At 71.3% G+C, this 57,671-nt stretch carries 48 protein-coding genes (2 of these 48 cut by a window edge); 21 read left to right on the forward strand and 27 right to left on the reverse strand.

Annotated features, from left to right (window positions below; translation table 11 throughout):
• A protein-coding gene (locus tag AC1DPN_RS12750) for an MFS transporter (protein WP_477085106.1) crosses the window boundary here: on the reverse strand, positions 1-996 show its 5' portion. It extends 216 nt beyond the left edge of the window; only the first 996 of its 1,212 coding nucleotides appear in the window; the start codon lies at positions 994-996; its stop codon lies off the left edge, out of view.
• Between the two features lie 105 nt (positions 997-1,101).
• Between AC1DPN_RS12750 and AC1DPN_RS12755 the strand changes: the two genes are divergently transcribed.
• From AC1DPN_RS12755 to AC1DPN_RS12765, 3 genes are all read left to right on the forward strand, one after another.
• Positions 1,102-1,560 carry a MarR family winged helix-turn-helix transcriptional regulator gene (locus AC1DPN_RS12755; RefSeq protein ID WP_477085107.1) on the forward strand — a complete coding sequence of 153 codons (459 nt, stop codon included), beginning with the start codon at positions 1,102-1,104 and terminating at the stop codon, positions 1,558-1,560.
• 11 nt (positions 1,561-1,571) lie between these two features.
• Positions 1,572-2,444: a LysR family transcriptional regulator gene (locus tag AC1DPN_RS12760; protein ID WP_477085108.1), complete on the forward strand. Its 873-nt coding sequence runs from the start codon at positions 1,572-1,574 to the stop codon at positions 2,442-2,444.
• 84 nt (positions 2,445-2,528) lie between these two features.
• Positions 2,529-3,230 (forward strand): type 1 glutamine amidotransferase domain-containing protein, encoded by a 702-nt coding sequence (locus tag AC1DPN_RS12765; protein WP_477085109.1) that lies wholly within the window; start codon positions 2,529-2,531, stop codon positions 3,228-3,230.
• Between the two features lie 27 nt (positions 3,231-3,257).
• Here AC1DPN_RS12765 and AC1DPN_RS12770 read toward each other — a convergent pair whose 3' ends face one another.
• Complete coding sequence (locus AC1DPN_RS12770) at positions 3,258-3,638, reverse strand: DUF2255 family protein (RefSeq protein WP_477085110.1); 381 nt, start codon at positions 3,636-3,638, stop codon at positions 3,258-3,260.
• A complete protein-coding gene (locus AC1DPN_RS12775; protein WP_477085111.1) occupies positions 3,635-3,766 on the reverse strand; it encodes a hypothetical protein in 132 nt (43 codons plus the stop codon). The genes AC1DPN_RS12770 and AC1DPN_RS12775 overlap by 4 nt, the downstream gene beginning before the upstream one ends.
• A 173-nt stretch (positions 3,767-3,939) precedes the next feature.
• Here AC1DPN_RS12775 and AC1DPN_RS12780 point away from each other — a divergent pair, with 173 nt between their 5' ends.
• Entirely contained in the window at positions 3,940-5,100 is a 1,161-nt protein-coding gene (locus AC1DPN_RS12780) for a serine/threonine-protein kinase (protein ID WP_477085112.1), read from the forward strand.
• A complete protein-coding gene (locus AC1DPN_RS12785; RefSeq protein ID WP_477085113.1) occupies positions 5,097-5,534 on the forward strand; it encodes a hypothetical protein in 438 nt (145 codons plus the stop codon). The genes AC1DPN_RS12780 and AC1DPN_RS12785 overlap by 4 nt, the downstream gene beginning before the upstream one ends.
• 20 nt (positions 5,535-5,554) lie before the next feature.
• Here the strand turns inward: AC1DPN_RS12785 and AC1DPN_RS12790 are convergent, their stop codons facing one another.
• Positions 5,555-7,453, reverse strand: a complete 1,899-nt coding sequence (locus tag AC1DPN_RS12790) for a zinc ribbon domain-containing protein (RefSeq protein ID WP_477085114.1) — start codon at positions 7,451-7,453, stop codon at positions 5,555-5,557.
• Positions 7,454-7,686: 233 nt separating this feature from the next.
• On the opposite strand from AC1DPN_RS12790, the gene AC1DPN_RS12795 reads away from it, so the two are divergent.
• The gene (locus AC1DPN_RS12795; protein ID WP_477085115.1) at positions 7,687-8,964 is read left to right on the forward strand and encodes a threonine/serine exporter family protein; all 1,278 of its coding nucleotides are present in this window, start codon (positions 7,687-7,689) and stop codon (positions 8,962-8,964) included.
• Between the two features lies 1 nt (position 8,965).
• On the opposite strand, the gene ppdK is transcribed toward AC1DPN_RS12795, so the two are convergent.
• Positions 8,966-11,656, reverse strand: a complete 2,691-nt coding sequence (gene ppdK, locus AC1DPN_RS12800; RefSeq protein ID WP_477085116.1) for a pyruvate, phosphate dikinase — start codon at positions 11,654-11,656, stop codon at positions 8,966-8,968.
• A 134-nt stretch (positions 11,657-11,790) separates the two neighbouring features.
• Between ppdK and AC1DPN_RS12805 the strand changes: the two genes are divergently transcribed.
• The 3 genes from AC1DPN_RS12805 (at position 11,791) to AC1DPN_RS12815 (ending at position 14,408) form a co-directional block, all read left to right on the forward strand.
• On the forward strand, positions 11,791-13,266 hold the full coding sequence (locus AC1DPN_RS12805; protein WP_477085213.1) for a helix-turn-helix domain-containing protein: 1,476 nt from the start codon (positions 11,791-11,793) through the stop codon (positions 13,264-13,266).
• Positions 13,267-13,512: 246 nt separating this feature from the next.
• Positions 13,513-14,001: a cysteine dioxygenase gene (locus AC1DPN_RS12810; protein WP_477085117.1), complete on the forward strand. Its 489-nt coding sequence runs from the start codon at positions 13,513-13,515 to the stop codon at positions 13,999-14,001.
• Entirely contained in the window at positions 13,998-14,408 is a 411-nt protein-coding gene (locus AC1DPN_RS12815) for a rhodanese-like domain-containing protein (protein ID WP_477085118.1), read from the forward strand. Before AC1DPN_RS12810 ends, AC1DPN_RS12815 begins: the two co-directional genes overlap by 4 nt.
• Positions 14,409-14,472: 64 nt before the next feature.
• Here AC1DPN_RS12815 and AC1DPN_RS12820 read toward each other — a convergent pair whose 3' ends face one another.
• Complete coding sequence (locus AC1DPN_RS12820; RefSeq protein WP_477085119.1) at positions 14,473-14,961, reverse strand: flavodoxin domain-containing protein; 489 nt, start codon at positions 14,959-14,961, stop codon at positions 14,473-14,475.
• Between the two features lie 249 nt (positions 14,962-15,210).
• Here AC1DPN_RS12820 and AC1DPN_RS12825 point away from each other — a divergent pair, with 249 nt between their 5' ends.
• A complete protein-coding gene (locus AC1DPN_RS12825; RefSeq protein ID WP_477085120.1) occupies positions 15,211-18,204 on the forward strand; it encodes a hypothetical protein in 2,994 nt (997 codons plus the stop codon).
• A 7-nt stretch (positions 18,205-18,211) separates the two neighbouring features.
• Here AC1DPN_RS12825 and AC1DPN_RS12830 read toward each other — a convergent pair whose 3' ends face one another.
• From AC1DPN_RS12830 to AC1DPN_RS12840, 3 genes are all read right to left on the reverse strand, one after another.
• On the reverse strand, positions 18,212-19,264 hold the full coding sequence (locus tag AC1DPN_RS12830; RefSeq protein WP_477085121.1) for a hypothetical protein: 1,053 nt from the start codon (positions 19,262-19,264) through the stop codon (positions 18,212-18,214).
• Between the two features lie 83 nt (positions 19,265-19,347).
• Positions 19,348-21,333: a purple acid phosphatase family protein gene (locus AC1DPN_RS12835; RefSeq protein WP_477085122.1), complete on the reverse strand. Its 1,986-nt coding sequence runs from the start codon at positions 21,331-21,333 to the stop codon at positions 19,348-19,350.
• A 126-nt stretch (positions 21,334-21,459) separates the two neighbouring features.
• The gene (locus AC1DPN_RS12840) at positions 21,460-22,668 is read right to left on the reverse strand and encodes a HupE/UreJ family protein (protein WP_477085123.1); all 1,209 of its coding nucleotides are present in this window, start codon (positions 22,666-22,668) and stop codon (positions 21,460-21,462) included.
• Between the two features lie 161 nt (positions 22,669-22,829).
• Here AC1DPN_RS12840 and AC1DPN_RS12845 point away from each other — a divergent pair, with 161 nt between their 5' ends.
• The 3 genes from AC1DPN_RS12845 (at position 22,830) to AC1DPN_RS12855 (ending at position 24,902) form a co-directional block, all read left to right on the forward strand.
• Positions 22,830-23,501, forward strand: coding sequence for a type 1 periplasmic-binding domain-containing protein (locus AC1DPN_RS12845; protein WP_477085124.1), 672 nt, complete (start codon positions 22,830-22,832; stop codon positions 23,499-23,501).
• A gap of 62 nt (positions 23,502-23,563) precedes the next feature.
• Positions 23,564-24,208, forward strand: coding sequence for a bifunctional 4-hydroxy-2-oxoglutarate aldolase/2-dehydro-3-deoxy-phosphogluconate aldolase (eda, locus tag AC1DPN_RS12850; protein WP_477085125.1), 645 nt, complete (start codon positions 23,564-23,566; stop codon positions 24,206-24,208).
• 67 nt (positions 24,209-24,275) lie between these two features.
• Positions 24,276-24,902 carry a 4'-phosphopantetheinyl transferase family protein gene (locus AC1DPN_RS12855; RefSeq protein WP_477085214.1) on the forward strand — a complete coding sequence of 209 codons (627 nt, stop codon included), beginning with the start codon at positions 24,276-24,278 and terminating at the stop codon, positions 24,900-24,902.
• 81 nt (positions 24,903-24,983) lie between these two features.
• Here the strand turns inward: AC1DPN_RS12855 and AC1DPN_RS12860 are convergent, their stop codons facing one another.
• From AC1DPN_RS12860 to AC1DPN_RS12880, 5 genes are all read right to left on the reverse strand, one after another.
• Positions 24,984-25,502, reverse strand: coding sequence for an AMIN-like domain-containing (lipo)protein (locus AC1DPN_RS12860; RefSeq protein ID WP_477085126.1), 519 nt, complete (start codon positions 25,500-25,502; stop codon positions 24,984-24,986).
• 135 nt (positions 25,503-25,637) lie between these two features.
• On the reverse strand, positions 25,638-27,563 hold the full coding sequence (locus AC1DPN_RS12865; protein ID WP_477085127.1) for a glycoside hydrolase family 127 protein: 1,926 nt from the start codon (positions 27,561-27,563) through the stop codon (positions 25,638-25,640).
• The gene (locus AC1DPN_RS12870; RefSeq protein ID WP_477085128.1) at positions 27,560-28,450 is read right to left on the reverse strand and encodes a carbohydrate ABC transporter permease; all 891 of its coding nucleotides are present in this window, start codon (positions 28,448-28,450) and stop codon (positions 27,560-27,562) included. Before AC1DPN_RS12870 ends, AC1DPN_RS12865 begins: the two co-directional genes overlap by 4 nt.
• A 7-nt stretch (positions 28,451-28,457) precedes the next feature.
• Positions 28,458-29,366 carry a carbohydrate ABC transporter permease gene (locus AC1DPN_RS12875; RefSeq protein ID WP_477085129.1) on the reverse strand — a complete coding sequence of 303 codons (909 nt, stop codon included), beginning with the start codon at positions 29,364-29,366 and terminating at the stop codon, positions 28,458-28,460.
• A gap of 87 nt (positions 29,367-29,453) precedes the next feature.
• The gene (locus AC1DPN_RS12880) at positions 29,454-30,770 is read right to left on the reverse strand and encodes an ABC transporter substrate-binding protein (RefSeq protein WP_477085130.1); all 1,317 of its coding nucleotides are present in this window, start codon (positions 30,768-30,770) and stop codon (positions 29,454-29,456) included.
• 291 nt (positions 30,771-31,061) lie between these two features.
• Between AC1DPN_RS12880 and AC1DPN_RS12885 the strand changes: the two genes are divergently transcribed.
• Positions 31,062-32,084: a LacI family DNA-binding transcriptional regulator gene (locus AC1DPN_RS12885; RefSeq protein ID WP_477085131.1), complete on the forward strand. Its 1,023-nt coding sequence runs from the start codon at positions 31,062-31,064 to the stop codon at positions 32,082-32,084.
• A gap of 115 nt (positions 32,085-32,199) precedes the next feature.
• On the opposite strand, the gene AC1DPN_RS12890 is transcribed toward AC1DPN_RS12885, so the two are convergent.
• Positions 32,200-32,355, reverse strand: a complete 156-nt coding sequence (locus AC1DPN_RS12890; protein ID WP_477085132.1) for a hypothetical protein — start codon at positions 32,353-32,355, stop codon at positions 32,200-32,202.
• A 113-nt stretch (positions 32,356-32,468) separates the two neighbouring features.
• Between AC1DPN_RS12890 and AC1DPN_RS12895 the strand changes: the two genes are divergently transcribed.
• Positions 32,469-33,452 (forward strand): magnesium transporter CorA family protein, encoded by a 984-nt coding sequence (locus AC1DPN_RS12895; protein ID WP_477085133.1) that lies wholly within the window; start codon positions 32,469-32,471, stop codon positions 33,450-33,452.
• Between the two features lie 3 nt (positions 33,453-33,455).
• Here the strand turns inward: AC1DPN_RS12895 and AC1DPN_RS12900 are convergent, their stop codons facing one another.
• The gene (locus AC1DPN_RS12900; RefSeq protein WP_477085134.1) at positions 33,456-34,454 is read right to left on the reverse strand and encodes a serine hydrolase domain-containing protein; all 999 of its coding nucleotides are present in this window, start codon (positions 34,452-34,454) and stop codon (positions 33,456-33,458) included.
• A gap of 291 nt (positions 34,455-34,745) precedes the next feature.
• Between AC1DPN_RS12900 and AC1DPN_RS12905 the strand changes: the two genes are divergently transcribed.
• Positions 34,746-35,543, forward strand: coding sequence for a transglutaminase-like domain-containing protein (locus tag AC1DPN_RS12905; protein ID WP_477085135.1), 798 nt, complete (start codon positions 34,746-34,748; stop codon positions 35,541-35,543).
• 16 nt (positions 35,544-35,559) lie between these two features.
• On the opposite strand, the gene dnaG is transcribed toward AC1DPN_RS12905, so the two are convergent.
• The 5 genes from dnaG to AC1DPN_RS12930 all read right to left on the reverse strand — a co-directional run bounded on the left by dnaG (position 35,560) and on the right by AC1DPN_RS12930 (position 41,684).
• Positions 35,560-37,488, reverse strand: coding sequence for a DNA primase (gene dnaG / locus AC1DPN_RS12910; RefSeq protein WP_477085136.1), 1,929 nt, complete (start codon positions 37,486-37,488; stop codon positions 35,560-35,562).
• A 9-nt stretch (positions 37,489-37,497) separates the two neighbouring features.
• On the reverse strand, positions 37,498-37,989 hold the full coding sequence (locus tag AC1DPN_RS12915; protein WP_477085137.1) for a gluconokinase: 492 nt from the start codon (positions 37,987-37,989) through the stop codon (positions 37,498-37,500).
• Positions 37,986-39,212 carry a D-mannonate dehydratase ManD gene (gene manD / locus AC1DPN_RS12920; protein WP_477085138.1) on the reverse strand — a complete coding sequence of 409 codons (1,227 nt, stop codon included), beginning with the start codon at positions 39,210-39,212 and terminating at the stop codon, positions 37,986-37,988. Before manD ends, AC1DPN_RS12915 begins: the two co-directional genes overlap by 4 nt.
• The gene (locus tag AC1DPN_RS12925) at positions 39,209-40,582 is read right to left on the reverse strand and encodes a mannitol dehydrogenase family protein (RefSeq protein ID WP_477085139.1); all 1,374 of its coding nucleotides are present in this window, start codon (positions 40,580-40,582) and stop codon (positions 39,209-39,211) included. Before AC1DPN_RS12925 ends, manD begins: the two co-directional genes overlap by 4 nt.
• Positions 40,583-40,673: 91 nt before the next feature.
• Positions 40,674-41,684: a LacI family DNA-binding transcriptional regulator gene (locus AC1DPN_RS12930; protein WP_477085140.1), complete on the reverse strand. Its 1,011-nt coding sequence runs from the start codon at positions 41,682-41,684 to the stop codon at positions 40,674-40,676.
• Positions 41,685-41,807: 123 nt separating this feature from the next.
• Between AC1DPN_RS12930 and uidA the strand changes: the two genes are divergently transcribed.
• From uidA to uxaC, 3 genes are read left to right on the forward strand one after another with little or no spacing between them, the layout of a single operon-like run.
• Positions 41,808-43,592: a beta-glucuronidase gene (gene uidA / locus AC1DPN_RS12935; protein ID WP_477085141.1), complete on the forward strand. Its 1,785-nt coding sequence runs from the start codon at positions 41,808-41,810 to the stop codon at positions 43,590-43,592.
• A 44-nt stretch (positions 43,593-43,636) separates the two neighbouring features.
• Positions 43,637-45,049, forward strand: coding sequence for a glucuronide transporter (gene uidB / locus AC1DPN_RS12940; RefSeq protein ID WP_477085142.1), 1,413 nt, complete (start codon positions 43,637-43,639; stop codon positions 45,047-45,049).
• Positions 45,050-45,051: 2 nt separating this feature from the next.
• Positions 45,052-46,470, forward strand: coding sequence for a glucuronate isomerase (gene uxaC, locus AC1DPN_RS12945; protein ID WP_477085143.1), 1,419 nt, complete (start codon positions 45,052-45,054; stop codon positions 46,468-46,470).
• Between the two features lie 15 nt (positions 46,471-46,485).
• On the opposite strand, the gene AC1DPN_RS12950 is transcribed toward uxaC, so the two are convergent.
• The 5 genes from AC1DPN_RS12950 to AC1DPN_RS12970 form a co-directional block, all read right to left on the reverse strand.
• A complete protein-coding gene (locus tag AC1DPN_RS12950) occupies positions 46,486-47,793 on the reverse strand; it encodes a deoxyguanosinetriphosphate triphosphohydrolase (RefSeq protein ID WP_477085144.1) in 1,308 nt (435 codons plus the stop codon).
• A 16-nt stretch (positions 47,794-47,809) separates the two neighbouring features.
• Positions 47,810-49,657 (reverse strand): glycoside hydrolase family 13 protein, encoded by a 1,848-nt coding sequence (locus tag AC1DPN_RS12955; RefSeq protein WP_477085145.1) that lies wholly within the window; start codon positions 49,655-49,657, stop codon positions 47,810-47,812.
• A 4-nt stretch (positions 49,658-49,661) separates the two neighbouring features.
• Positions 49,662-50,543: a sugar ABC transporter permease gene (locus AC1DPN_RS12960; protein WP_477085146.1), complete on the reverse strand. Its 882-nt coding sequence runs from the start codon at positions 50,541-50,543 to the stop codon at positions 49,662-49,664.
• Positions 50,543-52,162 carry an ABC transporter permease subunit gene (locus AC1DPN_RS12965; RefSeq protein ID WP_477085147.1) on the reverse strand — a complete coding sequence of 540 codons (1,620 nt, stop codon included), beginning with the start codon at positions 52,160-52,162 and terminating at the stop codon, positions 50,543-50,545. The genes AC1DPN_RS12960 and AC1DPN_RS12965 overlap by 1 nt, the downstream gene beginning before the upstream one ends.
• A 142-nt stretch (positions 52,163-52,304) precedes the next feature.
• On the reverse strand, positions 52,305-53,546 hold the full coding sequence (locus AC1DPN_RS12970; RefSeq protein WP_477085148.1) for a sugar ABC transporter substrate-binding protein: 1,242 nt from the start codon (positions 53,544-53,546) through the stop codon (positions 52,305-52,307).
• A gap of 215 nt (positions 53,547-53,761) precedes the next feature.
• Here AC1DPN_RS12970 and AC1DPN_RS12975 point away from each other — a divergent pair, with 215 nt between their 5' ends.
• Entirely contained in the window at positions 53,762-54,835 is a 1,074-nt protein-coding gene (locus tag AC1DPN_RS12975) for a LacI family DNA-binding transcriptional regulator (RefSeq protein ID WP_477085149.1), read from the forward strand.
• A gap of 91 nt (positions 54,836-54,926) precedes the next feature.
• Positions 54,927-56,663, forward strand: a complete 1,737-nt coding sequence (locus AC1DPN_RS12980) for a glycoside hydrolase family 13 protein (protein ID WP_477085150.1) — start codon at positions 54,927-54,929, stop codon at positions 56,661-56,663.
• Positions 56,664-56,715: 52 nt separating this feature from the next.
• On the opposite strand, the gene AC1DPN_RS12985 is transcribed toward AC1DPN_RS12980, so the two are convergent.
• A protein-coding gene (locus AC1DPN_RS12985; RefSeq protein WP_477085151.1) for an alpha-amylase crosses the window boundary here: on the reverse strand, positions 56,716-57,671 show its 3' portion. Its footprint extends 487 nt past the window's final position; 956 of the gene's 1,443 nt are visible here — the last part of the coding sequence; its start codon lies off the right edge, out of view; its stop codon occupies positions 56,716-56,718.

A 57,671-nucleotide genomic window follows, 5' to 3' on the forward strand; every position in this document is an offset into this window, starting at 1 on the left:
CGCGATGTTCGCCCCCGACGCCAGGGTCGGGGCGCCGTCGGCGTGGTGCAGGATCCGCATCTGCAGCCCGGGCACCATGGCGAACCCGAAGACCCCCATGAGCAGCAGCGCGACGACGGTCGCTGCGGGGCTGGTCGCGACCAGGGCGAACACGCCGAGGATCACGGTGAGCGCGGCGAGCGTGACCAGCAGCGACGTGGTCAGCGCCCGGTCGGCGGCCTTCCCTCCGAGGTAGTTCCCGACGAACAGTCCGACGCCGAACAGCACGAGGAGCCACGGCACGCTGGACTCGGCGAAGCCGCTGACGCTCGTGAGCGTGTAGGCGATGTACGTGAAGGCGCCGAACATGCCGCCGTAGCCCAGGATGGTGACGACGATCGACCACCACACCTGCGGGTTCCGGAACGCACCCAGCTCCTGGCGCAACGAGGCGGTCTCCCGAGAACCCTGCCGGGTCGAGGGGACCAGCACGGCGATTCCGACGAGCGCGACGATCCCGATCGCGGTGATCGCCCAGAAGGTCGAGCGCCACCCGTACTGCTGGCCGAGGAAGGTCCCGAACGGGACGCCGAGAACGTTGGCTGCCGTGAGGCCCGCGAACATGAGCGCGATCGCCCCGGCACGCTTGGCCGGCTCGACGAGGCCCGCCGCGACGACCGCGCCGATCCCGAAGAACGCTCCGTGGCACAGTGCCGCGAGGACCCGTCCCGTGAGCAGCACGCCGTAGCTCGGAGCCAGCGCGGAGACGAGGTTGCCGACGATGAACAAGCCCATCAGCGAGGCGAGCACCGTCTTGCGGTCCCAGCGGCTCACCACTGCCGTGAGAGCCACGGCACCGACCGCGACGCTGAGCGCGTACCCCGAGATGAGGTAGCCGGCGACCTGCTCGGTCACGCCGAAGTCCGAGGCGACCTGCGGCAGCAGGCCCATGATGACGAACTCGGTGAGTCCGATCCCGAACCCCCCGAGCGCGAGGGCGAGCAGAGCGAGAGGCATGCGAATCTCCTGGTCTGTGCGCGTGCAATAGTTGCACACGCGTCCTTTCGATAGTTGCACACGCGGGATATCCGCGCAAGACTGTGTCCGACGAAGGAGAAAGACATGGGGATCGGCGACGACGCGGTCGAGATTCGCGCGCACGGATGGCGCACGCTCGCGGCCCTGCACGGGCAGATCGAGGCCGTGCTGGAGAAGGCGCTGCAGGCAGAGAGCGACCTGTCTGTCGTGGAGTACACGGTGCTCGACGCACTCTCGCGGCAGAGCGGCTGGCACATGCGCATGCAGCAGCTCGCCCGCGCCGCGGCGCTCAGCAGCAGCGCGACGACCCGGCTGGTCTCCCGGTTGGAGGAACGCGGTCTACTCACACGCGTGCTCTGCCAGGACGACCGTCGCGGCATCTACACCGAGCTCACACCGCAGGGCGAGGCTCTCCTCAACGCCGCACGCCCCGCACACGACCGCGCGCTCGAGCTCGCACTGGCCCGCGCCGCGCAGACGCCCGAGCTCGAGGAGCTCGTCGGCGCGCTGCACCTGCTCCCGGCGGAGCCGGCCCGCGTCTGAGCGGGACCACCGTGGCCGACCTCACCCACCTGCGGACCTTCGTCACCGTCCATCGCACCGGATCGCTCTCCGAGGCGGCGAACCTGCTGGGCATCTCCCAGCCGACCGTGTCCGCGCACATCCAGGCCCTCGAGGCGTCGTTCGGCTTCGCTCTGTTCGTGCGCGGCCGCACCGGGGTCGTACCCACGGCGAAGGCCGGCGAGCTCGCGCGCGACGTCGCGGGTCACATCGACGCTCTGGACGACATCGCCGCGCTGTCCGCCGTCGAGCCGGACGGGCGCCGTGCCCTGCACCTCGGCGGGCCCGCGGAGCTCCTCTCGACCACGGTCGTTCCGGCGCTCCCCGAGGTCCGGGCAGTCGTCGACGCGCCGGTACGGCTGGTGTTCGGCCTCGCGGACGACCTGCTCGAGTCGCTGCGCACCGGCGCGCTCGACGTCGTGGTCAGCGCCGTGCGGCCACGAGTCGTCGGCATCTCGGCGACGCCCCTGTACGACGAGGAGTTCGTGCTGGTCGCCGCCCCGCAGTGGGCCGCGAGCGTGGACGACGGCTGGTCCGCGACCCCGCTGGTCGCCTACGCCGAGAACCTGCCGATCGTCCGGCGGTACTGGCGGTCGGTGTTCGGGAGACGACCCGACGAGCTGGACGTCACGGCCGTGATCCCCGACCTGCGCGGCATCCGGGTCGCCGTGCTTGCCGGGCTGGGGATGTCCGTGCTGCCGAGCTACCTGGTCTCCGCCGACCTCACCTCCGGTGCCCTGGTGGCCCTGCACACGCCGTCGGAAGCCCCGCTGAACACGGGCTACCTAGCCACGCGGTCCGGCGACCTCGCGCGCCGACCACGGCTCCGCGTCCTCGCGGACGAGCTGGTCCGGCTCGTCGGCTGATTTCCTGATGACCCCGATCGGTCTCCCGATCGCCCTTCCGCACGGCCGCGTGCGAGCCTCGCTTTGTCGAAAGGAAGGACCCCCATGTCACGCATCGTCATCATCGTCACCGCCGCGAGCTCCCTCACGCTCAAGGACGGCAGCGCCCACCCCACGGGCTTCTGGGCGGAGGAGCTCGTCGTCGCCCACCGCGACCTCGTCGCGGCAGGTCACGACATCACCATCGCCGTGCCTGGCGGCGTCCGCCCGACCGTCGACCCCGGTTCCCTGCGGGCCGACGTCGTCGGCGACCAGTCCAAGGTCGACGAGCTGACCGCCTACCTCGCGTCGATCGACGACGAGCTCGCGCACCCGCTGCCCCTGGACCAGGTCGTCGCGTCCCAGTACGGCGCCCTGGTCCTGCCCGGGGGCCACGGACCGATGGCCGACCTCGCGACCGACGCCACGCTCGGCTCACTCCTGACGGCGGCGAACGCCGACGGCACCCTCATCGCACCGTTCTGCCACGGCCCGGCGGCCCTGCTGTCGGCGACCGCCCCGGACGGCGGCTTCACGTTCGCCGGTCGACGACTCGCCGTCTTCACGGACGAGGAAGAGCTGGCCGGCGGCCTCGGCGAGAGCTCGCCGTGGTTCGTCGCCCAGACGCTTTCCGCTCGCGGGGCGCTCGTCGAGTCGGGTCCAGCGTGGACCAGCCACGTCGTGCGGGACGGGAACCTGATCAGCGGGCAGAACCCGCAGTCGAGCGCTGCGGTCGCAGCGGAGCTGGTCCAGGCACTGAGCGTCTAGCGCACGCGGCCCGGAGACTCCCCCAGTTCAGCTGGTCTCGGCCCTCGCAGGATCCACGCGAAGGGTCGTGCCGCGCGCCGTCGCGTTGGTGATGTGGTCGACAGCCGAGCCGGTGCCGTACTTGGCCCGATAGGCCTCGTCGATGGCGTCGTCCCGCGTGTCGTCGTGCGTGAAGACGACCTCCGCCCGCACGCCTCCGGAGTCGATGGACCCCGTCCCGGTGCGCTGGACGCCGCGGTACCAGGCACCGTCGATCCCGCGGACCGACCGGATGTAGAGCGCTCCGTCCACGACTACGTGCCACACGATCCGCGGGTCGCGGAGCGTGCCGTCCGGTCGGTGGGCTGCGACGCGCAGCTCACCGGCGCGGTCGATCGCCCTGAGGTCGGTCCGGGTCCAGTCGGTCATGACGCCTGCCTCGTCGACGCGGAGCTGTCGAAGTGCTCGATCAGCTCCGGGTCCGTGCGGGCCAACGTCGAGTCGTGACCGGGGAACAGGACGTCGTGGTTCGTCTGCGCCCGAGAGTTGGGTTCCATGGTGCGTTCTCCTCTCCCGAGCGCTCGCCGTGCTTGAGCCGGATCACGTCGCTTCGGGTCTGCGTCCACCGTAGGTAGGGACGCGACAGCGTGGGAGGCACTGGTTGTACCCCCCGAGGACTCCACCCGGCCTCCGCATGCGGCCTCGATCCGGACCGCCTAGCGTCGATCGGGTGCTGGGACATGTCGACGGGCCACGCCCCGCGAGGGCGTCGGACGAGCGCGCCCCGGAGCGCCCCCTGATCGACGACCGCTACCGGCTGGACGGCGTGCTCGGCCACGGCGGCATGGCCACGGTGCACCGCGGGCACGACACGGTCCTCGGGCGAGACGTGGCGGTCAAGGTGTTCCCCGCCGTCCACGAGGAGGCCGAGGACCTCGTGCGCAACCGCGCGGAGATCCGGGTGCTGGCCACCCTGAGCCACCCGGGCCTGGTCACGGTGCACGACGCGGGCTCCGTGGAGCAGCCCGACGGCAGCCAGCAGGTCTTCCTGGTGATGGAGCTCGTGGACGGTCCGACGCTCGCAGAACATCTTCGGCGGGGCCCGCTCGACCGGGAGCAGACGGCGCGCGTCGGGCGCGACGTCGCCGAGGCGCTCGCCGAGGTCCACGCGCACGACATCATCCATCGCGACATCAAGCCCGCGAACGTCCTGCTGACCAGCCCGGACGCGCTCGAGGACCTCGACCGACCCGGTGGACCGGCGGTCAAGCTCGCCGACTTCGGCATCGCGCGGCTGGCGGACGCGACACGGCTGACGATGACCGGGATCACCCTCGGCACCGTGCGCTACCTCAGTCCGGAGCAGGCCACCGGCAGCACGCTGGGTCCGGCGAGCGACGTCTACGCACTCGGCCTCGTGCTGATCGAGTGCGCGACCGGGCAGCCCGCGTTCTCCGGAACCGCCGCCGAGGCCGCGGCCGCTCGACTGACCGTGGCACCCGAGATCCCGACCGAGCTCGGGCCGGAGCTGGGCGACCTGCTGCGTCGGATGACACGGATGGCACCCGAGGACCGTCCCAGCGCGACCGAGGTGGCTGCCCAGCTGGCCGCGGTCTCCACCGCCGACCCGACGCTGGTCCTGCCCCCCGGCGCGCCCCTCGAGCCGAGAACCGAGCCGCCCGTGCCGGACGGACCACCTCGGTGGCGCCGCGTCCGCTCGTCCCGCGCGCTGCTCGCCGCGGGTGCTGTGACGTTGCTGACCGTCGGTGCGCTCCTGGTCGGCCCGCGCCTGTCCGGGCCGGATGTCGCGCCGGACGCGCCGGCCTACCCGACGATCCAGGGGACGCTCGGTGACTCGCTCACCCGGCTCCAGGAGAGCGTGGAGCCATGAGGCTGCGCGTGGGCTGCACGGCGCTCGTTCTCGGCGTGGCGCTCGCCGTGGCGGGGTGCGCCAGCAGCCCCGAGCTCGCCAGCGGTCGCGCGCAGACCCTTCAGCACTCGGTCCTGGCCGTCACACGAGCGGCGGCCGAGGGGCGGTGGGACGACGCACAGGCGATGCTCGGGACCACGCGGGCGGAGCTCGATGCGGGTGTCGACCTCGGCGAGGTGTCGCCGGCGCGGTATCGCGAGATCGAGGCGGCGCTCGTCGAGGTGCAGACCGCCCTCGCCGCCGAGCAGCAGCGCGCGGCCGCGCAGGCCGCCGCGGACCAGGCGGCGCAGGCGGCCGTTGCCTCCCCTCAGCCTGTGGTCACGCAGGAGGCTCCGTCGACGCCGAAGGGCAAGGACAAGAAGCCCGGGAGCAAGGGCAAGGGCGGCGGCAAGTAGACCGAGCGCCCAGGTGTGGGCTAGCGGGCTGCGCTCGAACGCGCGAGCACACCCCCGATGAACCCGAGGACCGCACCCAGGAGCACCACGACCAGCCCGGCCGCGGGGGCACCCGCGACGACCGCCCCGACCGCGACGATCGCGATGAGCAGGGCGAAGAACCGGATGCCGCGGCCCGAAGAGCCGTTCAGCCCGAGGACCATCAGAAGCGAGAACAGGATCACGAGTGCGGTCGACCCGGCCGACGCGGTCTCGTCGTACGCGTCCTGGTTGCCCTCGAACGCATCCGTGGCGTTCGCGGCGATGGTGTTCGGATCGATGCCCGAGTCGAACCACGGCACGAGGGCACCGACGATCGCCAGGATCGCGCCGAGCAGCACGAGCCAGCGCTTGGCGACCGGTCGACGGTCCGGCGTCGACTGCGTGAGGACCGCCTCGATCTCGACCGCCTGCCGGCCGTCGCTCGCGGAGATCCGCAGCCTGCGCGTCGAGGTCTTGCCGGCCGGAGGTGGTTCGCTGTCGACGCCGAGACGCGCGGTCCCGACGTGTCCGGGCGGCACCGCCACCGCCGGGGGTGTGAAGGCGAGACGGGCGCGGCCGAACTCGTCGGCGCCGGCGAGCTGGACCTGGAGCACGTCCTTGCCGTCGCGGTTGTCGATGTGCACGAGGTACTCGCCGTGCCGACGCTGCGTCGCGAGCGTCGAGGGCTCGACGCGCAGCCGCGCCGTCGTGATGGGCGCCGCCCGCGAGGACACGTCGAGCACGCCGCCCGCCTCGACCTCCGACGTCCCGTCCGCCGCGACGACCGTGAAGGGTCGCGACTGCGTCGTGCCGGGCGGCGGCGGTGACGTCTGCGCACGGGCAGGCACGGTCGCGACCGTGCCCGCGAGCACGACGAGCTCGCTCGCCTTGAACGACAGCCCGACCAGGCGTTGCGGGTCGCGACCGACGAGCCTGACCGCGGCATCGGTGTGTCCCGCCCGGTTGTCGATCAGCACGTCGAACGACACGATCTGCCCGTCCGAGGTCCGCAGGTGGCTGGGCTCGAGCCGGACCACGACCGGGACGTGCGACGGCGGCGCCGCGGTGCGCTGGGTCAGCGTGACGGTCGCGCTGACGGGAGCGTCGTCGCCCGCCGCGGAGATCGTGAGCTGCCGGACGACCTCGCGTCCGGCATCGGGTGCCGGCGCCGTGAACTGGACGGTCGCGTCGACCGCCTCGCCTGCGGGCACGTCGACGACGGGCGGCAGGAAGCGTGCGCGCACGACGTCCTCCGGGTCGTGGACCGACAGCCGGTACCGCCGAGGGAAGTTCGCCTCGCGGTTGTCGAGCGACACCGTGAACCCGCCCTCGGTCTCGTCCTCAAGATGGACGAGTGCCGGCCGAGGGGTCATCGTCGGGGGCGGACCGACCGGCGGCACGGTCAGGTGGACGGTCACCCGCGCGAGCTTCGCGACGTCGATGGACGAGCGCACGAGCAGGACGAGCGACTGCTCCTGGGCCACGACGAGGGCATCCGTCCGAGCCGCGAAGGTCACGACGACCGTCCCCGACTCCCTCGGCATGAGGCGAACCTCGTCCTGGGTGACGACGAGCCACGAGGGCGGCGACTCGGGATGGACGACGACGCCGTCGACGATGTCCGACCGGTTCGTCACCGTCAGGGTGGTGGTGCCGGGCGTGCCGGGAGTCACGACCACGTCCTCGTCCCCGACGCTCACGACCGGGATCTCGGCGTGCGGCTCGCGGCGCGAGGTCGAGTCCTCCGTCGCCGCCCCGTGGGTCGGACCCGGCGCCGGGTCAGGAGCCGGGTCAGGAGCCGCCGCGTCGCCCCAGTCGATGTAGGCGTCGCAGATCGTGCAGAACTTCGCGGTCGGCGGGTTGGGTGCGCCGCAGGCGGTGCAGATGCGGTCCGCCATCGGATCCTCCTGTCGTCGCGACGGGGCCGGCTCGGCCTCTGGTCACGGAGTCGTCCCTGCCCTGAAGAGCTGGACCACCCACCCGCTGATACCCCGGCACGCCGATGCAGGCGCGCGACTACTCCGTCACGTGTCGTCCGACGTCCATACAATCGTGGCACCGGTGCCGTCGTCGCGCGCGGCGCCGAGGTTCGTGCAGATCGGCGCGTCAGGGGCACGACATGATGGGGCCCATGTCCACGGTTCCCGACGACGAGCTCGAGCTCGTCAGGCGCTCCGGTGTCGCACTGCGGGTCGGAAAGCTGAGCCTCTCGGCGGGCACCGGCTCCTACCGCGTCAAGGCGTCGATGGCCCGGGTCGCGCACGCGCTCGGCATCGAGCGGCACGAGGCGCACGTGACGCTCACGGAGATCACGACCACCTCGCACCGCGGCCGATCGTTTCGTACCGAGGTGGCCGAGGTGCGCGCCATCGGCATCAACGCCCACCGGCTCGCCCTGATCGAGCGGCTGGTCCGTGCGGTCGAGGCGCGGCACCGGCGCACGGGCGACGAGGTACCGGTCGACGACGTGCACGCCGAGCTCGACGGCATCGCCCGGACGCCGCCGCTCTACCCCGCGCTCCTCAACGCCCTGTGGTCCGGCATCGCGTGCGCCGCGTTCGCGTTCCTCAACAACGGCGGTCCCGTCGAGATCGTCGGCGTGCTGATCGGCGCGAGCCTGGGTCAGGGGCTGCGCCGCGCGATGCTGCACCGCGGCTACAACCAGTTCGGCGTCACCATGCTGGCCGCGGCCGTCGCGTGCGTGTCCTACCTGGCCGTCGTCTCCGCGCTCACCGCGACCAACGCGATCACCGGCCACCACGAAGCCGGGTACGTCTCCGCCGTGCTGTTCCTCATCCCCGGGTTCGCGCTGGTCACGGGAGCGCTCGACCTCGCCAAGCTCGACTTCTCGGCGGGCGTCGCGCGACTGGTCTACGCCCTGATGATCCTGACGTCCGCCGCGCTCTCGCTCTGGGCGGTCTCGGCGCTCATCGGCCTGTCGCCCGACCTGCTCAGCCCGATCGACCTCGCGCCCTTCGTGCTGTTCCTGCTCCGGTTCGTCGCCAGCTTCCTGGGTGTGCTCGGCTTCGCGCTGCTCTTCAACAGCCCGTGGCCCATGGCCGTGGGCGCAGCGACGGTCGGCATGGTCGCCAACGTCCTGCGGCTCGAGCTGGTCGACGCCGGCGTGGTCGTGCAGGCGAGCGCAGCCGTCGCCGCGCTGCTCGTCGGGCTCCTGTCCTCCGTCGTCGCGCCGCGGCTCGACGTTCCTCGCATCACGATCGCCGTCCCCGCCGTCGTGATCATGGTGCCGGGCGCGGCCGCCTACCGGGCCGTCTTCCACCTGTCCGACGGCAACACCGTGCAGGCGCTCGCGTTCGCCGTGCAGGCTGGGCTCGTCGTCGTCGCCCTGTCCATCGGTCTCGCGGTGGCCCGCATGCTGACCGATCGGACGTGGGCGTTCGACCGCTGACTCAGCGTCGTCGGTCGGGATGGGCGACTGCGGCCCGACCCGCTTCGAGTCGGGCGATCGGAACACGGAACGGCGAGCACGACACGTAGTCGAGCCCGACGTCGTGGAAGAAGTGGATCGACTCCGGGTCACCGCCGTGCTCGCCACAGACGCCGAGGGGCAGGTCGGGCTTCGTCGCCCGGCCGCCCTCGACGCCCGCTCGGACCAGCTCGCCGACGCCGTCGGCGTCGAGAGTCTCGAACGGAGAGATCGTCAGCACGCCGTTCTGCAGGTAGTCGGCGAAGAACGCCCGCTCGACGTCGTCGCGCGAGAAGCCCCAGGTGGTCTGCGTCAGGTCGTTCGTGCCGAAGGAGAAGAAGTCGGCCTCCTCCGCGATGCGGTGGGCAGTCAGCGCCGCCCTCGGCAGCTCGATCATGCAGCCGATCGGTATGTCCAACGGGACCCCGGACTCCTGGGACACCTCCGCGAGGACGCGCAGCGTCTCCTCGCGGACGAGCTGCAGCTCCCGGACTGATCCGACGAGCGGCACCATGATCTCCGGCTCGGGATGCCGGCCCGCCTGCACCAGCTGGACCGTCGCCTCCGCGATCGCCCGGACCTGCAGCGCGAACAGACCCGGGAGCGTCAGCCCCAGACGGACCCCGCGCAGGCCGAGCATCGGGTTCTCCTCGTGCATCCGTCGGACCGCAACCAGCACCGTGGCATCGTGCTCGTCGCCGGCACCCGTTGCCACCCGCACGGCCAGGTCGGTGAGGTCCGGCAGGAACTCGTGCAGCGGAGGGTCGATCAGCCGGATCGTCGTCGGTAGCCCGTCCATCGCCTCCAGGAGCTCGACGAAGTCCTGGCGCTGCAGCGGGAGCAGGTCCGCGAGCGCCGCCGGCGCGTTGTCCGCCTCTGCCAGCACCAGGCGCTCGATGTACTGCCGACGCTCACCCAGGAACTGGTGCTCGGTCCGGCACAGCCCGACGCCCTGCGCACCCCGCGCACGTGCGCGGAGCGCATCCTCGGCCGTGTCCGCGTTGGTCCGGACCTCCATCCGGCGCACGGTGTCGGCGTGACGCAGGATCCGGTCGACCGCCCGGACCAGCGCCCGGGCCTCGTCGTCCCGCGCCGCGGCCAGCCCGGCGTCGAGCCCCTCGGCGACGTAGACCATGACCGGCGAGTCGACGACGGGTACGGCGCCGAGGAAGACCTCGCCCGTCGCGCCGTCGATCGCGATCGTGTCCCCGGCTCGCAGCACGACGTCGCCGAAGCGGACCTCGCCGCGCGCCTCGTCGACGTCCATCGCCTCGGCGCCGACGACCGCGCACGTGCCCATTCCCCGGGCGACGACCGCCGCGTGCGAGGTCTTCCCACCCCGGGCCGTCAGGATGCCGTCGGCGACGATCATGCCCTGCAGGTCGTCGGGGTTGGTCTCCCGGCGCACGAGGATGACGTGCGCACCGTCGTCGGTCCGTGCCTGGGCCTGCGCGTTGTCGAGGACGATCTCGCCGACCGCGGCACCCGGAGACGCCGGCATCGCGCGGGTCAGCAGCCGACGGTCGGACGACGCGTCGAACTGCGGGAACAGCAGCTGGCTGAGCTTGTCCCCCGTGCACCGCGTGATCGCCTCGTCCATCGTGATCAGGCTCTCGTCGACGAGCTCGGTCGCGATCCGGAACGCGGCCGGTGCCGTCCGCTTACCTACCCGCGTCTGCAGCAGCCAGAGCTTGCCGCGCTCGATCGTGAACTCGATGTCGCACAGGTCGCGGTAGTGCGTCTCCAGGCGGCGCATCGCCTGGCGCAGCGCCTCGTACGACGTCGGGTCGAGGAGCTCGAGCTCGGCGAGCGGGAGCGTGTTCCGGATGCCCGCGACGACGTCCTCGCCCTGCGCGTTCGGCAGGTAGTCGCCGTAGACACCCGTGGCACCCGTGGACGGGTCGCGCGTGAAGCAGACGCCCGTGCCGGACGTCTCGCCGAGGTTGCCGAAGACCATGCTGACCACGTTCACGGCCGTGCCGAGGTCGTTCGGGATCCGCTCACGACGCCGGTAGAGCCGGGCGCGGTCGGTGTTCCAGGAGTCGAGCACCGCCTCGATCGCCATGTCGAGCTGTTCGCGCGGGTGCTGCGGGAACTCGCGGCCGGACCGCTCGACGACGATCTCCTTGAACGTCTGGACGACGATCCGAAGGTCCTGCGCGGACAGCTCGACGTCGGTGCGCGCACCGACGGCACGCTTGCGTTCCTCGAGGGCGTCGGCGAACACGTCGCCGTTCACGCCGAGCACGGTCTTGCCGAACATCTGGATGAGCCGGCGGTAGGAGTCCCACGCGAAGCGCTCGTCGCCCGAGAACTCGGCGAGGCCCTTCACGGACGCGTCGTTGAGCCCGATGTTCAGGACGGTCTCCATCATTCCCGGCATGGAGAACTTGGCGCCCGACCGGACCGACACCAGGAGCGGCTCGTGGAAGTCGCCGAGCCGGCGGCCGAGCGCGTCCTCGATCTCCCGGACGGCGAGCGTCACCTCGACCCGCAGCTCCGGGGGTACGTGGCCGTCTCGCATGTACGCGCGGCACGCGTCGGTCGTGATCGTGAAGCCCGGTGGTACCGGCAGGTCCAGCTTGGTCATCTCGGCGAGGTTCGCACCCTTGCCACCGAGCAGGTCCTTCTGGTCCTTGTCGCCGTCGCGGAACCGAGACACGTAGCTAGCCACGGAACGTCCTGTCTGTCGTGTCAACGCGGGAACTTCTCGCGTTTCTTCACTCTGGACGCACTCTGCCCGGCACTTCCAGAGATCTGTAGGGCAATAAGTCCCATATTCCCTGTACCGTCACAGCCGTGCCGATCATTGATCTCCCCAACGACAACCGGGGAGCGACGCCAGGTGGCACCTCTGCGCTGGGCGTCCTCGGTCACCGGATCCGGCACCTGCGACTCGCGCGAGGACTGACGCTGGCCGAGCTGGGCCGACGCACGGGAACGACAGCGAGCCAGCTCTCCCTCGTCGAGAACGGTCGACGCGAGCCGCGGCTCAGCCTCCTCCAGTCGCTCGCCGAGGCACTCGGCACCACGACGGTCGACCTCCTGGACTCCGCACCACCGTCCCGCCGCGCCGCGCTCGAGGTCGAGCTGGACGCCGCGCAGGCTTCGGCGACGTACACCGACCTCGGGCTGCCCGCTGTCCGGCCCAACCGGAGCATGCCGACCGACGTCCTGGAGGCGCTCGTCGGGCTGCACCGCGAGATCGCCCGGCGCGACGACGCAGCGATCGCGACGCCCGAGGAGGCGCGCCGGGCGACCACGGCCCTGCGCGTCTGGATGCGGGAGCGCAACAACTACCTCCCGGAGATCGAGCGCGTCGCGGAGGACCTGGTGCGCCGGGCCGGGTACGTCACGGGCGCCCTGACGCACAGCGCCGTCGAGCGCATGGCCGCCGACCTCGGGTTCTCCCTGCTGCACGTCGACGACCTGCCGCACTCGACCCGCACGGTCACCGATCTGGCCAACGGCCGCATCTACCTGCCGCCCGCGTCCATCCCCGGCGGCCACGGCCTGCGCTCGCTGGCCCTGCAGGCGATCGCGCACCGTGTGCTCGAGCACTCCACGCCGCGCAGCTACGCGGACTTCCTGCGCCAGCGGGTGGAGATCAACTACTTCGCGGCCGCGTGCCTCGTCCCGATGAGCACGGCGCTCGCCCACCTCACCGACGCCAAGAAACGCAAGGCGCTCGCCGTCGAGGACCTGCGCGACGCGTTCGGCGTCACGCACGAAGCCGCCGCCTGGCGGCTGACCAACCTGCTCACCGAGCACCTCGACATCCGGCTGCACTTCCTGCGCGTCGCCGACGACGGGACGCTGTTCAAGGGCTACTCCAACGACGGCGTGCGGTTCCCGGTCGACGGGACGGGCGCCATCGAGGGTCAGGTGGTGTGCCGCCGGTGGGCGGCGCGCGCGGCATTCACGCGCCGTGACCGCACCACCGAGTACTACCAGTACACCGACACCCCCGAGGGCACGTTCTGGTGCACGACGCAGACGGGCTCGACGAGCGCCGGCGGGTTCTCGATCACGGTCGGCCTCCCGTTCGGCTCGGAGAAGTGGTTCCGCGGGCGGGACACGGCCACCCGCCGCGAGTCACGCTGCCCTGACCCTGCCTGCTGCCGACAGGCTGACCCGGCTCTGGCCGCCCGCTGGGCAGGGCAGGCGTGGCCCAGTGCCGCCGTGCACGCGCAGATCCTGTCGCCCCTGCCGACCGGTTCGTTCCCCGGTGTCGAGGACGCGGAGGTCTACGCCTTCCTCGAACGGCACGCCGCACGCCGCTGAGGATGCAGCTCCGCAGGCGTCCAGCATCAGAGAAGACGGCACCAAGACGTTGACCTCGTCGTGACGTCGTGCTTTCGTGCGGCCCGATCGCCCCTCGCGCACAGGTCGGAGCACCGCGTGGACCTCACCGCGACCGTCGTGCGTCCGTCGCGCTCCTGTCCGGCCCGCTGTCAGAACTCCTGACGCTCCGGCCCGACCGACCGCGCTCGCGCGGTCGGTGACAGACGCACCCCGAGAGGCACGACCATGACCGCTCTTGCACATCCCCGCACCCTGGACGTGGGCCAGCTCAGGACGCTGACGCGTTCGATCGCCGCCCGCAACGATCTCTGGCAGCCCCTGGTCCGCTTCCAGCAGAGCGGCCGCTGGTGGACGCGGCTCGACGCCCCGAACGGGGTCGACGTCTGGCTGATCACCTGGCTCCCGTCGCAGGGCACCGAGCTGCACGACCACGGCGACTCGTCCGCGGCGTTCACCGTCGTGTCGGGAACCATCACGGAGTTCCGTCCGCACCTGGACGGCGCACTGGTCCCCCAGGAGTTCTCGACCGGACAGACCCAGACCGTGGACCCGGGCGACCTGCACGACGTGCTCAACGCCGGCAAAGAGCCGGCCGTCACGATCCACGCGTACTCGGTGCCGCTGACGCGGATGACCTACTGGACCCGGACCGCCGACGGCACCCTGGTCCCCGCGCGGGTCGTCGAGACCGACGAGCCCGAGTCGAACTCATGACCCGGACCATCGACGACGTGCTCGCCGAGGCCCGCGCCGGGCTCGACCGGCTCGAGCCGCGCGACGCGTGGGACGCTATCGAGGCCGGCGCACTCCTCGTCGACATCCGGCCCGCTGCTCAGCGCGCCGTCGAGGGCGAGGTGCCGCAGGCGGTCGTGATCGAGCGCAACGTGCTCGAGTGGCGCCTCGACCCGACCAGCGCACACCGCATCCCGGAGGCGGTCGGCTACGACGTGCAGGTGATCGTCCTGTGCTCCGAGGGGTACACCTCGAGCCTCGCCGCGGCGGCACTGAGCGACCTGGGGCTGCACCGGTCGACCGACGTGGTCGGCGGGTTCCACGCCTGGGCACGCGCCGGACTGCCCGTCACGGGCCGTGGCCCGCTGGTGGGATCCGGGGCGCACTAGTCAGACGTCGACCAGGTCACCGAGCTCTCGGCACGCGACGCCACAGCGCGCCGCCCGCCGTGTCTCAGCTCCGCAGCTGCGCGTCGACCTCGTGCGCCCACCGGTCGACGTGCTCGCCGTCGCGCCAGTCGCCTGCCGACCGCTTGGCCATCGCACTCGCCACGAGCCCCTTCGCGTCGGGCAGGAGACGACCGCCGAACGTCTGGACGCCGCGCGCGCCGATCTTCGCGGAGGCTGCCCGCACGTGCGGGACGGGCGGGATCTCACGCTCCGCGGCCGAGCCGTCGAGCGGGCCGGTCGCGACGAGCCACACAGGCCTCTCACGGAGCCCGTCCGCATGCCGCGACACGAACCGCCGGGCGTCCTTGTGCCAGGTGCCCGCATACAGGGGGCCTGCCACGACGACCGCGTCCGTGTCGGCGAGCTCCGTCACCTCGGCCGCCTCACGAACCACCGTGTCGTGGCCCAGCTCGTGCAGGCTCTCGCCGATCACCTCTGCCAACCCCTGGGTTCCCCCACGGGACGTCGCGTAGGCGACGAGCACGCGTGCCATCTCTCCTCCATCACGAACCCTGCCGGGCTGGCAGGCACGATCCCATCGTGCGACGAGCCGGTCCGTGCGAGCAGAGGCGGAGGTCCCGGATCCGACGGCGAGTGCGCTCGACACCGACTGGGCCGGTCGGGTGAATGCGGGTAACGGATCGGGCACGGTCGGCCAGTTCGAGCGGTGACGCCGCAGGTCACCGTCTCCCGACTGTGGCCTGGGACACGAACGCACGGCTGAGGTTCCTACACTGCCGCGGTGTCCCGAACTCGAGCCTGGCCCTCGCTCGTCGCTGCCGTCGTCGTGCTCGCTCTCGGCGTGGCCGTCGCGGTCGGGGTCGGAGCCGCGCTCGGGCTGACGTTCGAGCCCGCGGACACGCCGCCCGCCGTCGAGTCGACCGCGGTGCGGGCGACCCCGGCCGTGGCAGCTCCGGCGGTCGCGAGCATCCAGGTGCCCGACGACGCACGGGTCGCCCTCGCGGCGTCCGCCGTCTCTGACGCGCTCGTCGGACGTGGACAACCCGCACCTGCCGTCACGACGACCGACGCCGACCTGACCGTGCGCATCGTCGCGCCGTTCGCCGACTCGCCCGAGGCCTACCAGGTTCGCCAGGCGTCCGACGGGCGATGGACGGTGGACGCCGCCGAGCTGGCCGGCGCCGCGGCCGGGCTCTACGGGATCGCGGACCGCATCCGCTCGGGAGCCGCTCTGGACACCACCGGCGCCACGCAGGAGCCCCGGCTCGGGCTCCGGCTCACCGACGCGGGTTCGGTGGGACGCGAGGCCGACCCCGAGGCGTTCGCGTCCGGCACCGACTACTCGCTCAACACCGACGTCGTCGCGAGCGCCGTGCTGCCCGACGCGCCGTGGGTCGACCAGGGCGCGGTCGACCGCATCGACGAGCAGTTCCGCCAGCTCGTCCAGCACGCCGCGCGGACCGGGTACAACGGCGTCGTCGTGCCCGGGTTCCTCGAGTACGTGACCTTCGAGGGCGTGGGCGACGGCCACGAGGTGTACCCCGAGGGCGACCCGCACGTCGCCCGGGCCCAGGCGATGGTCGAGGCGTTCGGTCCGGTGTTCCGGTACGCGTCCGACATGGGCATGCGCGTCTACTTCCTCACCGACATGCTCGCGGTGTCACCACCGCTCGAGACGTACCTCGAGCGGACGGTCGGCGGCCTGGACGTCGACGACCCGGCGCTGTGGTCGGTCTACCAGGCGGGCCTGTCCGAGCTGTTCGAGAGCATGCCGTTCGTCGACGGGCTCATGGTCCGGATCGGCGAGGGCGGCTCGGTCTACCAAGCAGGCTGGGACTACTCCTCGAAGCTCGCCGTGACCTCGGAGTCGTCGGTGCAGGCGATGCTCGACGCCCTGCTCGAGACCGCCGCGGAGCACGACCGCGAGATCATCTTCCGCACGTGGACCGTCGGCGTCGGGGCCGTCGGCGACCTGCACACCAACCCTGCGTCGTACGAGGCGGTGCTGGGTGCGATCGACGACCCGCACCTGATCGTGTCGACCAAGTACACGATGGGCGACTTCTACAGCCACCTGCCGCTCAACCCGACGCTCCTGACGGGCTCGCACCGGCGCATCGTCGAGTTCCAGGCACGCCGGGAGTTCGAGGGCTTCGGTGCGCTCCCCAACGACCTGGTCGCCGAGGAGGCGCAGGCGCTCCAGACGTTCCTCGCGGCGAACCCGCACGTCGAGGGCGTGTGGAACTGGACGCAGGACGGCGGCCCGCTGCGCGCGGGACCCATGACGCTCTACCTGCGGACCGGCTTCTGGCAGATGTACGACCTGAACACGTACGGCACCGCCCGGCTCGCGTGGGACCCGTCGGCCGACCCGACGCAGGTCACCTCGGACTGGGTGCGGCAGACGCTCTCGGCGGACCCTGCGACGGCGGCGGCGATCACCGAGGCCCTGGGACGGTCGCGCGAGGCGATCACCCGAGGTCTGTACATCGGGCCGTACGCGGAGCAGAGCGTCAAGGCGCTCGGGCTCGAGCCGCCACCCATGATGTGGATCTTCGAGTGGGACATCGTGACCGGTGACTCCGCCGCGCTCGACAGCATCTACGCGGTGAGCCGCACCGAGCTCGACTCCGCGATCGCCGACGGGTCGGGCGCGGCCGAGATCGCCTCGGAGATGCGCGCGCAGGTCTCCGGAACCGACCCGAGCACGTGGCAGTCCCCCGAGCTCTACGACCAGCTCGTCGACGCCCTCGAGTACGAGACCGACCTCCTCAGCACGCTCGCCGCCTACCGCGAGTCCGTGCTGCGCCGGGTGGAGTGGCTCGACACCGGCAGCGCGACGGCATACGAGCAGTGGCGCTCGGCCGAGCAGGCCTTCCGCTCCGCACGCGCCGAGCACGACGAGCGGTACGCCGGGGACCTGGCGCTGCCGGCCTACAGCTTCACGGCCGCCGACCTGGGTGCCGAGCGCGCGGACCGCGACCCCGCGATGGCCTGGTGGGCCCGCGGGCTGCTCGTCGGCGTGCTGGTCGTGCTGCTGCTCGGCGCCGTCCGGCCGCGGTCGACGGCGCTGCGTGCCCTGTTTGTCGCCGTCACGCGCCCGTGGCGGCTCGGCGAGGTCCACGCGCCGACGAACCGCGTCGATCGGGTCGTCGTCTGGGCGCTGCCGGCCTTCGTGCTCGTGGCGAGCCGGCTGGTGTACACGTGGTTCGCGGCGCCCGCGCACCTCGTCGCGACGCTCGGCGCGTGGCTCGTCCTCGTCGCGATCCTGCGGCTCGTCGTCGGCCGCCGTGACCCGTTCCACCTCTGGGCGGCGCTCGGTGGCGTGGTCCTGCTGCGCACCGTCATCCTGCTCGCGTCGCTCGCGGTCCGGGGGCCCGGTCGCTACTGGTTCGGCTTCTGGACCGAGCCGACGTCGCGGACCGTCTACATCACCATCGCGTTCGCGGCGTTCTGCTGGTCGTTCGTGGTGATCGCGCTCGTGCTCCGCCGCGCCTACGGTCTGCGGACGGTCCGCGCGGTCGGCGCGACCGTCCTGGCCGGTGGGCTCACGCTCGCGATCGTCTCCGGCGGTGTCGCCGCGATCGGGCTGGAACGGGCGCTGACCGTCTGGAACGACCAGATGGCCCTCCTGCCGTGGGGGCTCTCGCGGATCCTCGGCATCACGGTGTACCTCGGCATCCCGCCCGAGCTTCCCGCGATGCTCGCGGTCGTCGGTGTCGTCCTCGCGGTCGTCGGCCTGGGTCTGACCCTCGTGCGACGTTCCACCGCCTAGACGTCCGTCAGCTCGACGACGTCGCGCGGTCACGCAGCGCGAGCTCGACGGCCTCCTGCACGCGAGCAGTCTCCTGCTCGGCCCGGCGGCGGCGACGGCGACGGACGACGCGGGCCGTGCCGACGACGGCGCCGACCACCAGCAGGACGAGCACGAGGAGCGACCACGGCACGGCCCAGGTCGAGTCGGTGGCGGTCACCGCGTCGAGAGAGGTGGCCGAGCCGGACAGGTCCGTGAGCAGCGGCGTCACGACGGCGGTCGCCGAGACGCGGAATGTCGGAGCTACGTCCTCGACAGGGACCGTGACGTCCCACGACTCCCCCGGCAGCAGCTGCGGGGGCGCCTCCTGGGCAGCGGCCGCAGCGGTGAACCAGCCGAACGGACCCGCGACGGACGCGAGCTGCTGGGCCGAGAGGATCGCGTTGCCGGTGTTGTGCAGCGTGTAGCTGACCGTCGCGTCGCCCGTCGCGAACGGGTTCAGGGTGCCGTGGTAGGCCACCGAGACGTCCTCGACCGCAAGGCTCGGCCGCAGCTCGCCACCCACGTGGAGCGTGATCCGGACGCCGAGCCGCCGGTCCACGTTGATGCCCGCCTCCTCGTCCGACTGGGCCAGCGAGGTGACGACCCCGCCGACGTAGTCCCCGGGGGTCGCGTCCTGCGGAACCTGCACGCTGAAGGGCACGTCGACCGTCTGGCCCGACTCGACGGTGACGGTGTCGATGTCGGTGTCCACCCATGCACCGACGCCGGTCGACGTGTCCTGCGTCGTGAGCAGGTCGAGCTGACCGCTCTCCGTCGTGTACCCGTCAGCGGCGTAGACCGCGAGGTCCAGGGCCGTCGCGCCGCGGTTCGCGACGACGAGGGTGTCGTCCACCGCCGCCCCGGGGTTCACGGTGTACGTGAAGCTCGTCCGGTCGGCGCCGAGCGCGTTGGAGCCGGTTCGCACGGTCCAGGTGACGTCGTTCTCGCCCGCCGCGTTCGCGGGGGCGGTGAAGCCGAGCACAGCCAGAGCGGCGACGCCCACGGTGACGAGGGCGGTACGGACGAGTCGTGCGTGCATCAAGAGAGTCCTTCAGAGTCGAGAGACGGGACATCCGGTGGGTGGGCGTACGAGGCGCCCACCCACCGGTCAGCAGACCGAGATCAGCTGCTCAGTGCCGTGATGGTGAGCGTGGCGCGGTACGAGCCCTTGGCCACCTCACCCGGGATCTTCAGGTCCAGGTCGGCGCCGAGCTTGGCCGTGCCCTTGTCGTGGCCCTGGCTCGCCGAGCCGAGGCCACGCGAGATCGACAGGCCGCTGCCGCCACCGGCGTACCCGGAGACGACCGACTCGCCTGCGGTCGCACCCGCACCGGCCTCGACGACCTTGGGCGTCCAGCCGAGGTTGGCGCCCGAGAACGTCTTGGTGCCGTCCTTGAAGTCGCCGACCGCGGCGGAGATCGACCACGGGGCCTTGCTGTGGCGCGAGTCGGTCACGGCGATCGGGTTGATCTGACCGGTCGCCTCGAAGTAGCTGCCGTCGTGCTCGACCGCCGTGCCGAGGTTGACCAGGCCGTTGTAGCCGTCGATCGTCCAGCCGAACTCACCGGGGGCCGCGTTGGGAACCGCGACCTGGATGGACTGGCCGGAGCCCTGGTAGGGGTGCACGGTCACCGAGTCGGTCACGGAACCGACCGGCTGCGTCTGCGTCGTGGCGTCGCACGGCACGTTGCCGAGCTCGGCGGCCGCGTTGGGCGCGGCGCAGTTGCCGCTCCGGACGTTCTCGACGACGAGCTTGTCGGCCCGGACCTGGACCTTGACGTACGAGCGCACGTGCTCCTGGTTCTGCGACGAGTTGTACCAGTAGCTGCTCGGGTTCAGCGGGTCCGCGCCGTTGCCGGCACCGCTGGTGCCGCTGGCGTCCGGGGCCGTGATGTCGTAGTACTTCGAGCCGGAGGCCGAGTTGCCCGTCACGTACAGGACGCCACCGGGACCGGCGAACACGTCAGCCGCACCCGGCTGCTCGGTGGGGTCGGCCTTCGCGCCGTTCTTGATGAGGTAGCTGCGCGTGTAGACGTGGTCGTGACCCTGCAGGACGAGGTCGACGCCGAGGTTCGAGAACGTGGTCGGGAAGTCGACCCGACGCACCTTGTTGTCGGCGTCCTTGGCGTGCGCCGCCGCGGAGTAGATCGAGTGGTGGTAGACGAGGACCGTGTACTTGGCCTCGGCGCCGTGCTGGTCGACCACGTTGGTGACGTACGCGAGGTGTGCCGCGTCGCCGCCACCACCCTGCGCGGTGGCGTAGGAGTTGCTGTTCAGGTCGATGAACAGGACGTCCTTGTAGATGTACCAGTAGTCGCCACCGGACTGGGCGCCGGCAGGGTTGCCGTTCGCGTACAGCCCCCCCGAGCGGTCGGTGTTCGGCGTGTACAGGTGCTGCTCGTACGCCTTGCCGCCGACGTCGTGGTTGCCGATCGTCGCCGCCCACGGGTACTGGCGCAGCTTGTCGGGCGCGAGGAACGCGGTCCACTGCGACTCGGTGTTGGCCGTCTCGACCTGGTCACCGCCCGACACGAGGAGCTCGGCGTTCGGGTTGGCCGCGAGCGACACGTCGAGCGTGTCCTGCCAGCCGGCCTGGTCCTTGGCCACGTTGCCCGACGCGCCGATCTGCGGGTCGCCGTAGAACAGGAAGTCGTAGTCGCCGTCGAACGACTGGGTCCTGAAGGAGTACGTCGCCGACCAGCCGCTGGTGTCGGAGCCGACGCGGTAGGAGTAGACGGTGTTCTCGGCGAGGCCCGCGAGCGTCGCGTGTCGGTTGAAGCCACCGCTGGACGCGATGTTCGCACCGCCGACACCCGCGACGGTCACGGCGGACGCCGGGAACGCGCCCGCGACGAGGGACGAGGTCGGGGCGAGCTGGACGCCCTGCGCGGCGTCGACCGACGAGTACCAGGTCACGATGCGCTGCGTCTCGTCGGCGCCGACGCCGAGGACGACCCCGGTGAGGCTGGCCGGGTCGTCGGCCATGGCGGGCGTGGAGATGGCGATCCCCCCGAAGACGCACGTGGCGCCGACGGCGAGGGCGGTGAGGCGTACAGACATCCGGTGCCGGGCTGCCCGGCGCTCGGGTGTCACGCTGATCGAAGACATGCGTCGTCCGTTCTCTTCGAGAATGGCTGAGTGGTGCCTGTGTGGCGGGTCTCACCCTGGCGAGGCCAGGTGAACCCCCGGCCAACTCGTGCGATCCGCCCGGTTGCCCGTGCCGGAACGGTTGCCTCAGGTGCCCAGCAGGCGCTCGACGAACCAGACCAGGCCCATGACGGTCACGCCCGCGGCGACCAGGCCGGTGATCCACAGACCCGTCCGGGGTGCCCGGTAGCGCGTCATGGTGAGCATGGGGAACAGCAGCAGGATGATCGAGATCTGCACGATCTCGATGCCGACGTTGAACACCAGCAACGACCAGAGCAGGGTCCACGACCACGGCTCGTCGATCCCGAGCGCTCCCGCGAACCCGAGGCCGTGCACCAGCCCGAAGCCGAACACGACGGCGAGCCGGATCCACCCGGCTCGGTCGAGCCCGAGGTGACCACCGTCGGTCGTGTCGATCTCGGTGGCCCTGCTGCCGTGCTTCCAGATCCGCCACAGGTACCAGCCCGCGACCACGGCGATCGACAGCGCGATGACGGGCTCGACGATCCGCGTCGGAACGCTGATCACCCCGGTCGCGGCCAGGATGAACGTCACCGAGTGGGCGATCGTGAACGTCGTCGCGGCGAGCACGATCTCGCGGAGCCGGCGAGATCCGGCGATGAGCGCGAGCAGGAACAGGATGTGGTCGATGCCGGTCAGCAGGTGCTCGGCGCCCAGGTGGAAGAACTCCCAGAACCGCTCGGGGGTGGTCTGCTCGGTGGAGAACGTCGGCTGCGCGCCGTCGGTCGCGGCGCTGCCCTGCTGCCCGTCGATCTCGTAGGTGAGGATCGTCTTGGCGTCGCGGACGTAGCCCTCGTCGTCGCCGAAGAGCGTCGTGGTCACCTCGTGCGAACCGTCCGACGTGGCGCAGTCGTGGTCGAGGACGAGGACCGCGTACGGCACGCCCTCGCGCTGGGTGACGGTCGCGTCGCCGACCTGCGACGGCGAGCAGACCTCGTCGGCCGACGAGACCGAGAAGCCGCCCGTGACGTAGGCCAGGACGGTGTCCGCGTGCGCCGCGAGCGCTGCCGCCTGCTCCTGCGGGTCCCCGTCCTCGAACGCCACGGTGCCGTCCTGGAAGAGAGCGTCGTCCTGCTCCGCGTCGGCGGCGGACACCACGAGCAGGTCGTACTCGAGGTCGAGCTGGGTGCGCACCGTGCCCTGCCCGGCCGCCGTGACGTCGACGAAGATGCTGGTGCTGAAGCCGTGCGCGGCGGCCGGAGACGCGCCGAGAGCGGCGAGCCCCAGAAGACCCAGGCAGACGAGCACGGAACGCCGGGCGGCGCGGGGCATGGAGGCTCCTTCGGTTGGCCTGCGCACCGTCCACCTCCGGGATGAACGCGAGACGGACCACCGGCGAACACCCGCGGAACGTCGTCCGCAGGCGACCAGCGGGCCTCTGACCTGGGGTAGGACTGGACCCGCTCCTCCCGCTCACAAAGGACGATCACGCAGTGTTCGCACGACTACGCACGGTCGCGGCGCCTGCCGCGGCAGCGGTCCTGACGGTCTCTCTGCTCGCGGGTTGCGCCGCCGACGCCTGGTCTCAGCCCGGGACGGCCCCCTCGGCAGTCGGCACGCTGGGCCCCGGCTTCAGCGACCCGTCCGCACCGCCGAGCCCCGAGGCGACGATCGCGCCGGAGCCGGGCTCGTGGGACGAGGTGCGCCCGTCGCAGGGCTACCGTGTCGTCCTTCTGTCGGCCGGCGACGACGCACCGACGCGCACGCTGGTCGACGCCGTGACGGACTGGGCGCACGACGGGGACGTCGCGCTCAAGACGGTCGTGGTCGACGACGGTGACTACATCGGGGGTATCACGGCCGCCATGGCAATGCAGCCCGACCTCGTCGTCAGTGCGGGCGACGCGCTCGTCGACCCGCTGGCCGTCGTGACCGCGAACCATCTGGACCAGCAGTTCCTCGTCGTCGGCGCGGAGGTGGCCGAGCCGACCCACAACGTCACCGCGGTCGACTGGACCGGCGCGGCGTTCCGCGGCGAGGGCCTCGGTGCGGCGTCGGCGAGCGACCCCGACACGTTCACGCCCGAACGCAGTGCCGCCGCCATCCGGGCGGGAGTGGCGGCGGTGCTGAGCGGCATGACCGGGATCGTGCTCTGGATCGACTAGCTCTACGGTGGCCGGGTGGCTCCACTCGACAGCAGCCGGCCCGACGCGGGCGGGACGGGCCGGTGACCGACGTCCTCGGCACCCTGCAGCGCTACGGCGTCGTGCCCGTGGTGGTCATCGACCGCGCGCTCGACGCCGACTACCTGGCCGAGGCGCTCGTCGGCGGCGGCCTCCCCATCGCCGAGGTGACGCTGCGGACGCCCGCCGGGATCGCCGCGATCCGCACGCTCGCCCTGCGGGGCGACACCCTGGTCGGCGCCGGGACGGTGCTCACGGCGACCCAGGTGGACGAGGTCGTCGACGCGGGCGCCACCTTCGTCGTCTCCCCCGGCATGTCTCGGGCCGTGGTGGAGAGGTGCCTCGAGCTGGGCGTCACCGTGGTGCCCGGTGCGGTGACGGCCACCGAGGTGATGGCGGCGCTCGACCTGGGGCTCGACTGCGTGAAGTTCTTCCCGGCCGAGACGTCCGGAGGCGTGGCAGCGGTCGAGGCGCTCGGAGCGCCGTTCGCGGGGATGCGCGTCCTACCGACAGGCGGCGTCGGACCGCACAACGCAGCCGCGTACCTCGCCGTCCCGGCCGTGATCGCCGTGGGTGGCTCGTGGATGGTGTCCCGCAGCCTGCTGCAGGCCCGGGACGTCACGGCGATCGCCCGCCTGTGCCGCGAGTCGGTCGAGATCGTGACCCGCTCCCGGAAGGGGTCGCGCTGATCGGCTCGGTCGCCGTCGCGCGGTCCGGCGCGCGTGGTGCGCGGACACTGCCAGACTGACAGTCGTGATGGAGCAGGTGCTGCCCCCCGACGTCGTCGTCGCCGAGCATCGAGGAACACCCCTGCCCGGAACGCTCTTCCCCGAGGAGGAGGCGTCGGTCGCGCGGGCCGTGCCGGCCAGGCGGGCCGAGTACGCGGCAGTCCGCGCCTGCGCTCGCACGGCGCTCACCGAGCTCGGGCCCGGTCCCGTGGCCGTGCCGTCGGGTCCCGACCGGGCACCCGTGTGGCCACCCGGAGTCGTCGGGAGCATGACCCACTGCGACGGGTACCGGGCGGCGGCGGTCGGGCACGCAGACGCGTGGGCGGGCATCGGCATCGACGCCGAGGTCCTCGCGCCCCTGCCCCCGGAGACCGTCTCGCTGATCATGAGCGACGCGGAGCGCGACGCGCTCGCCGACCTCGACCCGGGCACCTGTCCCGACCGGATCCTGTTCTCCGCCAAGGAGTCGGTCTACAAGGTGTGGTCGCCGATCGTGAAGTCCTGGCTCGGGTTCGAGCACGTGGACGTCCGCATCGGCCCCGGCACGTTCACCGCGCGCCTGCGGGTGCGCGGGCTCGGCACGGACCTGCTGCACGGACGCTGGGCCGTCGGCGACGGCCTCGTCGTCAGCGCCGTCGCCCTGCCCCGGGCCTGATCTCGGGCTGTCTTCGCAGAGAAGGACCACGGGCGAGCGCCTCGTCGTTGCGGCGCCCGCCCGTGTCGTCGTCGGCACCCGCTACCAGCGGTGGGCGACGTCCACCACGAGTCGCGACGCGGACCCCGGGCCGTCCAGGGTGAACACGCGGAACGGGAGCCTGGCCCGGACACCGAGCCCGAAGGACGTGTACCCCTCGAACGAGCCCGCGAAGACGACCTGTCGGAACGTCCGGTAGCCGGAGACGTCGCGCAGCTCGAGCCGGTTGGCGGGGGCGTAGGCAGACGGGTCGTTGACGGTGATCTGCAGTGCTGCTCCCCCGCGCGTCGGGATCGTGGCTCCGGACCCGTCCTGCGTCACGTGGGCGACGTACCGCACGGTGTAGCCGCCGACGTCACCCGCGACGTCGACGACGAACCGGTCGTAGCAGGTGTGCTGTCCGGTCCGGACGTTGCTGACCGGTGCCTGAGAGAGCCCGGGAGCCGACTTCGCGAGCGAACCCCAGACGATCCCGCAGTAGGGCGCCGCGCTGGCGGCAGGAACGGGCGCGAGCACGAGCACGCCCAGCAGGAGAACGATCGACAGGAACGCACGGCGCACGGCACGACCTCCTCGTCGCACGGGCACCACGTCGGGGTGCCCGACGATCCCAGGGTAGGCCCGTTGAATGGGGACATACCGGGTGAAAACGTCCGAGGCGGGTGCGACCCTCACTCGCGCACCCGCCTCCGACGATCAGACCACCGGGATCCAGACCCGCATCGTCGACGGTCCCCGGTTCGCCCAGTCGTGGTAGGCGATCAGGGACACCTCCGCGCTCCCAGCGTGCCCGTGCTCCTCGTCGGCCGGGCCTCCGTACGGCCAGCTACCGTCCGCCGGCCGGTCGAGCGCGAGGGTGGCCAGGACGCGGCCCTCGGACTCCCGCAGCGGCACGGCACGGTCGAGGCGGACGTCGGAGAGCTCGGCCACCAGACCTGCCTCGCCGAGGTCCACCGACTCGAGGCAGAGCACCACCGGGCCACGTTCGACCGCGACGCAGCCGCGCACCGCGTCGATCCGCGGGTCCGCGACCGACAGGCGCGGCCCGACCGGCAGCGTCAGCTCGATGACGTCCCCGGCCTCGAACTGCCGGCGCACCGTGATGGCGCCCCTCGGCGCCGGGCGCACACCCTCCGGCGTCCGCACCGTCGCGCCGACCGCCCATCCCGGCACCCGGAGCGACAGGTTCCACGGCTCGGGCGACGACTCGGCGACGGTCACCCGGATGACGCCGTCGTCCGGGTACTGCGTCTCCACGTCGACCGCGATCGTCCGTCCGTCGGCCAGTGACGTGCGGATGCGAGCAGGCGCGTACTGATGGATCTGCAGGCCCTCGTCGTCCGTGGTCGCGACGTACGCGGCCAGGCTCGCGAGCGTCCGGGCGACGTTGGGCGGGCAGCACGACACCGCGAACCACGGCGCGCGCAGCGACGACGACGCGCGTGGCACGGCGACGTCCGTCGCGGGAACCGTGCCCGGACGCCGCTGGTGGAGCGTGTTCGTGTAGTAGAACGCGTTGCCCTCGTGCGAGGGCGACGTCGCCACCACGTTGTAGAGGGTCCGCTCGACCAGGTCCGCGTAGCGCGGCAGACCCTCGGCGAGCAGGAGCCGCCACGAGAACATGATCGAGCCGACGCCCGCGCACGTCTCGGAGTAGGCCCGGTCCGGCGGGAGCACGAAGTCGTCACCGAACGACTCGTCCATGTGGTGGGAACCCTGACCGCCCGTGATGTACGTGCGGCGAGCGACCGTGTTCTCCCACTGGGTCACCAGCGCGCCGAGCAGCTCGCGGTCGTCGTTCTCGATCGCCACGTCGACTGCGCCCGCCGCGAGGTAGTTGGCCCGGACCGCGTGGCCCCGCAGCACCGTGGCCTTCCGCACCGGCACGTCGTCCTGGTAGTAGGCCCGGCCGAACTCGATGTCGCGGAGGGTTCCGGTGCCTCGGCGCTCGACGAACAGCGCAGCCTGCTCGAGGTAGCGGCGCTCCCCCGTCGCCCGGCCGAGCTCGGCGATCGCCGGCTCGATCTCGGCGTGGCCGCACACGGCGACCCGCCCGTCGGGTCCGAACGTCGCGACGACGTGGTCGGCCGCCCGTCGCGCGACGTCGACCAGTCCGTCCGAGGCGTCGGGCCGCGTCCGCAGACGGGCGACCGCCGCCTGGAAGAGGTGGCCGTAGCAGTAGAGCTCGTGACCCCACTCGAGGTCGGTGTAGCGCGCGGCCTGACCGGGACGGCCGAACGCCGTGTTGAGGTACCCGTCCGCCTCCTGCGCCGCCGCGACCCGGGCCACCAGGGCCTCGAACCGTGCGTCCAGGTCCGCGTCGTCGGTGCGACCGATCTCCCAGGCCATGGCCTCGAGGAGCTTGTAGACCTCGGAGTCGGAGAACTCGCGCCCGGTCCGGCTGCCGAGGGTGCCTGCGGCGGCGGCATCGAAGTTGCCGATCCACCCCTCGCGCTCGAGCCAGTGCTCGATGTGCGCCAGGGTCTCGGCGTGGTTGACCGCCTGGCGCTGCGCCCAGAAGCCGCCCGTGATCGTGACCTCGGCGAGGCCGAGGGGCCTCAGCGCGCCGCGCGAGGGGGCGACCGGCGTTGCCGCGGTCGTCGTGGTGGTGGTCATCGTCATCCCTTGAGCGCACCCGACATGAAGCCGCGCACGTAGTGTCGTTGGAGCAGGAGGAAGAGCACGATGCAGGGCACTGCGAGCACGACCACGCCCGCCTCGGTGGCGCCGTAGTCGACGACTCCCTGCACCTGCACGCGGAGGTTGGACACGGCCAGCGGGAGCGTCATCTTGTTCGTGTCGTTGATGAGGATCAGCGGCGCGAAGAAGTCGTTCCATGCCGCGAGGAACGCGAACAGGCCCACCGTGATGAGGCCCGGCCGGACGGCCGGCAGCAGGACGCGCCGCAGGGCGGCGAACGACGAGCACCCGTCGACGAGGGCAGCCTCGTCGAGCTCGCGCGGCACCGACTCGAACGAGATCCGCATCATGAACGTGGAGAACGGCAGCTGGAACATGGTGAGCACGAGCGCGACACCGACCAGCGAGTTCGACAGCCCCACCTTGTTCAGCAGGACGTACAGCGGGATCAGCAGCGACGCGTACGGGACCATGAGGATCGCGAGCGTCAGCATGAAGAGCAGGTTGCGACCCGGGAACCGGAACCGCGCGAACGCGTAACCGCCCAGCGTCGAGATCAGCAGCGTCAGGATCACGCACAGCCCGGACACGATCACCGAGTTGGCGAGGTACTGCCAGATGCCTGCCTGGTAGTGCGCGAGCGTCACGTAGTTGCCGAAGCCCCAGCCATCGACCTGCCCCGTGCCCGGGTGCGGAGACACCGACGAGACCGAGGTCCACACGAGCGGGTAGAGGAAGATCAGCGCGATCGCCCCGGAGAACACCCAGAACGGCGTACGCATGGCGACGCCCCCGATGCGGGTGGTCGGCGCGACGCGCGGGGCGGTGACGGAGCGGCGTGCGGTCGTCGTGTCTGTCGTCGTCGTCATGGCGGCCTCAGCTCTCGTTCGAGTCGCGGAAGACCCGCAGCTGGACGGCGTTGATGACGACGAGGGCGATGAGCACCATCACGGAGAGGGCCGCTGCGACACCGAGGTCGTTCTGGCCCTGGAACGCGACCGAGTAGATGAGCTGGACCACCGTGATGGTGCTGTTGTCCGGGCCACCCTTGGTGAGGATGTAGAACTGCTCGAAGGCCAGGAGCGACCCGGTCACGCACAGGATGGTCGTCAGGGCGATGGTCGGCTTCAGCAGCGGGATCGTGATCCGTCGGAACGTGTTCCACGGGCTGGCGCCGTCCATGCGGGCCGCCTCGTAGATCTCGTGCGGGATCGCCTGCAGGCCGACCAGCATGAGCAGCATGTAGAACCCCGCGAACCGCCAGACGACCAGGAACAGGGTCGAGGCGAGCGCAGCGTTCGGCGAACCGAGGAAGGTCCAGCCGAACTGCTTCATGAGCGGGGCGAACGGTCCGGCGATCGGCGAGTACAGGACGTAGAACAGGAGCGACGCGGACGCGAGGCCGAGCGCGCTCGGCACCAGGAACGACGTGCGCAGGAAGCCCTTCCAGCGCGAGGACTCCTGCACCATGAGCGCGAGCCCGAGCCCGAGGCTGATGAGCAGGATCGTCGCGAGGACCGTGTACTTCAGCGTGAACAGAATGGAGTCGAAGAAGAACCGGTTGTTCACAGCGTTCGTGTAGTTGTCGGGGAAGTTGATCCCCTGGTCGCCGGCCAGCAACGGCCACTGCGACGCGCTCATCCGGAAGACCAGGATCAGCGGGATGATGAACAGGACGAGCACGAACAGCGCCGTCGGCGAGGCATAGGCCCAGCCCCGCAGGCGCGAGCCGTTGGCTCTGCGGTTGGTGGTGGCCGCGGCGAGCCGGGCGGTCTGGAGCGTCATGGGGTACCTCTCGTGCGGTGGTTCGGGGGCCGCCCGCCGGTGGGGCCGAGTGCCTTCGGGCACCCACCGGCAGGGCGGTCGGGAGGACTACTGCGCGAGCACCGAGGTGATCTCGTCGTTGTCCTGGTCCACCGACGCGCCGTCCCCGAGGACGGCGTTGCGCACGAGGGTCAGCCACGGGCTGTCGGGCGCGTTGAACGCCTGCTGGAAGTTCAGGGAGACGGGGGTGTCGCCCTGGCCCGCCACCGTGTTGATGGTGACGAGACGCGGGTCCTTCTGGGCGTACTCGTTGTCGGCCAGGTCGCTGCGCGAGACGACGTCGTTGTCCTTGGCGAGGACCCCGACCTGAGCGTCCTCGGACATCATCCAGGACAGGAAGTTCCACGCCTGAGCTGCGTTGGTCGAGTCCTTCGAGACGCCGATGCCGTCACCGCCGACGAACGTGGAAGCCCCGCCCTCGGGTCCGGGGATGCCGGCGACGCCGACGTCGAAGCCCGTGGTCGACGACAGCAGGGTCGCCGGATAGAACATCTGGCCGACCTTGCCCTCGGTGAAGCCCGCGGTCCACGTGGGGCCGGCCTCGTCCTTGGACGACGGGAGCACGGCGCCCGCGTCCCACATCTCCTTCCAGTCCGAGTAGATGTTCTTGGCCGTGTCGCTGGCCAGGAGAGACTCGGTCCCCTCAGGGTTCATGACCTGCTCGCCGTCGGCCCAGACCGACGGGAACCACGTGAACACGAGGCAGCCGCCGCAGTTCAGGCCCGTCGCGGTGCCGTAGGTGTCCGGCTTGTTGAGCGCCTGGATCGCCTTGGCGTTCGCCACGTACTCGGTCATGTTGGCCGGCGGGGTCTCCGGGTCGAGACCGGCCTCCTTGTAGAGGTCCTTGTTCCAGAACAGCATCGACAGGTCCAGCACGAACGGCAGCACGTGCTCCTTGCCGTCCTGCGTGCCGGCGGTCAGGTGGCCCTTGTTGATCGCGTCCTTGTACGACAGCGCGTCGATCTGGCTCGTCAGGTCCTGGAAGAGGCCCTGCTTGACCCAGTTGGGCACGTAGACGATGTCTGCGGCGAACAGGTCGGGCAGGTCGCCCGACCCGGCGGCCGCGCCGACCTTGGCCACGTAGTCGTCGTTCGGGACGACCGTGAGCTCGACCTGGTTCTCGTGGGACGCGTTGTACGCGTCGACGAGAAGGTTGGCCTGCTTCTCCAGGGGGGCACGGGTCCAGAGCGTCAGCGTCGTGCCGTCGTCGGTGCCGTCGGTGCCCGCGGTCACCTCCGCGCTCGCGCCGCCGGTGCTGTCGGAGTCTTTGGCGCTGGTGCACGCCGTCAGGCTGACCAGCAGGCCAGCGGTGACGAGACCGGCGAGCAGGCCTCGACCTGTCGACCGGGTGCGGGTGATCCTCATGCTGTCTCCTCGTGCTCTTCGTCGAGCGGGGGCCGTCGTCGGCACCCCAGGGGTTCATGGGGCGAAACGCCTTATCGGTGTCGGACTCCCTGACGCACCGCCGGCCCGCTCCTGAGGCACGGGACCTGCTTGCCTGCTGGGAACGGGGTCACGACAGCATTTCCGAAACTCACCGAAAAGGTTTTCTGAAGATAGATCGACCAAGGGTGGCGCGTCAACCACCTTCGGCGGTTACAGTTCGATCACGACGCGACGGGGCGAGCCCCCGCCGCACCGACACGAGGGGGTCCAGTGGCACGCACACCGCCCGCGCGCGCGGTCACGCTCTCGGACGTCGCCCGGTTGGCCGGCGTGTCCGTGGCGACCGCCTCGAAGGCGCTCAACGGCCGTGACCAGGTCAAGGACTCGACCCGACAGCGGGTCGTCGACGCCGCCGAGCAGCTCTCGTTCGTCCCGAACCCGATCGCACGCAGCCTGCTGGCCGGGCGCACGAGCACAGTCGGCCTGCTGACGAGCGACCTCGAGGGTCGGTTCGTCATCCCGATCCTGATGGGCGCCGAGGACGCGTTCGGCGCCGGGCAGGTCAACGTGTTCCTCTGCGACGCGCGCGGAGACACGATCCGCGAGCAGTACCACCTGAAGGCGCTGCTGACCCGGCGCGTGGACGGTCTGATCGTCGTGGGACGCCAGACCGACCCCCGGCCGTCGCTCGGTCACGACATCCCTGTGCCGGTGGTCTACGCCTACGCACCGTCCGACGACCCGTCGGACCTGTCGATCACGCCCGACAACGTGCTGGCCGGACGGATGGCCGTCGAGCACCTCGTCTCGTGCGGACGCACCCGCATCGCCCACATCACCGGCGAGCACGCGTACGCCGCGGCGCGCGACCGTGCCGACGGCGTCCGCTCCGCGCTCCAGGACGCCGGCCTCGGGCTCGTCGGCGAGGTCATGTACAGCGAGTGGTCGGAGCGCTGGGGTCGCGACGCCACCGCCATGCTCCTGGCCCAGCACCCGGACGTCGACGCGATCCTGTGCGGGTCCGACCAGATCGCACGCGGTGCGCTCGACACGGCGCGCGACCTCCAGCGAGCCGTGCCCGACGACATCGCCGTCATGGGGTTCGACAACTGGGAGGTGCTGACGACCAACGCGCGCCCGGAGCTCACCAGCATCGACGCCAACCTGCAGCACCTCGGGCGCACGGCGGCGCAGCGCGTCTTCGCGGCCCTGGACTCCGGGGAGGTCGGCTCGGGGACCGAGTACGTGGCCGGTCGCCTGGTCATCCGCGGCTCGACCGTCGCGCGCCGCTGAGCGGAGGCACACCGGTCGGCAGGCTCGTGCGCGCCATCGCTCACCTCCGAGGAGTCCAGGAATGTGAACGTTAACATCGCGCCTGCCCAGCGATGTCGAGCGTGCTCGAACCGTCCTAGGTGTCGGACCGGTTTCTCGCCGAGAGCCCGCCGATGGCCCCCAGGACCACGAGGAACACCCCGATCCACAGCAGGATGCGCGCCGGTTCGACGGCGGCGCCGAGCGCGCCCAGGGCGACGCCGGCAAGGATGAGGATCAACCAGGAGGGCACACGCGAGCCTCTCACGACAGGCTCGGCCCGCCCGGACCTCTCCCCCTGTTCCTCTGCACGGCGCGCGGCACGCGCGACCTCCTGGCAGTCTCGGGTCAGGGAGGTCGACGAGCGTGGACGTTCACCTGATCACGACGGACGGCGTGCGCGACGCGACGGCCGACGAGCTTCCGGCGCTCCTCGCCGCCAAGCGGGGGATCGTGTGGGTCGACGTCCCCGAGTGGGACGCCGAGGCTGCCGAGGTGCTCCCCCGGGTCTTCGGGCTGCACCCGCTGGCGGTGCACGACATGGAGGTCCGCAACCGGCTGCCCAAGCTGCACGCCTACCCGGAGTCCCTGCTCCTGATCCTGCACGCCCCGGAGCGCGGCGCCGCGGGTCACGTGCACCACGTCGAGCTCGACCGCGTGATCGGCCCGCGGTACCTGGTCACGGTGCACGGTCCCGTGAACCCGGCGGTCACCCGCGAGGTCGCGCTCCGCGACACCGCGGAGGTCCTCGCACGTCTCCGCTCCGGCCGGCTGCGGCCCCGCACGTCGTTCGACATCTCGCACGCCATCGTCTCGACGCTCACACGGCACATGGAGCGGTTCGTCGAGGAGCTGACGTCCGACGTCTGGGAGCTCGAGCGTCGCGTCACCGACGGCGGGTACGACGACCCCGAGAAGTTCCTCGACGAGATGTTCCGCACGCGGCACGGCCTGCTGGCGATCCGCACGATCGCGGCCCAGACGGCCGAGATCTACCGGCGCCTCGCGGGCATCCCTCGCGCCGTGCCCGAGGAGAGCCGGCACCTCGTCACCGACCTGGTCGACCAGTTCGACCGCATCGCCGGACTGGCCTCCGAGGAGAAGGACTACCTGCAGGGCGTCATCGAGTTCTACCGCGCACGCACCGAGACCAAGATGACGATCGCCGCCGAACGGCTCGCGGTGATCGCCGTGGTCACCCTGCCCATCACCGCTCTGGCCTCCGTGCTCGGCATGAACGTGATCGTCAACCAGCACACGACACCGATCCCGCTCGCCGTGGCGCTGGCGGTCATGATCACGATGTCGGCGGGGCTGCTGTGGTGGGCGAAGCGCCAGGACTGGTGGTGACGCTCAGGGGAAGAGCCGCTCCCGCAGGTGCCGGACGATCGGCCAGGCGTCGTCCGACGTGGTCCCGACGACCGTCGCGGTGAGCCGTTCGGCCGGGTCGTGCGTGCTCCGGAACGCGACCCCCGCGTCGTACCCGTCGAGCTCCACCACGTCACGCGTCGGGTGGATCCAGAACCCGAGCCCGTACCGACGGTCGCCCTCGGGTGCCGTGCTGCGCGGGGTGGTCATCAGCGCGACCGTCGACGGAGCGACGATGTCGCCGGCGTACAGCGTGGTCCAGAACCGGTGCATGTCCGCCGTCGTCGTGTACAGACCACCGTCCCCGTTGCCGACCACCGGGAGGTGGAACACGTTGGTCCGCCACGTCCCGCCCATCGTCACGTAGCCCAGCGCCGCGCGGCCTGGCAGGTCGTCGGAGCGCAGGAAGTCGGTGTCGACCATGCCGGCCGGACGGCAGACGCGGTCGCGGACCAGGTCGTGGAAGTCGGTGCCGCTCGCACGCTCGGCGAGCAGCGCCAGGACGACGAAGCCGCCGTTGCAGTAGAAGAACCGCTCGTCGGCACGGAACGCGGTCGGGAACCCGCCCAGGACCGCGAGGAACTGCTCGGTGGTCTCCAGCTCCTGCATCGGCACAGCGAGGGCGTAGTCGTTGATGTCGGACTCGACCTCCTCGTCGAGGTAGTCCCCGATCCCCGACCGGTGGCCCAGCAGGTGCTCCACCGTGACGTCGTCGGCGATGAGCGGCAGGTCGTCGCCCAGCAGCGATCGTGCGGTCGTCTGGAGCGTGAGGGTGCCGTCCTCCACGAGGCTCATCACGGCCAGCGCGGTCATGCCCTTCGACCCGCTCGCCATGGCGACCTGCGAGTCGACCGACATCGGGATCCCGTGCCGTCGGTCCGCGAGCCCGTAGGCGGAGTCGAGCTCGGTGGTCCCGGCGCGGTCGACCCGAACCACCCCCGAGAACTCGGCGGCGAGCTCGTCGATCTCCTGTGCCAGGTCCACTCCGCCACGGTAGGACCGCGCAGGCGCTTCCCACGAGCACATATCCGGAGGCGAGTCGACTGGGGGCACGACGACATGTGACCGGACCGCCCGGCGTCGGATCCGGACGTCTTGGACAGGTGTCCATTTCGGCCCCTCCGCATGGACCGGAGCGAGCCGACCCGCAACCCTCTGACCTGCGTGTTCATCGGGCCCTGTCCGCGGGCTGGACGCGGGGGCGCGCGAGCCTCACACTTGCGCACGCCCCTCTAGATGGTCCGGCCACCGACGGCTGGGAAAGGACCCGCGGCCGTGCTGCGCACCGTGACTTCTCATCTCTCTCTCGACGTGCGCGCCCCGCTCGAGATCGAGCTCCTCGTGGCCGTCGCCGACGGCGCCTACGACCGCTCCGAGCTCCTCTCCGTCCGCCACGAGGACGGCCCTCTCGACGTCACCGAGATCAAGCTCGCGCACGGTGCACGCATGCACCGCGTGCTCGCCCCGAAGGGCCGCGTGGTGGTCGACTACCACGCGAGCGTCTCCGGCCAGGCAGACCTGCCGGCGATCGACGACGTCGACATCGTCGAGTACCGCCGCCCGTCCCGGTACGCCGACTCCGACCGGTTGCTCGCGTTCGCGCGGGACCAGTTCCGCGACCTCGCGGGCGAGGAGCTGCTCGACGCCGTGGTCGGCTGGGTCACGAACCACGTCACCTACCTGTCGGGCTCCAGCCTGCCGACCGACGGCGCGACCGACACGCTGCTCAAGCGCCGAGGCGTTTGCCGCGACTTCGCGCACCTCGTCGTCGCCCTGCTCCGTGCCCGCGACGTCCCGGCCCGCCTGGCGTCCGTCTACGCGCCCGGGCTCAAGCCGATGGACTTCCACGCCGTCGCCGAGGCCTACATCAACGGCGCGTGGCAGGTGGTCGACGCCACGGGGATGGCCCCTCGTGAGTCGCTGGTCCGCATCGCGACCGGCCGGGACGCCACCGACACCGCCTTCATCTCCTGGTACGGCGGGCCGCTCTACGTCACAGCCATGACGGTGACCGCGACGATCCACGGCGGGCTCATCCTGGACGACAGCACGGGACTCGTCGCGCTGCGCTGAGCGGCGTGCAGGTCGGTTACGCGCTCTCGCGCAGGTTCCTCCGCCGCCCCTCGACCTCGACCAGCTCCGCGTACGCGGCGCGATAGCCGACCGGGTCGGCCTCGGCGTCCATGCGCTGCAGCCGGCCGCGCAGCTCGGCGATGTGCCGCGTGAACCCCATCTCGACCAGGCTCCGCACGACACCCTTGACGTAGCCGTCGAGCGACTCGGGCCGGTCCTCGGGCAGGGGGGCGACAGCGAGCTCGGTGACCAGCGGCCGCAGCTGCTCCCCGGCCTCCTCGAGCACGGCGCCCACCCATGCCGTCGGGTTGCCGAGCGTGCGGGCCACCATCAGACCGCCCGCGGCCCGGACCGCCTCGTGCACCGCGCGGTAGGCGGGTGCACCGAACGCGTCGGCGGGCAGGTCGTCGAACTCGTCGGGCACCAGGACGGGCTGCTGCAGGACGACCTCGAGCGCGGTTCGCTCGATCTGGGCGACGGGGTCCCGGCGGTCCGGCTGGGCCATCCGCGGGGCGGGAGCCGGGCGCTCCTCGCGGGTCGCCGTCTGCGGTGGACGTGGGTCCGCGCCGCGGGACGGCTGTCGCGACGTCGCACCCTGGACCGCGCGTCGCACCGACTCCTCGTCGTCGATCCCCAGCCAGCCGGTCAGCATGCGCGTGTACTCGGGCCGCAGGGCTGCGTCACGGATGCCGGCGACGATCGGCGCGGCCGCGCGCAGGGCACCGATCCTCCCCTCGGCCGTGCGCAGGTCGTAGGTGGCCAGCGTGCTCTTGATGACGAACTCGTAGAGCGGCTGGCGGCCGGCGACGAGCGCGCGGACGGCGTCGGGCCCCTTGGCCTGGCGCAGCTCGCACGGGTCCATGCCGGACTTCTCGACGGCCACGAACGTCTGGGCCGTGAACGTCTGGTCCTCGCCGAACGCGCGGAGCGCGGCCTTCTGACCTGCGGCGTCGCCGTCGAACGTGAAGATGATCTCGCCGCCCACGGACGCGCCGGAGGCGAGCTGCACTCCGCCGGTCGACCCGGAGTCGCCGACGAGCCGACGCACGATCCGGGCGTGGTCCGAGCCGAACGCGGTGCCGCAGGTGGCCACGGCGGTGCCGACGCCCGACAGGTGCATGGCCATGACGTCGGTGTAGCCCTCGACGACGACCACGCGCTTGTCGCGCTGCATGTCCCGCTTGGCCAGGTCGATGCCGTACAGGACGTGCGACTTCTTGTAGAGCGCCGTCTCGGGGGTGTTCAGGTACTTGGGCCCCTGGTCGTCGTCGTAGAGCCGTCGCGCCCCGAATCCGACGGTCTCGCCCGTCACCTCGCGGATGGGCCAGACGAGCCGCCCGCGGAACCGGTCGTACACGCCGCGCTGCCCCTGGCTGACCAGCCCGGACGCGGTGAGCTCGGCCTCGGTGAAGCCGCGCCCGCGCAGGTGGCGCATGAGCGCGTCCCAGCTCTTCGGCGCGTAGCCGACGCCGAAGTCCGCGGCGGCCGTCCGGTCGAACCCGCGCTCGGACAGGAACGCCCGGCCCGCGGCCGCCTCGGGCGTGCTCAGCTGCTCGCGGAAGAACTCCTCGGAGACCTTGTGGGCCTCGATGAGCCGACGACGCTTGCCGGGCTCCTCGCCGGGACGCGGCGCGCCGCCCTCCTCGTACCGCAGCTGCAGACCGACCTTGCCGGCCAGGTACTCGACCGCCTCGGAGAACCCGAGCCCGTCGACCTTCTGCACGAAGTCGATGACGTCGCCGCCCTCGCCGCAGCCGAAGCAGTGGTAGCGGCCGACCTGCGGGCGGACGTGGAACGACGGCGATCGCTCGTCGTGGAACGGGCACAGGCCCTTCATCGAGCCGACGCCCGCGGACCTCAGCGTGACGTGCTGCCCGACGATCTCGTCGATGTGGGCACGCTCGCGGACCGCCTCCACGTCCTCCCGCCGGATGCGACCTGCCACGCGCAGAGTCTAGGCGTGGATAGGGGGCAGCAGAGCCCGCGCCACGAGACGCGTGGGGTCGAGGGTGCAGTCGAGCTCGACGCCGGTCTCGTCGTCCCCGAGCGGCTCCAGGGTCGCGAGCTGCGTGTCGAGCAGGGCGACCGGCATGAAGTGGTCGTGCCTGTCGCTCATGCGAGCGGCGAGCTCGCCGCGCGTGCCGACGAGGTGGACGAGGCGGAGGTCAGGGGCGAACGAGCGCAGCAGGTCGCGGTACGGCCGGCGGAGGGCGGAGCAGGCCACGACCGCGCCGTCCGGCGACTCCGCCAGGGCGGCGCCGACGAGCCGGAGCCACGGCCACCGGTCGTCGTCGTCCAGCGGCACACCGGCCGCCATCTTCGCGAGGTTGGCGGCCGGGTGGAGGCTGTCCGCGTCGAAGAACGGCACGCCGAGCCGGTCGGCGAGGAGCCTCCCGACGGTCGACTTCCCGCAGCCGGAGACGCCCATGACGACGACTCGCGTCACCAGTCGTGGACCGTTCCGTCGGCCAGCCGGTTGTACGGCAGGTACGCGGTCTCGTAGGGGTACTTGCCCGCCTCGTCGACGTCGAGCTCAACGCCCAGACCCGGCTGGTCGCCGGGGTGCAGGTAGCCGTCGTCGAACGTGAACGACTGACGGAACACCTCGTTCGTCTTGGACCCGTGCTGCATGTACTCCTGGATCCCGAAGTTGTGGATGGCCAGACCGACGTGCATCTGGGCGGCCAGCCCGACGGGCGAGATGTCGGTGGGGCCGTGGAACCCCGACTTCACCTGGTACTGCGCGGCGTAGTCCATGACCTTGCGCAGCGGGCTGATGCCACCGAAGTGGGTCGACGCGGCCCGCACGTAGTCGATGAGCTGCTCCTTGATGAGCGACTGGAAGTCCCACACCGTGTTGAAGATCTCGCCGATCGCCAGTGGCGTCGTGGTGTGCTGCCGGACGAGCCGGAGCGCCTCCTGGTTCTCTGCGGGTGTGCAGTCCTCGAGCCAGAACAGGTCGTACGGCTCGAGCGACTTTCCCAGCTTCGCCGCCTGGATCGGGGTCATCCGGTGGTGCCCGTCGTGGAGGAGCGGCAGGTCGGGGCCGAACTCGTTACGGACCGCCTCGAAGACCGTCGGCACGTGGCGCAGGTACGCGCGGGTGTCCCAGTCCTCCTCCGCCGGGTAGGCGCCTCGCTGCGCGGGCTCGTGGTCGTAGCGCTCGTCCGACACCGACTGGGCAGCGATGCCGTAGATCGCCTTGAGCCCGGGCACGCCGGTCTGCACCCGGATCGAGCGGTAGCCCTGCTCCTGGTGCTCCCGGATCGAGTCGAAGACCTCGGGCAGCGACACCCCGGAGGCGTGTCCGTAGGCCATCAGGCCGTTGCGGCTCGCGCCGCCGAGCAGCTGGTAGACGGGCATGCCCGCGGCCTTGCCCTTGATGTCCCACAGCGCCATGTCGACCGCGCCGATCGCGGCCATGGTCACGGGTCCGCGGCGCCAGTACGCGCTGCGGTAGAGGAACTGCCAGGTGTCCTCGATGCGGGACGCGTCGCGACCGATCAGCAGAGGCACGAGGTGGTCCCGCAGGTAGCTGACCACGGCGAGCTCGCGCCCGTTGAGGGTCGCGTCCCCGAGCCCCGTCAGACCGTCGTCGGTCGTGATCTTCAGGGTCACGAAGTTGCGGTTCGGGCTGGTGACGACGACGTCGGCGGCGATGATCTTCATGATCGTGCTCCTGTGAGGGTGTGCTGACGGATGGCGAGCACCTCGGCGACGTGACGCGCGAAGACGTCCGCGCGGGCGAGGTCGGGTGCGAGGACGGTGAGGGCCAGCCGGGCGCGTGCGACGCTCCCGCGGCCCGGCAGGCGTGCGGCCAGCTCGACCGCGCCCGGGTCGACGGACGACACGTCGGCGGTCTCGAGGAACCGGACCCACGCGGCCACCACGGCGGCGCCGGCAGACCCGACCGGCAGGCCGGCAGCGGCGCGGGCCTGTGCGACGGCCAGGACGCGGACCGGCAGCTTCTGCGAGCCGTCGCGGGCGATCTGGGCGAGCCGGTGCTCGATGCGCGTGTTGGCGAACCGGGTGCGCAGGTCGGCAAGCGCGACGGTCACGTCCATCGGGAGCACGTCGGCGGCCTCGGACCAGAGCTGTTCGAGCGCGGTGCGGCACCCCGGGTCGGCGCACGCCTCGGCGACGGTGGTCAGCCCGCGAGCCAGCCCCTCGTAGGCGAGCAGGCTGTGGCCCGCGTTGAGCAGCCAGAGCTTGCGGTGCTCGTCGGGAGCGAGGTCGTCGACGAACCGCGCCCCGGCCCGCTCCCACGCCGGCCGGCCGGCCGGGAACTCACCCTGGAGCACCCACTCGGTGAACGGCTCGGTGACGACGGGCGCACGGTCCGCTCGGCCCGTGAGCACGAAGACGGCGGCCCGGTCGGCCTCGGTCGTCGCCGGCGTGATGCGGTCGACCATCGTCGAGACGAACGAGACGTGGTTCTCGATCCAGCCGGCGAGGTCGTCGTCCACCGCTGCGGCGAGCTCGAGCGTCACGCGACGCGTCGCGTCCCCGTTGTCGGGCAGGTTGTCGCAGCTCACGACCGCGATCGGTCCGGCCCCGGCCGCGCGTCGTGCCCGGAGTCCGTCGACCAACCGGCCGGGGGCCGTCTCCGCGCCGCTCGCACCACTCGCGATGTCGCGCTCGACGGCCGGGTCGCGTCGGTCCAGCCCGCCGGTCGACGAGCGCCGGTAGCCCGCCTCGGTGAGCGTCAGGGTCAGGACGCCGACCTCGGGACGGCTCAGGTAGTCCCGCCACGCGCCGGCGTCGGCGCTGTCGTGCACGGCGACCAGGGAGTCGACGACCGTCGCCAGGTCCCGGTCGGCCGAGCGGACCAGCAGCGTGTACCGGCCGCCCTGCGCTGCGAGGTCCGACGGCCGCCCGGTGAATCCGGCGACGCCCCAACGGCCGCCCGGCTCGACCGACTGGTTCACCGCGTCGGTGTACCAGAGCTGGTGGGCCCGAGCGAAGGCGCCGAGCCCCAGATGGACCACCCGTACAGGGGCCGGCGCATCGTCGCGCTCCCAGCCCGTCTCGTCGTGCACGTCCACCTCCAGGTCGGCGGCCCCTCGTCGGGCCCACGACGATTCAGCACCGTGTCCCGTGCCGATGGCAATCGGTTGCCACGACTTGCCTTCAGGTGCGGCGTCGGCGCCCCCGTCGCGCGGTCGACTCCCGCACGACCAGCTGCGCGGGCAGCAGGGCGGCGCGGGCCTCAGGCGGCGTCCGGGACCGCATGCCCGACAGCAGGGTCTGCACCGCGTATCGGCCGAGCGACTGCAGCGGCGCCGCGACCGTGGTCAGCGCGGGCGAGCACAGGTCGGCCCCGAAGATGTCGTCGAACCCGACGACGCTCATGTCCTGCGGCACGCGCACCCCGGCCGCCGCGAGGCCGCGCATGAGGCCGATCGCCACCAGGTCGTTGTAGGCCACGGCTGCCGTGACCGAGGAGGACGCGACCTCCGCCGCCGACTCCGTGCCGCCTGCGAGCGTCGGTGCGCACGGGCCGAAGCGGTGCACGCGCAGCCCGAGCTCGTCGGCCGCCTCGCGCATCGCGCGCCATCGCATGCCGTCGGCCCACGACGCCTCCGGCCCGGCGACGTAGCCGAGGCTCGTGTGCCCGAGCTCGGCCAGGTGCTCGACCGCCCTGCGGGTCCCCCGGGCGTTGTCGGTGATGACGCTCGGGATACCGGTCAGCACGCGGTTCAGCACGACGGTCGGGCGCTGCTTGGCCATGACCCGGATCGTCGAGTCCGACATGCGCGAGGTGCCGAGGACGATGCCCTCGACGAGTGGCAGCGCCCGCTCGAGCGCCTTGCGCTCCGCTGTCGCCGACTCGTGCACGTCCGCGACCAGCAGGGTGTAGTCGGCCTCGGACGCCGCGATCTCGGCGCCGCGGATGATCTCGAAGTAGAAGGGGTTGGTCACGTCGGAGACGACCAGCGCCAGGAGCGACGTCTTCCCGGTGGGCAGCGCCCTGGCCAGCGGGTTCGCCCGGTACCCGAGGTCCTCGGCGACCTGTCGGATGCGCGCGGCCGTCTCCGCGTTCACCCGTCCGGGCCGCGAGAACGCGCGGGACACGGTCGACGGCGCCACGCCTGCAGCCTTGGCGACGTCGTAGATCGTCGGGACCCGGCGCTCCTCCACCCGTCGAACGCTAGGCACCACGACAAGTCATGGCAACCGCTTGTCGTCCCGTGATCACGGGGTCCCCAATGAGGACACCGGCGGCTGCGCAGACGCATCGCCGGCGATGAGAGGAGAGCACCGATGCTTCGTCCCCAGGACACCGCGAGCCGCGAGCGCAAGTCGCTCGACGGCATGTGGGACTTCCGCCTCGACGCCACGGGCGCCGGCCGCACCGAGGGCTGGCACGACGCGCCCCTGGCCGGAGCGCGGGCCATGCCTGTCCCCGCGAGCTACAACGACATCCTCGTCGGCACGGTCGGTCGCGACCACGTCGGCGACGCCTGGTACCAGACCACGGTCCGGGTGCCGCGCGGGTGGGCCGGCCAGCGCATCGCTCTGCGGTTCGACTCCGCCACGCACGCGGCCGTCGTCTGGGTCGGCGACACCGAGGTCGCCCGGCACGAGGGTGGGTACACGCCGTTCGAGGCCGACATCACCGCGCACGTCAGTGCGGGCGAGGAGGTGCGCGTCACGGCGGTCGTCAACAACGAGCTCAGCTTCCAGACGATCCCGCCGGGCATCGTGCACGACACCCCGCAGGGGCGCCGCCAGCAGTACTTCCACGACTTCTTCAACTTTGCCGGCCTGCACCGGTCGGTCTGGCTGTACGCGACGCCGACCACGTACGTCGACGACGTGACGATCACGACCGACCTGCGGGGCACCACCGGCCTGGTCGGCTACGACGTCGCCGTCGCGGGCGCCGACTCGCACGAGGTGCGCGTGACCCTGCGCGAGGCCGACGGCCGGACCGTCGCGACGGCGACCGGGCGCATCGGCGAGCTCGTCGTCCCCGACGTGCACCGCTGGGAGCCCGGAGCCGGCTATCTCTACGACGCCGAGATCGAGCTGCTCGACGCGGCCGGAGCTCCGTTCGACAGCTACCACCAGAGCGTCGGCGTCCGCACGGTCGAGGTGCGCGGCACCGAGTTCCTCATCAACGGCGAGCCGTTCTACTTCCGGGGGTTCGGCAAGCACGAGGACACCGCCGTGCGCGGCAAGGGGCACGACGACGCCTACCTGGTCCACGACTTCGAGCTGCTCGACTGGATCGGTGCCAACTCGTTCCGGACGTCGCACTACCCCTACGCCGAGGAGGTCTACGAGTACGCGGACCGCAAGGGCATCGTCGTCATCGACGAGGTCGCGGCGGTGGGCCAGAACATGGGCCTGGCCGGTGGGATCTTCGGCGGTGAGAACTACGTGACGTTCTCCCCCGACACGGTCAACGACGTGAGCCAGCGGGCCCACGAGCAGGCGATCCGGGAGCTGGTGGCCCGAGACAAGAACCACCCGAGCGTCGTCCTGTGGTCGATCGCCAACGAGCCGGAGTCCGACACCGCCTCGGCGCGCGCCTACTTCGAGCCTCTGTTCGCGCTCACCCGGGAGCTCGACCCCAGCCGCCCCGTCGGGTTCGTCAACGTGATGCTGGCTCCGCACGGTGCCTGCCAGGTCTCCCCCCTCGGCGACGTCATCATGCTCAACCGCTACTACGGCTGGTACGTGAACACCGGCGACCTGGCCGGAGCCGAGGCGGCGTGGCTGGCCGAGCTGCAGGCGTGGGCCACCGACGGCAAGCCCATCATCATCACCGAGTACGGCGCCGACACGATCCCCGGCGTGCACTCGCTGACCCCGCAGCCGTGGTCCGAGGAGTACCAGGTCGAGTACCTCGACATGAACCACAGGGTCTTCGACGCGGTCGACGCCGTCGTCGGCGAGCAGGTGTGGAACTTCGCGGACTTCGCCACCGCCGCCACGAGCGTGTTCCGGGTCGACGGCAACAAGAAGGGCGTGTTCACCCGCGACCGCCGCCCGAAGGCCGCCGCGCACCTGCTGCGCCGCCGCTGGACCGGCAAGCCGTGATCAGCACCCGCCCCGCCCCCGTGCAAGCCGTTCGAGGAGTCGACATGACCAGCACCGTCGCTGTCCCGGCACCACCGTCCACGACCGCCCCGCCCGCCGCTCCCGTCGCCACGCCGAGCAGGCTGCGCTTCCGTACCTACCTCGGCTACGCCGCCGGCGACGCGGGCAACAACCTGGCGTTCTCGATGACGTCGATGTTCCTGCTGCTCTACTACACCGACGTCGTCGGCATCTCGGCCGCGGCCGCCGGGACGCTGTTCCTGGTCGTCCGCATCTGGGACGCGTTCGCGGACATCTGGGCCGGCCGCCAGGTGGACAAGACGATGACGCGCTGGGGCAAGTTCCGGCCGTTCTTCCTGTTCGGCTCGCTCCCTCTGCTCCTGCTGTCGGTCGCGACGTTCACCGTCCCGGGCGGCCTGGGCGGGACGGGCAAGCTCGTCTACGCCTACGCGACGTACGCCGCGCTGGGCCTGGCCTACAGCCTGGTGAACATCCCGTACGGCTCGCTCGCGTCGGCCATGACGCAGGAGCCCGTGGAGCGCGCGAGGCTCGCGAGCTTCCGGTCGATGGGCACCGCCGCGACGATCATCGCGCTCGCGTTCATCGTCGCGCCGCAGATCAAGAGCTCGGACAACCTGCAGCAGTCGCTCACGCTCACCACGCTGCTGTTCGTGGTCATCGGGTTCGGCCTGTACATGCTCCTGTTCGCCACGTCGAAGGAGCGCGTGGTCAGGGACGTGGCGCACGTGAGCCTGCGGCAGAGCCTGGCCACCCTCAAGGGCAACCGCCCGCTGCTCATGCTCTGCCTCAGCGCCCTGTCGTTCCTGGTGGGCATGTTCACGCTGCAGACCGTCCAGGCGTACTACGCCCGCGACGTGCTGGGGGACGCCAACTACTTCATCATCCTGACCGTCGTCAGCACCGGCGTCATGTTCGTCGTCGCGGGTTTCATCCCCCGGATCGTGCGGGCGGTCGGCAAGAAGCCCGCCTACGTGGCCAGCAGCGTGATCGCGATCGTCGCGGCCGTCGGCATCGCGCTGACCCCGTCGACCTCTCCCGGCCTCGCCATCGCGTTCTTCGGCCTCTACGGCGTCGGCATGGCCGCGGTGAACACCCTGATGTGGGCGCTCGAGGCCGACACCGTCGAGTACGGCGAGTGGCGGACCGGCGTGCGGACCGAGGGCACCACGTACGCGGTCTTCTCCTTCACCCGCAAGGTCGGGCAGGCCGTCGGCGGGGCCGCCGCGGCATTCGGCCTCGCGGCCGTCGGCTATGTCGCCCAGCAGGACGTGCAGAGCCAGGCGACCCAGGACGGCATCCGCTACATCGCCGGCTTCGTCCCGGCCGCCTTCATCCTGGTCGGCGTCCTCATCATGGTCTTCTACCCTCTGACCGAGGACCGCTTCCGGACGATGGTGGCCGAGGTCGCCGCTCGTCGCGCTGCACGGGAGGACTGATCGTGCCGACGACGACCAGCAAGGCGCTGCGCCTGCACCCCGACCGGCTGCTGCCGACCGCACCGGAGGTGCGATCGATCGCGCGACGCCTCTACGACGAGGTCCGGGCCCTGCCGATCCTGTCCCCCCACGGTCACGTCGAGGCGCGGCTGCTCCTCGACGACGAGCCGTTCGCCGACCCCACGTCGTTGCTCGTGACGCCCGACCACTACGTGACGCGGCTGCTGCACGCGTCCGGCGTCCCGCTCGACCGGCTCGGGGTCGGCCAGGGGCCCATGGACCCCGACTCCGCCCGAGCGGCCTGGCGCCTCCTGTGCGAGAACTGGTCCGTGTACCGCGGCACGCCCGTGCGGTACTGGCTCGAGAGCGCCCTGGTCGACGTGTTCGGTCTGAGCCTGCGGCCCAGCGCCGAGACCGCGGACGAGCTCTACGACGGCATCTCGGCGCACCTCGCGGACCCCCGGTTCCTACCGCGGGCGCTCTTCGACCGGTTCGGGATCGAGGTCCTCGCGACCACGGACGACCCGACCGACGACCTGGCGGCCCACGCGGCGCTGCGGGACGACCCGACGTTCACCGGCCGGGTGGTACCGACGTTCCGGCCGGACCGCTACCTCGAGGCCGGCCGGCCGCAGTGGGCGCGCGACGTGCTCCGCCTCGGCGTCGTCGCCGGCGTCGACACCGGCACCTACGCCGGCTGGGTCGCCGCGATGGAGAACCGCCGCGCGTACTTCCGGTCGCACGGCGGCGTGTCCACCGACCACAGCCACGAGGACGTGGGCACCGAGGCGCTGGAGAACCCGGAGCTGACCTACGCCGCGGCGCTCTCCGGCCTCGCGTCGCCCGCACAGACGACCGCGCTGCGCCGGCACATGCTGCTGGAGATGGCCCGGATGGCGACCGAGGACGGGCTCACGATGACCCTGCACCCGGGCGTGCGTCGCGACCACCACGGCCCGACGGCGGGCCGGTTCGGTTCGGACACGGGCCACGACCTGCCCCTGCCGGGTGCGTTCACAGACGCCCTGCGTCCGCTGCTGGACCGGTTCGGCACGCACCCGAACCTGACTCTCGTGCTCTTCACGCTCGACGAGACGGTGTTCTCCCGCGAGCTCGCGCCGCTGGCCGGCTTCTACCCGTCGGTCTACGTCGGGGCTCCGTGGTGGTTCCTCGACGCACCGGACGCGATCAGGCGCTGGCGCTCGGCCGTCACGGAGACCGCGGGCTTCTCGCGGACGAGCGGCTTCATCGACGACACCCGAGCCTTCTGCTCGATCCCCGCCCGTCACGACATGGCGCGCCGCCTCGACGCCGGGTACGTCGCGGGTCTCGTCGCGGACCACCGGCTGGACGAGGACGAGGCGCTCGAGACTCTCGTCGACCTCGTCCGCGGGCGGCCGACCGAGGTGTTCGGCCTGTAGGCAAAACCCGATGAGCTAGACGAACGCGGCTGGTCCCCCGTGCCGCGGCGGGTGGACCAGCCGGGCGTGCAGCTCGGCGGCCGAGACGTCGGTGAGCGAGGCGACCTGGTCGATGACCACGCGCAGCCGCGCGGCGTCGTCGGCGGCTTCGGCCCAGTCGGCGGCGAACGGGGGCTCGAGCGCGATCGGCGCGCGGTCGGACAGGACCTGCACGAGGTCGACGAGCACCTCGCGCTGCCGGTGGTAGAGCGGTTCGAGCTCGCGCGGGGCCATGACGTAGGCGACCGCCAGACCCTTCAGCACGAGGATCTCGGCGAGAGTCTCGTGCGGCACGATCAGGTCGGCCGCGTACCGCGTCAGCGGTCCTGGGCCGTAGGCCTCACGCGTGGCACGCTGCGACGCCTTGGCGAACCTGCCGATCAGCTGGCTCGTCGAGTTCTTCAGGCCGGCCAGCGCACGGCGCGAACCGTCGAACCCGAGCCGCCAGAGCTGGGCGCCCACCAGCCGGTCGATCGCGTCCTGCAGCTCGTCGCCGGTCACCGCGTCGCCGTACCAGGTCTGCACGGCCTCGACCACGCGGTCGCGCTCGCGCGGCACGCCCAGCACCTCGAGCTCGAGGCGCCCGCCCACCACGGCGTCCTCGACGTCGTGCACCGAGTAGGAGATGTCGTCGGCCAGGTCCATGACCTGCGCCTCGAGGCACTTGCGGCCCTCGGGCGCCGCCTCGCGCAGCCACTCGAACACCGGCAGGTCGTCCTCGTAGACGCCGAACTTGTGCGTCGGACGCCCGCTCGCGGGGCTGATCGGACCCTGCAGGTGCCGCCACGGGTACTTCACCGACGCGTCGAGCGACGCTCGCGTGAGGTTCAGCCCCACGGCACGGCCGTCAGGCCCGACGACCTTGGGCTCGAGACGGGTGAGCAGGCGGAGCGTCTGGGCGTTGCCCTCGAAGCCGCCGATCCCCTTGGCCAGCTCCGCGAGGGCGCGCTCGCCGTTGTGCCCGAACGGCGGGTGCCCGAGATCGTGGGCGAGGCAGGCCGTGTCGACGACGTCCGGGTCGCAGCCGAGCGCCTTGCCGATCTCGCGGCCCACCTGGGCGACCTCGAGCGTGTGCGTCAGCCGCGTGCGCACGAAGTCGTCCGACGAGGGTCCGAGCACCTGCGTCTTGGCGCCGAGCCTGCGCAACGCCGACGAGTGCACCAGCCGTGCGCGGTCGCGCTCGAACGCCGTGCGCTCGAGGGACTTGGTGCCCTCGCGGACCCACCGCTCCCGGTCGGCGTCGACGTAGCCGTCGACGTCCAGGGCCTGGTGGAGTGCGGTCACGGCGTCAGCCTAACGATCAGGCGAGCCGCCAGACCTGCACGCCCGGTCCGTCGCCGTCCACGTGCAGCGCGTCCGGCCGCACGACCAGGTCGCCGCCGCCGTACAGGTTCTCGGGCAGCGCCCCCGGTGCGAGCAGGTGACGCGGCAGGTCGACGCCCGCCCACGGACCCCGTGCGACCACCACGAGCACGCGCTCGTCGAGCGTCTCGCGCAGGTAGGCGACCGCCTCGGGCTCGACGACGGCCCAGCGCATCCCGCCCTCGCGCAGCGCACGCGACCCGCGCCGCACCGCGATGAGCGACCGGTAGAGCTCGAACGTCCCGGCGTCCCAGCGGGGCCCGCCGCCGGCGTCGATGTCGGCCCACGGCATCGCCACGCGGGCGTGCTCGCCGTTGGTGCCGGTCAGCCCGCCCTCGTCGCCCGCGAACATCGCCGGAGTGCCCGGGTAGGTGAACAGCAGGCCGGCGGCCAGCTCGACGCGCTCGCGCGAGCCGACCACGGTCCGCAGCCGGGCGGTGTCGTGCGAGCCGAGCATGTTCCACTGGTGTGTCGTCACGGCCCACGGCACGGTCGCGTCGAAGTCGCGCATCGTCGCCACCATCGAGCGCCCGTCCCGTCGCGGGATCGGCACCGGCATGCCGAGGAAGCCCAGCGTGCTGTCGGGATCGACCAGCCACGTCCAGACCGGCCGCGTGAACGCCGAGTAGTTCATGTTCGCGTGCCAGCCGCCCGCCGCCAGGTCCAGGCCGGCGTCGTGGAAGTGCTCGGCCACCAGCACCGCGTCCGGGTTGATCTCGCGCATCGTCGTGCGGATGGTGCGCGCCACCGCGTGCGTGAGGTCGTCGTCGGCGTACCGGCCCGTCATGTTGGCGACGTCGATCCGCCAGCCGTCCAGGGAGTACGGCGGTGCGAGCCAGCGCCCGATGACCGAGTCCGGGCCCTGCACCATGCGGGCCGCGAGCGCGGGCGCGTTGTAGTTGAGCTTGGGCAGCGACGCGTGCTCCAGCCAGCTGACGTAGCCGGGGTCGGCGTCGGACCAGTAGTAGAACTCGGCCTCCTCGCTCGACCTGTCCCCCTGCGCCCGGGCGAACCACTCGTGCCCGGCGCCGGTGTGGTTCGTGGTCAGGTCGCCGAGGATCCGCATGCCGCGCGCGTGCACGGCCCGACCGAGCGACACGAGCGCCTCGTCGCCGCCCAGGAACGGGTCGACGTGGTCGAAGGTGCTCGCGTCGTAGCGGTGGTTGGACCGGCCGGGGAACACCGGCGTGAGGTACAGGGTGTCGACGCCCAGCCGTTGCAGGTGGTCGAGGCGCGCCTCGACGCCGGGCAGGTCGCCGCCGAAGAACTGCGTCGCGACGCCTGGGCCGCCCCCGATCGGCTCGTCGTCCCACCGGGCCGGGAGTGCCCAGTCCGGGAGAGGTCCCTCGGCCGAGCCGGCGCGGGCGAACCGGTCCGGGAAGACCTGGTAGACCACCGACGTGTCCATCCACGACGGGGCCGGGTCGTGCACCGTGAGCCGGAAGTCGGCCGCGTCCGGGACGTCCCGCTCGTGCACGCCCCGCCCGTTCAGCCAGCGGTAGCCGCCCGGCTCGTCGAGCAGCACGCGGTAGCTGGCGACCGGGTTGTGCACCGGGACGTCGGCCACGTACCAGCGCTCGTGCTCGTCGGCCCGTTCGAGCCGCGCCTCGACCATGCGCGGCTCCGCGTCGCGGACGGTGCGCACCCAGACGGCACGCTCCGCGTTCGCTCCAGGGACGCGGACGCGGACGGGTACGACGTCTCCGAGCTGCGGCGTGGCGCGACGGACGTACACCTCCGACCCGTCGTGGTGCGGCTGGTCGAGCAGGGGTCGCGGAAGGCTCACGCTGTCAGCCCTTGACCGCTCCCGCAGTGAGCCCGCCGACGATGTACTTCTGCGAGGCGAAGAACAGGATGAGCACGGGGAGCGCGGCGATCACCGCTCCCGCGGCGAACACCCCCCAGTCGGCTGTCCGCTCGTCGGACGCCCACGAGTACAGGCCCAGGGCGACCGTGTACTTGTCCTTCGACTGCAGGATCACCTTCGCGATGAGGAAGTCACCGAACGACGCGACGAAGGACAGGAGCCCGACGACCGCGAGGATCGGGGTGACGAGACGCAGGATGATCGTCCAGAAGATCTGTGCGTGCGAGGCGCCGTCGATCTTGGCCGCCTCGTCCAGCTCGCGCGGGACCGTGTTGAAGAACCCGTACATGAGGAACGTGTTCACGCCGAGCGCACCCCCGAGGTACACGCAGATCAGACCGAGCAGGCTGTTGAGCCCGATCCCGGGGAACACCTTGCCGATGGAGAACAGCAGCAGGAAGATCGCGACGAACGCGAGCGTCTGCGGGAACATCTGGGCGAGCAGCAGGCCGGTCAGCGTGCTGCGGCGTCCCCTGAAGCGGAAGCGAGAGAACGCGTAGGCCGCCGCGGCGCACATGAGCACCGTGCCGATGGCGGTGACCGTGCAGACGATCAGCGTGTTGCCCATCCACCCCCAGAAGCCCTCCGGCGCCAGCTCGGCGTAGTTGTCGATGCTGAAGGTGCGGAACAGGTCGTTCGAGCCGGTGAGCGTCCCGCCCGGGTTCAGGGAGGCCGACAGGATGTAGAGGATCGGCAAGGACACCGCGAGGATCGTCACGACGCCGACGACGTGTCGCCAGCCGACTTCGCGCCACCAGCGGGCCCCCTTCAGGGGAGCGTTGCCCTCGGCCGCGTGCGTGGTCATCAGATCTCCTCAAGGGTGCGCGTGCGGCGGAAGCCCAGCCAGGTGATCACTCCGACGATGAGGAAGATCATGATCGACAGGGCGCTGGCGAAGCCGTACTGCTTGATGCCGCTGTCGAACGCGACCGTGTACACCATCGATATGAGGATGTCCGTGGAGCCGACGGTTATCGGCGCGCCGGGGAAGTTCGGTCCGCCGCCGGTCAGCGTGTAGATGAGCGTGAAGTTGTTGAAGTTGAACGCGAACGACGCGATGAGCAGCGGCGCGACCGAGACCATGAGAAGCGGCAGGACGATCGAGCGCTGCACACGCCAGGCGCCCGCGCCGTCCATGCGGGCGGACTCGAGGACATCCTCGGGGATCGACTGCAGAGCGCCGGTGCAGACCAGGAACATGTAGGGGAAGCCCAACCAGAGGTTGACCACCACCAGCGAGAGCTTGGCCAGCGTCGGGTCGTCGAGCCACGGGACGCTCGCGCCTCCCAGGAGGACCTCGTTGACGAAGCCGAAGCTCTTGTTGAGCATGCCGCGCCAGACCAGACCGGCCAGGAACGCGGGGAACGCGTACGGCAGGATCATCAGCGCCCGGTAGTACCGGCGGCCCTTGACCCGAGGATCGTTGAAGACGATCGCCAGGAACAGTCCGAGCACGAACGTGGTGGCCACGGACAGGAACGCGAACACGAAGGTCCAGATGAAGATCTGGAGGAACGGCCCGCGCAGCCGCTCGTCCTCGAACGCCCGCGTGAAGTTCTCGAACCCGACGGCAACACGCCAACCGGGCTGGAGGACGTCGCCCTCGGCCGAGACGAAGTTCCCGTGGTCGCTCGGCGTGTAGACCGTGCCGGTGGCCGTGTCCGTCATGGTGTCGGCGTCCTCGTCGTACACCATGGTCGACTGGTAGACGTAGCCGGTCGAACCGTCGTTCGTCCGCAGGGCCCCGTCGTTCGGGTCGTCCGAGACCTCCACCCGCAGCGCGATCACGGCCTCCTGCTGCTGCGCGATGTCGGCGAACGTGAGCACGTCCCACGAGGGGACGGCGGTCACGGTGTCGCCCTCGATCGTGGCGTCGGGCGCGTCCTCGAGCGGGAAGTCGGCGGTCCCGACCTTCGCCTCGCCGTCCTGGACGATCGCGAATCCGAGCTGATCGCCTCGGGACAGCACCGTGAGGTCGTACGCCTGGGAGCCCTCGACCCGCACTTCCTTCTGAGCCAGGATCGCCGCGACGGCGTCGGCCTTGTCGGAGTTGTGCCCGTCGCCGTAGTTGGTGAAGGCGACGATCGCGGTGTACACCGCCGCGAAGATCACGTACACGAACAGGAAGATCATGCCGGGCACGAGGTACTTGGCCGGCAGCGCGCGCTTGGAGAAGTAGGCCCAGTTCACCGCGATGAGGACCAGCACGAGGAAGCCGGCGATCGCCCAGGACCGGACAGCGATGGCCGTAAGGATCCCGAACAGGGCGCCGGCGTCGATCACCGCGACGAACAACAGCTTGACCAGGAAGCCGCCACTGAAGTTCCGGGCGTGCGACCCGTCGCGGCTGCCGGTGGGCTTGCTCCGCGGCGGTCGAGGTGGCTCGTCGGCCTTGACGTCAGAGTCGCGGGTCTGCTGGGTCATGAGGTGCCTCCTCGGCCGCGGGAGCACCCTCGCACCCGCCCTGATCTGCAATCTGGCACTGATCGATCTCACACGCGCGTCGAACCCGGAGACACGCCCGCCTCACCGCCGGGGTGAACCGGCGATGAGGCGGGCAGCATGATCAGGCGGCGTCGATCGCGCCCTGCATGTTGGTCACCATCGTGTTCCAGGCCGCGGACGGGTCCGCTGCCTGGCCGCCGATGATCTGGACCTCGGTGCTGCCCCAGAACTCCCACATCGAGTTCATCTCAGGGGTGGACGGCATGGGTGCACCGGTCGCACCGGCCTCGTTGAAGCCCTTGAGGATCGGGTCGTCGATCTTCTCGGCCGAAGCGGTGAGGGCGGGCAGACGGCCGCCCGACTCGTACAGCTCGGTCTGGACCTTCTCGGTGGTGAGGAAGTTCGTCACGAACTCGTTCGCGAGCACCGCGTTCTTCGACTTGGCCGAGATGAAGGCGCCCTGGACGCCGACGAACGGCTTCGACTCCTGGCCACCCGCGCTCGGCACGGGGAGCACGGCGATGTCCATGCCGGCGCCGGTGAACTCCGTGGCGTACCACGGGCCGGTGACGATGTACGGCGCCTTGCCGTCGAGGAAGGCCTGCTTGGCCTTGTCCCCGTCGATCTGCGGGTCGAGCACCTTCTCCTGGCCGAGCTTCTGCAGGTACGCGGCGAACGCGTCGCCGGGCGCGCCGCCCAGACCGAGATCCGTCGTGTACGAGCCGTCATCGGTCTGCGTGAAGATCGGGGCGCCGAACGACGTCTGCAGCGGGTACAGGTGGTACGCGTCGCCGGTGTCGGGACCCTGCTGGATGAGGACCGAGAACTCCTTGCCGGCGCCCTGTGCCTGCGTGACCAGCTCGTCGAACGACGTCGCCGGAGTGTCGGCGAGGATCGCGTTGTTGCGGACGAGGGCGATGTTCTCGATGGCGTACGGCATGCCGTACTGCTGACCGTCGTACGCGAAGGCCGTGATGGCCGACTCCGCGAAGTTGCCAGCCTGGTCGCCCAGCTCGATCGGTGCGACGACACCGTTGGTGACGAAGCTGCCCGTCCAGTCGTGAGCACCGATGACGACGTCGGGGCCCTCGCCCGTCGGCACCTGCGCGATGAAGTCGTCCTTGATCTCGCCCGAGATCTTCTGGACCAGCTTGACCTTGACGCCGGTCTCTGCCTCGAACTCGGCGGCGATGGGCTTGAACGAGTCGATCCGGGTCTCGTCGACCCACATCACGAACTCGCCCGTGGGCGCAGCCGCGGTGGTCGAGGTCTGGTCGGTGGGCTCGTCTCCCGAGCCTGAGCACGCGGTGAGCGTCAGCGCGAGGCCGAGCGTCGCCGCGACGACAGGGATGCTCCGTCGCATCGTCATCTCCAAAAAAGGTCTGTGGGTATGCCCGCGTACGGCAGAGATCCCACCGACGCTGGCCTGATATCGCCGAAGTTAGCCTCGTTGCCACAGCGCTTGCAAGTCGTTACGGTAACTTTCAGGCAACGGTTTCAGCGGTGCCTCGACCGCTGCGTCACGCCGTCGCAAAGTCGTCCCCGAATCGTTCTCACCCTCACGGACAAGGAGGTCCGGTGTCCCCTACGCTGCCCCCCGTGCGTACCCGACTGACGGACCTGGCCGAACAGGCCGGCGTCAGCACGGCGACCGTCTCTCGGGTCCTCAACGGCAAGCATGGCGTGTCGGCCCAGGCGCGACAAGCCGTGCTGGCCGCCCTCGACGTGCTCGGCTACGAGCGCCCGGAGAAGCTGCGCACCCGGTCCGCCGGCCTCGTCGGACTTGTCGTCCCCGAGCTGTCGAACCCCGTCTTTCCCGCGTTCGCGCAGGTCATCGAGACGATGCTCACCGAGCGCGGCTACACGCCGCTCCTGTGCACGCAGTCCCCCGGTGGCACCACCGAGGACCAGTACGTCGAGATGCTGCTCGAGCACGGCGTCGACGGCATCGTCTTCGTGTCCGGCCTGCACGCCGACACGACGGCGAGCAAGGAGCGCTACCACCGGCTGCGCAGCCGCGGGATGCCCATCGTGCTCGTCAACGGGTTCGCCGAGGGCGTCGACGCCCCGTCGGTCTCGACGGACGACTCCGCGGCACTCGACCTGGCCTTCCGGCACCTCGTGTCGCTCGGGCACCGCTCGATCGGCCTAGCCATCGGCCCCGAGCGCTTCGTGCCGGCCGCGCGCAAACGGGTGGAGTTCGCCATCAACCTCGAACGTCACCTCGGCGTGACGGACGCCACGGCGCACGTGGTCACCGCGTTGTTCACGGTCGAGGGCGGGCAGGCAGCTGCTCTCGAGCTCATCGACTCCGGGCACACGGCGATCATCTGCGGGTCCGACCTCATGGCCCTCGGCGCCATCCGCGGCGCCCGCTCCCGCGGGCTGTCTGTGCCGGGCGACCTGTCTGTCGTCGGCTTCGACGACTCTCCGCTCATCGCCTTCACGGACCCGCCGCTCACCACGGTGCGCCAGCCGGTGCTCTCGATGGGGCACGCGGCCGTCTCGGCCCTGGTCGCCGAGATCGGCGGGACCCCCGCGTCCCGCACAGAGCTGAGGTTCCATCCCGAGCTCATCGTCCGAGGTTCCACGGGTGCTGCACCCGCGCTGACCTCGGTCGCTGTGACCCCACAGGCGCCCGCCGTACTCTGACCGACCTTCGGGCCCCCACAAGCGCCCGGAACGTTCGGCAACGGCGCCTCCTCCCCTCCCCACGCGCGACCCCGAAGTGAGGCCTGCCCGCATGACGACGACCGACACCCGACCCCTACGCACCCAGGTGCACGCTGCCGGCTCACCCGACGGCGAGTGGTGGCGGGATGCCGTGATCTACCAGGTCTACCCACGCTCGTTCGCCGACGCGTCGGGCGACGGCATCGGCGACCTGCCCGGCGTCACCTCGCGGCTCGACCACCTCGCCGAGCTCGGCGTCGACGCCGTGTGGCTCTCGCCGTTCTACCGGTCCCCGCAGGCCGACGCCGGCTACGACGTCGCCGACTACCGCGACGTCGACCCGCTGTTCGGCACGCTGGCCGACTTCGACGCGATGCTCGCCCGTGCCCACGCCCTCGGTCTGCGGGTGATCGTCGACCTGGTCCCCAACCACACGTCGGACGAGCACGTCTGGTTCCAGGCGGCGCTCGCGGCCGGTCCCGGCTCGCCCGAGCGCGCCCGGTACCTGTTCCGCGAGGGCCGCGGCGTCGACGGCACCGAGCCGCCGAACAACTGGCAGTCGATCTTCGGCGGGCCCGCCTGGACGCGCACGACCGACCCCGACGGCGCGCCCGGGCAGTGGTACCTGCACCTGTTCGACTCCCGGCAGCCCGACCTCGACTGGGAGCACCCTGAGGTCCGCGCCGAGTTCGAGGACGTCCTGCGGTTCTGGCTCGACCGCGGGGTCGACGGCTTCCGCATCGACGTCGCGCACGGCATGGTCAAGGCTCCCGGCCTGCCCGACTGGGACGGTCACGTCTCCATGATCGAGGGGTCGGACGACGTCGAGGCGACCGACGCCGTCTCCGGCGCCGGCAACCAGGGGCCGATGTTCGACCAGGACGGCGTGCACGACATCTACCGTGCCTGGAACCGGGTGCTGGCGGAGTACGACGGCGACCGGGCGCTGGTCGCCGAGGCCTGGGTGGAGCCGCTCTCGCGACTCACCCGCTACGTCCGTCCCGACGAGATGCAGCAGGCCTTCAACTTCGCGTTCCTGGCGACGCACTGGGACGCCCAGGCGCTGCGGACCGTCGTCGAGGCCTCCTACCGGGCCGCGGACCTCGTCGGCGCACCGACCACCTGGGTCCTGTCCAACCACGACGTCGTCCGGCACCCTTCCCGTCTGGGTCTGTCGTCGCCCGGGTCCCGGCCGAACGGCATCGGGCACGGCGACGAACAGCCCGACGAGACTCTCGGACTGCGCCGCGCACGGTGCGCCTCGCTGCTCATGCTCGGCCTGCCCGGCTCGGCCTACCTCTACCAGGGGGAGGAGCTCGGGCTGCCCGACCACACCACGCTCGACGACGACCTGCGCCAGGACCCCGCGTTCTTCCGGACCGGCGGCGTCGAGCGCGGCCGCGACGGCTGCCGCGTACCGCTGCCCTGGGAGGCGGGCGAGCAGGGCTTCGGCTTCTCCCCGACCGGCGTGACATGGCTCCCCCAGCCCGCGCAGTGGGCGTCGTACGCGCTCGACGCGCAGCGCGGCGTGGCCGGCTCGACCTACGAGACCTACCGGGCGGCGCTGCGCCTCCGGCGCGAGTCCGACCTCGGCTCCGGTGGCATGGAGTGGGTGCACGGGCTCGGCGAGGACGTCATCGCGTTCGTCAACCGCGGCGTCCTCGTCGTCGCCAACCTCGGGTCCACCCCGGTCGCGCTGCCCGCCGGCGCCGAGGTGCTGCTCGCCTCGGTCGATCTCACGCTCGACACCGACGGCTCGGTGCAGGTCCCCGCGGACGCGACCGTCTGGGCCGTCTACTCGGCCTGACCCGCCGGAACGGCCCGTCGAGCACGTCTCGACGGGCCGTTCTCGGGTCACGTCAGGAGCGGTGGGCGACGTCCCAGGCCTGCGCGGTGCGCGGCGGGACGGTCACCGCGACGGAGCCGTCACGCACCGTCACCTCGGCGCACTCCGGCGTCGAGAGCACGTCGCAGTAGTCGCCGTCCGGCAGGCTCGTCACCAGCTCGGTCCGCAGCTCTTCGTCACCCGCGTTCACCACGACGAAGCCGCGGTCGCCTCGCCCGAACGCGAGGGCGTCCCCCTGTGACCACACGTCCGTCCGGGGAGCGTCGCCCACGACGTTGCGCCAGCCGACCATGCCGGCGACCTCCGGCCAGCGGTGCTGGCACACCCAGTCGCCGTCCTCGAGATCGGCGTCCTGACCAGGGGTCGGGCCGCACGCCGCGTCGAGGACGCGCCCGTCGGCTCCCTGCGGCGGCCCGGCGTCTCGGTCCGAGAACGCGTAGCCCGAGTAGACGACGGGGGTGCCGTAGTCGCTCGCGAGTGTGAGGACGTTCGCCAGCACGTACTCGCGACCGTCGGCGTAGCTGAACGTCGAGCCGTTGCGCTCGGTGTCGTGGTTGTCGACGAAGATGACCGCACTGTCGGACGGCAGGTAGCGCGACGAGGCTCCCAGCTCGAGAGCCAGGTCCGGCGACGCGGCCAGGATCCCCTGCAGCTCCTTGCCCCACGCGAACTCGTACACCTGGCCGTTGCCGACGTACTGCTCGGGCGTGATCGGTTCGCCGCTGCCCCGGATCACCTCCTGGACGACCCCGGTGCCCTTCGGGAGGTCCGCGACGATCGCGGCGACATCCTCCGCCGGCATGTGCTTGGCCGCGTCGATCCGCAGCCCGTCGACTCCCAGAGACAGGAGGTCGTCCAGGTAGGCACGGATCGTGGACCGGACGTGGTCGGTCTCGGTCGCGAGGTCGGCGAGGTTCACGAGCTCGCACGTCTGGACCTGGACGGGGTTCTTGTAGCTCGAGATGTCGT

This window comes from Cellulomonas sp. P4_H4 (assembly GCF_056400865.1).

Coding starts and splice junctions, on each gene's coding strand:
- AC1DPN_RS12755 (WP_477085107.1), top strand. CDS start 1,102: ATGGGGATCGGCGACGACGCGGTCGAGATTCGCGCGCACGGATGGCGC.
- AC1DPN_RS12765 (WP_477085109.1), top strand. CDS start 2,529: ATGTCACGCATCGTCATCATCGTCACCGCCGCGAGCTCCCTCACGCTC.
- AC1DPN_RS12770 (WP_477085110.1), bottom strand. CDS start 3,638: ATGACCGACTGGACCCGGACCGACCTCAGGGCGATCGACCGCGCCGGT.
- AC1DPN_RS12775 (WP_477085111.1), bottom strand. CDS start 3,766: ATGGAACCCAACTCTCGGGCGCAGACGAACCACGACGTCCTGTTCCCC.
- AC1DPN_RS12785 (WP_477085113.1), top strand. CDS start 5,097: ATGAGGCTGCGCGTGGGCTGCACGGCGCTCGTTCTCGGCGTGGCGCTC.
- AC1DPN_RS12790 (WP_477085114.1), bottom strand. CDS start 7,453: ATGGCGGACCGCATCTGCACCGCCTGCGGCGCACCCAACCCGCCGACC.
- AC1DPN_RS12795 (WP_477085115.1), top strand. CDS start 7,687: ATGTCCACGGTTCCCGACGACGAGCTCGAGCTCGTCAGGCGCTCCGGT.
- AC1DPN_RS12810 (WP_477085117.1), top strand. CDS start 13,513: ATGACCGCTCTTGCACATCCCCGCACCCTGGACGTGGGCCAGCTCAGG.
- AC1DPN_RS12815 (WP_477085118.1), top strand. CDS start 13,998: ATGACCCGGACCATCGACGACGTGCTCGCCGAGGCCCGCGCCGGGCTC.
- AC1DPN_RS12820 (WP_477085119.1), bottom strand. CDS start 14,961: ATGGCACGCGTGCTCGTCGCCTACGCGACGTCCCGTGGGGGAACCCAG.
- AC1DPN_RS12830 (WP_477085121.1), bottom strand. CDS start 19,264: ATGCACGCACGACTCGTCCGTACCGCCCTCGTCACCGTGGGCGTCGCC.
- AC1DPN_RS12835 (WP_477085122.1), bottom strand. CDS start 21,333: ATGTCTTCGATCAGCGTGACACCCGAGCGCCGGGCAGCCCGGCACCGG.
- AC1DPN_RS12840 (WP_477085123.1), bottom strand. CDS start 22,668: ATGCCCCGCGCCGCCCGGCGTTCCGTGCTCGTCTGCCTGGGTCTTCTG.
- AC1DPN_RS12855 (WP_477085214.1), top strand. CDS start 24,276: ATGGAGCAGGTGCTGCCCCCCGACGTCGTCGTCGCCGAGCATCGAGGA.
- AC1DPN_RS12865 (WP_477085127.1), bottom strand. CDS start 27,563: ATGACGATGACCACCACCACGACGACCGCGGCAACGCCGGTCGCCCCC.
- AC1DPN_RS12870 (WP_477085128.1), bottom strand. CDS start 28,450: ATGACGACGACGACAGACACGACGACCGCACGCCGCTCCGTCACCGCC.
- AC1DPN_RS12875 (WP_477085129.1), bottom strand. CDS start 29,366: ATGACGCTCCAGACCGCCCGGCTCGCCGCGGCCACCACCAACCGCAGA.
- AC1DPN_RS12880 (WP_477085130.1), bottom strand. CDS start 30,770: ATGAGGATCACCCGCACCCGGTCGACAGGTCGAGGCCTGCTCGCCGGT.
- manD (WP_477085138.1), bottom strand. CDS start 39,212: ATGAAGATCATCGCCGCCGACGTCGTCGTCACCAGCCCGAACCGCAAC.
- uidA (WP_477085141.1), top strand. CDS start 41,808: ATGCTTCGTCCCCAGGACACCGCGAGCCGCGAGCGCAAGTCGCTCGAC.
- uidB (WP_477085142.1), top strand. CDS start 43,637: ATGACCAGCACCGTCGCTGTCCCGGCACCACCGTCCACGACCGCCCCG.
- AC1DPN_RS12960 (WP_477085146.1), bottom strand. CDS start 50,543: ATGACCACGCACGCGGCCGAGGGCAACGCTCCCCTGAAGGGGGCCCGC.
- AC1DPN_RS12965 (WP_477085147.1), bottom strand. CDS start 52,162: ATGACCCAGCAGACCCGCGACTCTGACGTCAAGGCCGACGAGCCACCT.
- AC1DPN_RS12970 (WP_477085148.1), bottom strand. CDS start 53,546: ATGCGACGGAGCATCCCTGTCGTCGCGGCGACGCTCGGCCTCGCGCTG.
- AC1DPN_RS12980 (WP_477085150.1), top strand. CDS start 54,927: ATGACGACGACCGACACCCGACCCCTACGCACCCAGGTGCACGCTGCC.